The organism is Actinomadura sp. RB99 (genome assembly GCF_014706005.1).
Taxonomy (GTDB): domain Bacteria; phylum Actinomycetota; class Actinomycetes; order Streptosporangiales; family Streptosporangiaceae; genus Spirillospora.
Genome location: NZ_JABMCA010000004.1, coordinates 1 through 55,026, shown reverse-complemented (window position 1 = coordinate 55,026; position 55,026 = coordinate 1). Strand labels below are relative to the sequence as shown.

At 74.2% G+C, this 55,026-nt stretch carries 56 protein-coding genes and 1 pseudogene (1 of these 57 only partly in view); 29 read left to right on the top strand and 28 right to left on the bottom strand.

Annotated features, from left to right (window positions below; translation table 11 throughout):
* The 3 genes from amrb99_RS05270 to amrb99_RS05260 form a co-directional block, all read right to left on the bottom strand.
* Positions 1 to 758: the 5' portion of an SDR family oxidoreductase gene (locus tag amrb99_RS05270; RefSeq protein WP_190852991.1), read on the bottom strand. 781 nt of this gene lie to the left of the window's left edge; the window shows 758 of its 1,539 coding nt (coding positions 1-758); its start codon is at positions 756 to 758; the stop codon falls past the left edge of the window.
* Positions 759 to 1,021: 263 nt separating this feature from the next.
* On the bottom strand, positions 1,022 to 1,501 hold the full coding sequence (locus amrb99_RS05265) for a carboxymuconolactone decarboxylase family protein (RefSeq protein ID WP_190852989.1): 480 nt from the start codon (positions 1,499 to 1,501) through the stop codon (positions 1,022 to 1,024).
* Positions 1,498 to 2,577: a dihydrodipicolinate reductase gene (locus tag amrb99_RS05260; protein ID WP_190852986.1), complete on the bottom strand. Its 1,080-nt coding sequence runs from the start codon at positions 2,575 to 2,577 to the stop codon at positions 1,498 to 1,500. The genes amrb99_RS05265 and amrb99_RS05260 overlap by 4 nt, the downstream gene beginning before the upstream one ends.
* A 224-nt stretch (positions 2,578 to 2,801) precedes the next feature.
* Here amrb99_RS05260 and amrb99_RS05255 point away from each other — a divergent pair, with 224 nt between their 5' ends.
* Both amrb99_RS05255 and amrb99_RS05250 read left to right on the top strand, forming a co-directional pair.
* A complete protein-coding gene (locus amrb99_RS05255; protein ID WP_190852983.1) occupies positions 2,802 to 4,229 on the top strand; it encodes an ATP-binding protein in 1,428 nt (475 codons plus the stop codon).
* Positions 4,230 to 4,412: 183 nt separating this feature from the next.
* Positions 4,413 to 5,192: a polysaccharide deacetylase family protein gene (locus amrb99_RS05250; protein ID WP_190852980.1), complete on the top strand. Its 780-nt coding sequence runs from the start codon at positions 4,413 to 4,415 to the stop codon at positions 5,190 to 5,192.
* A 12-nt stretch (positions 5,193 to 5,204) separates the two neighbouring features.
* Here the strand turns inward: amrb99_RS05250 and amrb99_RS05245 are convergent, their stop codons facing one another.
* Complete coding sequence (locus amrb99_RS05245) at positions 5,205 to 5,987, bottom strand: SDR family oxidoreductase (RefSeq protein ID WP_190852977.1); 783 nt, start codon at positions 5,985 to 5,987, stop codon at positions 5,205 to 5,207.
* An 86-nt stretch (positions 5,988 to 6,073) separates the two neighbouring features.
* Here amrb99_RS05245 and amrb99_RS05240 point away from each other — a divergent pair, with 86 nt between their 5' ends.
* Positions 6,074 to 6,931: a helix-turn-helix transcriptional regulator gene (locus amrb99_RS05240; RefSeq protein WP_190852975.1), complete on the top strand. Its 858-nt coding sequence runs from the start codon at positions 6,074 to 6,076 to the stop codon at positions 6,929 to 6,931.
* A gap of 108 nt (positions 6,932 to 7,039) precedes the next feature.
* A complete protein-coding gene (locus amrb99_RS05235; protein WP_190852974.1) occupies positions 7,040 to 7,501 on the top strand; it encodes an SgcJ/EcaC family oxidoreductase in 462 nt (153 codons plus the stop codon).
* A 121-nt stretch (positions 7,502 to 7,622) separates the two neighbouring features.
* Here the strand turns inward: amrb99_RS05235 and amrb99_RS05230 are convergent, their stop codons facing one another.
* Positions 7,623 to 8,504, bottom strand: coding sequence for an SDR family oxidoreductase (locus amrb99_RS05230; protein WP_190852966.1), 882 nt, complete (start codon positions 8,502 to 8,504; stop codon positions 7,623 to 7,625).
* Positions 8,505 to 8,591: 87 nt separating this feature from the next.
* On the opposite strand from amrb99_RS05230, the gene amrb99_RS05225 reads away from it, so the two are divergent.
* Positions 8,592 to 9,170 (top strand): TetR/AcrR family transcriptional regulator, encoded by a 579-nt coding sequence (locus amrb99_RS05225; RefSeq protein WP_190852964.1) that lies wholly within the window; start codon positions 8,592 to 8,594, stop codon positions 9,168 to 9,170.
* Between the two features lie 18 nt (positions 9,171 to 9,188).
* Here amrb99_RS05225 and amrb99_RS05220 read toward each other — a convergent pair whose 3' ends face one another.
* The 9 genes from amrb99_RS05220 to amrb99_RS05180 all read right to left on the bottom strand — a co-directional run bounded on the left by amrb99_RS05220 (position 9,189) and on the right by amrb99_RS05180 (position 17,203).
* Positions 9,189 to 10,604: an NAD(P)/FAD-dependent oxidoreductase gene (locus amrb99_RS05220; protein ID WP_190852960.1), complete on the bottom strand. Its 1,416-nt coding sequence runs from the start codon at positions 10,602 to 10,604 to the stop codon at positions 9,189 to 9,191.
* Between the two features lie 150 nt (positions 10,605 to 10,754).
* Positions 10,755 to 10,928, bottom strand: coding sequence for a hypothetical protein (locus amrb99_RS05215; RefSeq protein WP_190852958.1), 174 nt, complete (start codon positions 10,926 to 10,928; stop codon positions 10,755 to 10,757).
* Positions 10,929 to 10,962: 34 nt separating this feature from the next.
* Positions 10,963 to 11,409 carry a response regulator gene (locus amrb99_RS05210; protein WP_190852955.1) on the bottom strand — a complete coding sequence of 149 codons (447 nt, stop codon included), beginning with the start codon at positions 11,407 to 11,409 and terminating at the stop codon, positions 10,963 to 10,965.
* Entirely contained in the window at positions 11,406 to 13,250 is a 1,845-nt protein-coding gene (locus amrb99_RS05205) for a sensor histidine kinase (protein WP_190852953.1), read from the bottom strand. The genes amrb99_RS05210 and amrb99_RS05205 overlap by 4 nt, the downstream gene beginning before the upstream one ends.
* Positions 13,247 to 14,479 (bottom strand): SpoIIE family protein phosphatase, encoded by a 1,233-nt coding sequence (locus tag amrb99_RS05200; RefSeq protein ID WP_347256545.1) that lies wholly within the window; start codon positions 14,477 to 14,479, stop codon positions 13,247 to 13,249. The genes amrb99_RS05205 and amrb99_RS05200 overlap by 4 nt, the downstream gene beginning before the upstream one ends.
* A gap of 290 nt (positions 14,480 to 14,769) precedes the next feature.
* A complete protein-coding gene (locus amrb99_RS05195; RefSeq protein WP_190852950.1) occupies positions 14,770 to 15,318 on the bottom strand; it encodes a ferritin-like domain-containing protein in 549 nt (182 codons plus the stop codon).
* 129 nt (positions 15,319 to 15,447) lie between these two features.
* Positions 15,448 to 15,621, bottom strand: a complete 174-nt coding sequence (locus tag amrb99_RS05190; protein WP_190852947.1) for a DUF5670 family protein — start codon at positions 15,619 to 15,621, stop codon at positions 15,448 to 15,450.
* A gap of 150 nt (positions 15,622 to 15,771) precedes the next feature.
* A complete protein-coding gene (locus tag amrb99_RS05185; protein WP_190852944.1) occupies positions 15,772 to 16,206 on the bottom strand; it encodes a hypothetical protein in 435 nt (144 codons plus the stop codon).
* Between the two features lie 175 nt (positions 16,207 to 16,381).
* On the bottom strand, positions 16,382 to 17,203 hold the full coding sequence (locus tag amrb99_RS05180) for an SDR family oxidoreductase (RefSeq protein WP_190852941.1): 822 nt from the start codon (positions 17,201 to 17,203) through the stop codon (positions 16,382 to 16,384).
* A 104-nt stretch (positions 17,204 to 17,307) separates the two neighbouring features.
* On the opposite strand from amrb99_RS05180, the gene amrb99_RS05175 reads away from it, so the two are divergent.
* From amrb99_RS05175 to amrb99_RS05160, 4 genes are all read left to right on the top strand, one after another.
* Positions 17,308 to 17,907: a TetR/AcrR family transcriptional regulator gene (locus tag amrb99_RS05175; protein WP_190852939.1), complete on the top strand. Its 600-nt coding sequence runs from the start codon at positions 17,308 to 17,310 to the stop codon at positions 17,905 to 17,907.
* A gap of 209 nt (positions 17,908 to 18,116) precedes the next feature.
* Positions 18,117 to 18,704 (top strand): TetR family transcriptional regulator, encoded by a 588-nt coding sequence (locus amrb99_RS05170; protein WP_190852937.1) that lies wholly within the window; start codon positions 18,117 to 18,119, stop codon positions 18,702 to 18,704.
* Between the two features lie 190 nt (positions 18,705 to 18,894).
* Positions 18,895 to 19,542 (top strand): TetR/AcrR family transcriptional regulator C-terminal domain-containing protein, encoded by a 648-nt coding sequence (locus tag amrb99_RS05165; protein ID WP_241755266.1) that lies wholly within the window; start codon positions 18,895 to 18,897, stop codon positions 19,540 to 19,542.
* 103 nt (positions 19,543 to 19,645) lie between these two features.
* Positions 19,646 to 20,635 carry an NAD(P)-dependent alcohol dehydrogenase gene (locus tag amrb99_RS05160; protein ID WP_190852933.1) on the top strand — a complete coding sequence of 330 codons (990 nt, stop codon included), beginning with the start codon at positions 19,646 to 19,648 and terminating at the stop codon, positions 20,633 to 20,635.
* Here the strand turns inward: amrb99_RS05160 and amrb99_RS05155 are convergent.
* Positions 20,619 to 21,494 carry a helix-turn-helix domain-containing protein gene (locus amrb99_RS05155; RefSeq protein ID WP_347256544.1) on the bottom strand — a complete coding sequence of 292 codons (876 nt, stop codon included), beginning with the start codon at positions 21,492 to 21,494 and terminating at the stop codon, positions 20,619 to 20,621. The two genes, amrb99_RS05160 and amrb99_RS05155, sit on opposite strands and share 17 nt — an antisense overlap.
* 152 nt (positions 21,495 to 21,646) lie before the next feature.
* On the opposite strand from amrb99_RS05155, the gene amrb99_RS05150 reads away from it, so the two are divergent.
* The 5 genes from amrb99_RS05150 (at position 21,647) to amrb99_RS05130 (ending at position 24,774) form a co-directional block, all read left to right on the top strand.
* On the top strand, positions 21,647 to 21,838 hold the full coding sequence (locus tag amrb99_RS05150; protein WP_190852931.1) for a hypothetical protein: 192 nt from the start codon (positions 21,647 to 21,649) through the stop codon (positions 21,836 to 21,838).
* A 182-nt stretch (positions 21,839 to 22,020) separates the two neighbouring features.
* Positions 22,021 to 22,773, top strand: coding sequence for an SDR family oxidoreductase (locus tag amrb99_RS05145; protein WP_190852929.1), 753 nt, complete (start codon positions 22,021 to 22,023; stop codon positions 22,771 to 22,773).
* Between the two features lie 48 nt (positions 22,774 to 22,821).
* Positions 22,822 to 23,691, top strand: a complete 870-nt coding sequence (locus tag amrb99_RS05140; RefSeq protein ID WP_190852927.1) for an alpha/beta hydrolase — start codon at positions 22,822 to 22,824, stop codon at positions 23,689 to 23,691.
* 98 nt (positions 23,692 to 23,789) lie between these two features.
* Positions 23,790 to 24,128 carry an Imm51 family immunity protein gene (locus amrb99_RS05135; RefSeq protein ID WP_190852924.1) on the top strand — a complete coding sequence of 113 codons (339 nt, stop codon included), beginning with the start codon at positions 23,790 to 23,792 and terminating at the stop codon, positions 24,126 to 24,128.
* Between the two features lie 25 nt (positions 24,129 to 24,153).
* On the top strand, positions 24,154 to 24,774 hold the full coding sequence (locus tag amrb99_RS05130; protein ID WP_206699794.1) for a hypothetical protein: 621 nt from the start codon (positions 24,154 to 24,156) through the stop codon (positions 24,772 to 24,774).
* 33 nt (positions 24,775 to 24,807) lie between these two features.
* Here the strand turns inward: amrb99_RS05130 and amrb99_RS05125 are convergent, their stop codons facing one another.
* From amrb99_RS05125 to amrb99_RS05115, 3 genes are all read right to left on the bottom strand, one after another.
* Positions 24,808 to 25,986, bottom strand: coding sequence for an FAD-dependent oxidoreductase (locus amrb99_RS05125; protein ID WP_190852920.1), 1,179 nt, complete (start codon positions 25,984 to 25,986; stop codon positions 24,808 to 24,810).
* Positions 25,987 to 26,057: 71 nt separating this feature from the next.
* The gene (sigJ, locus tag amrb99_RS05120; RefSeq protein ID WP_190852918.1) at positions 26,058 to 26,930 is read right to left on the bottom strand and encodes an RNA polymerase sigma factor SigJ; all 873 of its coding nucleotides are present in this window, start codon (positions 26,928 to 26,930) and stop codon (positions 26,058 to 26,060) included.
* A 69-nt stretch (positions 26,931 to 26,999) separates the two neighbouring features.
* Entirely contained in the window at positions 27,000 to 27,902 is a 903-nt protein-coding gene (locus tag amrb99_RS05115; protein ID WP_190852916.1) for an alpha/beta hydrolase, read from the bottom strand.
* 99 nt (positions 27,903 to 28,001) lie between these two features.
* On the opposite strand from amrb99_RS05115, the gene amrb99_RS05110 reads away from it, so the two are divergent.
* Both amrb99_RS05110 and amrb99_RS05105 read left to right on the top strand, forming a co-directional pair.
* Positions 28,002 to 28,400: a winged helix-turn-helix transcriptional regulator gene (locus tag amrb99_RS05110; RefSeq protein ID WP_190852914.1), complete on the top strand. Its 399-nt coding sequence runs from the start codon at positions 28,002 to 28,004 to the stop codon at positions 28,398 to 28,400.
* A gap of 57 nt (positions 28,401 to 28,457) precedes the next feature.
* On the top strand, positions 28,458 to 29,303 hold the full coding sequence (locus amrb99_RS05105) for a helix-turn-helix transcriptional regulator (protein ID WP_190852912.1): 846 nt from the start codon (positions 28,458 to 28,460) through the stop codon (positions 29,301 to 29,303).
* Between the two features lie 6 nt (positions 29,304 to 29,309).
* Here amrb99_RS05105 and amrb99_RS05100 read toward each other — a convergent pair whose 3' ends face one another.
* Complete coding sequence (locus amrb99_RS05100; RefSeq protein WP_190852909.1) at positions 29,310 to 30,779, bottom strand: MFS transporter; 1,470 nt, start codon at positions 30,777 to 30,779, stop codon at positions 29,310 to 29,312.
* Between the two features lie 194 nt (positions 30,780 to 30,973).
* On the opposite strand from amrb99_RS05100, the gene amrb99_RS05095 reads away from it, so the two are divergent.
* The gene (locus amrb99_RS05095; protein ID WP_190852907.1) at positions 30,974 to 33,805 is read left to right on the top strand and encodes a sugar-binding domain-containing protein; all 2,832 of its coding nucleotides are present in this window, start codon (positions 30,974 to 30,976) and stop codon (positions 33,803 to 33,805) included.
* Positions 33,806 to 33,836: 31 nt separating this feature from the next.
* Here the strand turns inward: amrb99_RS05095 and amrb99_RS05090 are convergent, their stop codons facing one another.
* Entirely contained in the window at positions 33,837 to 34,706 is an 870-nt protein-coding gene (locus tag amrb99_RS05090) for an ROK family protein (RefSeq protein ID WP_190852905.1), read from the bottom strand.
* On the bottom strand, positions 34,703 to 36,103 hold the full coding sequence (locus amrb99_RS05085) for an APC family permease (protein WP_190852903.1): 1,401 nt from the start codon (positions 36,101 to 36,103) through the stop codon (positions 34,703 to 34,705). The genes amrb99_RS05090 and amrb99_RS05085 overlap by 4 nt, the downstream gene beginning before the upstream one ends.
* 127 nt (positions 36,104 to 36,230) lie before the next feature.
* Between amrb99_RS05085 and amrb99_RS05080 the strand changes: the two genes are divergently transcribed.
* On the top strand, positions 36,231 to 37,421 hold the full coding sequence (locus amrb99_RS05080; RefSeq protein ID WP_206699793.1) for an ROK family protein: 1,191 nt from the start codon (positions 36,231 to 36,233) through the stop codon (positions 37,419 to 37,421).
* 34 nt (positions 37,422 to 37,455) lie between these two features.
* Here the strand turns inward: amrb99_RS05080 and amrb99_RS05075 are convergent, their stop codons facing one another.
* On the bottom strand, positions 37,456 to 38,358 hold the full coding sequence (locus amrb99_RS05075) for a TIGR03619 family F420-dependent LLM class oxidoreductase (RefSeq protein ID WP_190852901.1): 903 nt from the start codon (positions 38,356 to 38,358) through the stop codon (positions 37,456 to 37,458).
* A gap of 148 nt (positions 38,359 to 38,506) precedes the next feature.
* Complete coding sequence (locus amrb99_RS05070) at positions 38,507 to 39,166, bottom strand: TetR/AcrR family transcriptional regulator (RefSeq protein ID WP_190852899.1); 660 nt, start codon at positions 39,164 to 39,166, stop codon at positions 38,507 to 38,509.
* A 50-nt stretch (positions 39,167 to 39,216) separates the two neighbouring features.
* Between amrb99_RS05070 and amrb99_RS05065 the strand changes: the two genes are divergently transcribed.
* The gene (locus amrb99_RS05065; RefSeq protein ID WP_190852897.1) at positions 39,217 to 40,170 is read left to right on the top strand and encodes an NADP-dependent oxidoreductase; all 954 of its coding nucleotides are present in this window, start codon (positions 39,217 to 39,219) and stop codon (positions 40,168 to 40,170) included.
* Here the strand turns inward: amrb99_RS05065 and amrb99_RS05060 are convergent.
* The 3 genes from amrb99_RS05060 to amrb99_RS05050 form a co-directional block, all read right to left on the bottom strand.
* A complete protein-coding gene (locus amrb99_RS05060; RefSeq protein ID WP_190852894.1) occupies positions 40,167 to 42,077 on the bottom strand; it encodes an MFS transporter in 1,911 nt (636 codons plus the stop codon). The two genes, amrb99_RS05065 and amrb99_RS05060, sit on opposite strands and share 4 nt — an antisense overlap.
* A 112-nt stretch (positions 42,078 to 42,189) precedes the next feature.
* Positions 42,190 to 43,161 (bottom strand): NAD(+)/NADH kinase, encoded by a 972-nt coding sequence (locus amrb99_RS05055; protein ID WP_190852892.1) that lies wholly within the window; start codon positions 43,159 to 43,161, stop codon positions 42,190 to 42,192.
* Positions 43,162 to 43,165: 4 nt separating this feature from the next.
* Positions 43,166 to 44,053: an alpha/beta hydrolase-fold protein gene (locus amrb99_RS05050; protein ID WP_190852890.1), complete on the bottom strand. Its 888-nt coding sequence runs from the start codon at positions 44,051 to 44,053 to the stop codon at positions 43,166 to 43,168.
* 72 nt (positions 44,054 to 44,125) lie between these two features.
* Between amrb99_RS05050 and amrb99_RS52220 the strand changes: the two genes are divergently transcribed.
* From amrb99_RS52220 to amrb99_RS05025, 6 genes are all read left to right on the top strand, one after another.
* Complete coding sequence (locus tag amrb99_RS52220; protein WP_277819839.1) at positions 44,126 to 44,254, top strand: hypothetical protein; 129 nt, start codon at positions 44,126 to 44,128, stop codon at positions 44,252 to 44,254.
* 233 nt (positions 44,255 to 44,487) lie between these two features.
* Complete coding sequence (locus tag amrb99_RS05045) at positions 44,488 to 45,732, top strand: cytochrome P450 (RefSeq protein WP_190852887.1); 1,245 nt, start codon at positions 44,488 to 44,490, stop codon at positions 45,730 to 45,732.
* On the top strand, positions 45,729 to 45,950 hold the full coding sequence (locus amrb99_RS05040; RefSeq protein WP_190852884.1) for a ferredoxin: 222 nt from the start codon (positions 45,729 to 45,731) through the stop codon (positions 45,948 to 45,950). The genes amrb99_RS05045 and amrb99_RS05040 overlap by 4 nt, the downstream gene beginning before the upstream one ends.
* Before the next feature lie 151 nt (positions 45,951 to 46,101).
* Positions 46,102 to 47,433: an FAD-dependent oxidoreductase gene (locus amrb99_RS05035; RefSeq protein ID WP_190852882.1), complete on the top strand. Its 1,332-nt coding sequence runs from the start codon at positions 46,102 to 46,104 to the stop codon at positions 47,431 to 47,433.
* 65 nt (positions 47,434 to 47,498) lie between these two features.
* Positions 47,499 to 48,368 (top strand): oxygenase MpaB family protein, encoded by an 870-nt coding sequence (locus amrb99_RS05030; protein ID WP_190852880.1) that lies wholly within the window; start codon positions 47,499 to 47,501, stop codon positions 48,366 to 48,368.
* A 13-nt stretch (positions 48,369 to 48,381) separates the two neighbouring features.
* A complete protein-coding gene (locus tag amrb99_RS05025; RefSeq protein WP_190852878.1) occupies positions 48,382 to 49,002 on the top strand; it encodes a TetR/AcrR family transcriptional regulator in 621 nt (206 codons plus the stop codon).
* 42 nt (positions 49,003 to 49,044) lie between these two features.
* Here amrb99_RS05025 and amrb99_RS05020 read toward each other — a convergent pair whose 3' ends face one another.
* A complete protein-coding gene (locus tag amrb99_RS05020; RefSeq protein ID WP_190852876.1) occupies positions 49,045 to 50,469 on the bottom strand; it encodes an aldehyde dehydrogenase family protein in 1,425 nt (474 codons plus the stop codon).
* Positions 50,470 to 50,654: 185 nt separating this feature from the next.
* Here amrb99_RS05020 and amrb99_RS50625 point away from each other — a divergent pair.
* Positions 50,655 to 51,362: pseudogene (locus amrb99_RS50625) on the top strand (alkaline phosphatase family protein); the annotation flags it as partial.
* Positions 51,353 to 52,741, top strand: coding sequence for an alkaline phosphatase family protein (locus amrb99_RS50620; RefSeq protein ID WP_347256543.1), 1,389 nt, complete (start codon positions 51,353 to 51,355; stop codon positions 52,739 to 52,741). The pseudogene amrb99_RS50625 and the gene amrb99_RS50620, both read left to right, overlap by 10 nt.
* Before the next feature lie 37 nt (positions 52,742 to 52,778).
* On the opposite strand, the gene amrb99_RS05010 is transcribed toward amrb99_RS50620, so the two are convergent.
* On the bottom strand, positions 52,779 to 53,177 hold the full coding sequence (locus amrb99_RS05010; RefSeq protein WP_190852873.1) for a VOC family protein: 399 nt from the start codon (positions 53,175 to 53,177) through the stop codon (positions 52,779 to 52,781).
* 222 nt (positions 53,178 to 53,399) lie between these two features.
* Between amrb99_RS05010 and amrb99_RS05005 the strand changes: the two genes are divergently transcribed.
* Together amrb99_RS05005 and amrb99_RS05000 are read left to right on the top strand one after the other, a co-directional pair.
* Entirely contained in the window at positions 53,400 to 54,269 is an 870-nt protein-coding gene (locus amrb99_RS05005) for a sugar isomerase (RefSeq protein WP_190852871.1), read from the top strand.
* On the top strand, positions 54,269 to 55,026 hold a 758-nt coding region (locus amrb99_RS05000), incomplete at its 3' end, for a hexose kinase (RefSeq protein ID WP_190852869.1). The genes amrb99_RS05005 and amrb99_RS05000, both read left to right, overlap by 1 nt.

The window sequence follows — 55,026 nt, the reverse complement described above, 5'->3', positions numbered from 1 at the left end:
CTCGACAGCCACGGGCTCAGCACGGGCACCGGGACGATGAGGCGCGGCCTGAGCCCGGCGACGGCGGCGTAGCGCCGCATCATGTCCCGGTAGGTGAGCACGTCCGGACCGCCGATGTCGAAGCCCCGGCTGACCCGGGCGGGCAGCGCGGCGGACGCCACCAGGTAGTGCAGGACGTCCCGGATCGCGATCGGCTGGATCCGCGAGTGCACCCAGCGCGGGGTCACCATCACCGGGAGCCGCTCGGTCAGGTACCGCAGCATCTCGAACGACGCCGAGCCCGACCCGATGATCACGGCGGCGCGCAGCCAGACGGCGGGCACCCCGGCGTCCAGCATGATCCGGCCGACCTCGGCGCGGGACCGCAGGTGCGGGGAGAGATCCTCCTCCGGGTCCATGCCGCCGAGGTAGACCAGCCGTCCGGTGCCGGCGTCGCGGGCCGCGGCGGCGAAGGTGCGGGCCGAGCGGCGGTCGGTCTCGCCGAACCCGCCCGGGCCGCCGATCGCGTGGATCAGGTAGTAGGCGACGTCGACCCCTTCGAGGGCCCGGCGGGTCGAGGCGGGGTCGGTCGCGTCGGCCTGGACGATCTCCACGCGGTCGGCCCAGGGATGGTCCCGCAGCCGGCGCGGGGAACGCGCCATGCACCGCACGCGGTACCCGGCGTCGAGCAGTTCGGGCACCAGCCGGCCGCCGATGTAGCCGCTGGCCCCCGTCACCAGGCACAGGCGCCCGGCGCCCGGCTCAGCGGGCGGCGACATCGTCCGCAGCCGGAACGAGCACGGCTCTGATCATTGCTCCCCCCTCGCCGTCGGACGGCCTGTACCCGGCGCCCCTGGGGACAAGCGCGGCCCGACCCGGTCTTTGCCCGCCGTGGTCCAACCGGAGCGTTCCCCCTTGCACCATGCGGTGCGTTTCCGCAGGTCGCGGCCGGAGGGCATCCGGCTCGACCCGCCGCCGAAGGTCCGCTACCTGCGCGAGTCCGGCGGCTAGCCGTTCCGGGACCCGCCGCACTGGCGACCCGTCAGGGGCGGGGAAGCATGCACATCGTGTCGAGGCCCAGCACGCGGTTCAGGCGGCCGAACGCCAGCCAGGAGCCGATGCACATGCTCAGTTCCACGATCTCCGCCTGGCTGTAGTGCGCGGTCATCCGGGTCCAGAACGCGTCGTCGAGGCCGTGGTGGTCGAGGGCGTAGCGTTCGGCGTACTCGGCGGCCAGCCGGGTGCGGTCGTCGAAGGCCGGGGTGGTGCGCCACTCGGCGACCGCGTCGGCGAACTCCTCCTCGACCTTCTCCCCGTCCCGCTCGGTCCGCCAGTCCATGCAGAAGAGGCAGCCGTTGATCTGCGCGACGCGCAGCCGGGCGGCCTCGAACTCGCGGAGGCCGAGGGTGGTGTCGGAGTACACCGACAGCGACAGGCGCGAGGCGGCGGGTCCGATGCCGGGGACCATCTCGCCCCACACGTACTGGATCGGGTCCTTGCCTTCGGGGACGTCGATGTTCACGGGTGCTTCCTTCCGAGCCTTCCGACGGCGGGGCGGAGCGGGACGTCGAGCGCGTCGTAGAGGCCCGGCTCGGCGGCCACGAGCCAGTCGACGGCGCCGACCAGCCGGCCGACGGCGGTGGCGTTCCCGCCGACCGAGCGGTTGCCGTCCTCGCCGGTGGCCTCGACGGTGACCTCGATGCGCGGGTCGCCCTCGATGACGACGCGGTGCGCGCCGTCGCCGCTGGGCGGCACGGGCCAGTCCGGTGCGCAGGACGGGTGGATGCGGGTGACGTGCTCGACGATGATGCGCGGCTCGCCGCCGACGACGCCCTGCACCTCGAAGCGCACCGCGCCCTGCGTGCCGGCCTCGAACTCGCCCATCGTCGCGGTGGTCACCGTCGCGTCGAGCGGGCGCCGCTCCAGGGTCTCGCGGACCTCGTCCAGTTCGACGCCGAGGGCGCGGGCCATCAGCCGCACCTGCCCGCCCCACACCATGGTCGGGACGGTCGGCGCGAGCATCGGCGGCTCGTAGTCCATCGGCTGCCCCATACCGACCAGGAACCGGACCGCGTCCGGCTGGTCGTAGGTGGAGTAGTCGAAGATCTCCTGGCAGCGGATCGCGTCGACGGTCGTGCCGAGCCCGCTGATCATCAGGGGCAGGACGTCGTTGCCCCAGCCGGGGTCGACTCCGGAGACGAACAGCGAGCCGCCGCCGTCCTTGACGGCCGCGAGCACCGGCTCGCGGATCTCGGGCGGTGCGTTGCGCTGGTCGTAGAGCGCGTACAGGGCCGGGGTGACGACCACGGCGCCGGCCCGGATCGCGCGGACGATGTCGGCGAGCGCGTCGTCCGGACGGACGTCCCCGGACGCCGCGTACACGACGGCGCGCGGCCCGGCGGACAGCACCGCGTCGATGTCGGTGGTCGCCGCGACGCCGAGGTCGCGGCCGAGCCCGGCGAGGTCGCCCGCGTCGCGGCCGGCCTTGTCGGGGTCGTGGACGAGCACGGCCGCGAGGCCGAGGGCGGGATGGGCGTCGACGGCCCGGACGGCCAGCCGGCCGACGTTGCCGGTGCCCCACACGACCGTCGGGATCATGCGCGAAGCGTAGCAAGCGCTTGGTCCCAGGTACAGGCCGTGGCCGCGCCGCCGGCCGATCCCCGCTCACCGCATGCGTTCCGGGTCGGCTCGGCAAAAGGTTCGCCAACGCAAGAGTCCGGCCGCCCGTGACGGTCACGAAAGAGGTGGGCCGCCAGAACGGAACACCGTGCCGCGCTTCCGCGTGATCGGAAGCGACTCGTGGAACGGCGCGGAAACAGGAGATGAGGCCGGTGGTACGGCATCGACTACCGCGGCCGCGCACCATCCGCGGACGGGACACGCTGATCACCGTGGTGGTCGCCGCACTGGTCTTCACGGTGCTCGCGATCGGAGCGGACGCCCTCATCCGCTCCCAGGAGAGCGACTTCGCGTTCACGCGGACGGAGTTGGCCACGCGGCGCGTGAGCGGCGCGGTGCGGCAGGGGTCGATGCAGAACCCGCTTCCCGCCGGCCCGTACGGAGTCCGGTTCCTTCAGGTGGTCGACGCGGACGGGCACGTCACCGCCGCGAGCAGGGCGGCCGCGGGACGGCCGCCGATCAGCACGGTGGTCCCGCCGCCGGAGAACCGGCTCAAACGCATGTACGCGTGTCCGGCGCGCGGCGGGGGATGCCTGTCCGTGGTGGCCGTCCGGGTCACCATGGCCCCCCGCTCGCCCGTCGTCTACGGCGCCCGCCCCGTGCCGACGATCCTGGCGGGCCCCTATCTCGAGCTGGTCCTCACCGCCTGCGCGCTGCTCCTGGTCGCCATGGCGACCTGTACGACCTGGCAGGTCGTCGGCCGGACGCTGCGTCCCGTCGGCGCGGTCCGCGGCCAGCTGGCCGAGATCAGCATCAGCGACCTGTCCCGCCGGGTGCCCGAGCCGCAGGGCGAGGACGAGGTCGCGCAACTCGCCCGCACCGCCAACGTCACCCTCGACCGGCTCGAGCGGTCCGTGCGCCGGCAGCAGCAGTTCGCGTCGGACGCCGCGCACGAGCTCCGCACGCCGATCGCCGCCCTCCGGCTCAACCTGGAGGAGATCGCCCTGCGTCCCGGCGACGCCGAGGCCGGCGAGGCGGCGCGGGCCGCGCTCCGGTCCACCGACCGCCTGGAGGGCATCGTCGCCGACCTGCTGCTGCTCGCGCAGATCGGCACGGCGGCCGACATCCCCGAAGACGTCGACTTCAGCGCCCTGGTCGACGGCGAGCTCCGCGCGCGCCGCCCCGCCTCCGGCGGCCCGGACGACCGGCGCCCGCCGGTCGCCGTCAACGCCGAGCTCGCCCCCGGCCTGCACGTCAGAGGGGCCCGTGCCCAACTCGAACGCCTCGTGGACAACCTGCTGGACAACGCCCTGCAGTACGCCGCGACGACCGTCGACGTGCGCCTGGGCCGGAGCGCCGGCGACGCCGTGCTGACCATCGGCAACGACGGGCCCGAGATACCGCCCGCCGACCGTGAGCGGGTCTTCGAACGATTCGCCCGCCTCGACACGGCCCGCAGCCGCGACGCCGGCGGAACCGGCCTCGGCCTGGCCATCGCCCGCGAGGTCGCGAACGCCCACCACGGCTCGCTCGTCATCGACGACGTGACGTCCGGGACGCGGTTCTCCCTTCGCCTGCCCCTCCTGGACGGGCCGGACGCGCAGGCCCCCTCGGACGCGTCACCACGCTGACCTTCTCCGGCGACGCCTCCGACGCCGCCGGCAGCGCCGCGGCGCCCGGCGGCGGCGAACACCCGGGGTACCTCGCGGGTGAGAACGGGGATTCCTGCGGAAATCCAGCCGGGGCGGGCGCAAACCCGCCGGATCATCGGGCCGTCTCACAAGCCGACGTCTTCTACGACAAGGACTTACGGAATGGATCGCCGCCAGGTGCTGACCATGATCGTCGCTGGGACCGCGGGGGTGGCCGCCGCCGCCGCTCCGGAGCTGTGGCGCCCGGAACGGCACCGGCCGGCGCACGCGGCCGCGGCCCGCCGGGCGCCCGCGCCGCCGCCCGATCCCGGGTTCGCGCCCGCCCGGTCCATGAGGGCCGTCACGAGCCCGGTCCATTCCCTGCGCGACCTGGCTCCGGCCGCGCCGCCGAACGCGGTGGCGCTGACGATCGACGACGGGCCGCACCCGTACTGGACGCCCAAGGTCCTCGACGTGCTCGCCGAGCACGGCGTGCACGCGACCTTCAACATGATCGGCGAGCAGGTGCCGGAGAACGCCCGGCTGGTGCAGCGGATCGTGGCGGCGGGACACCAGATCGCCGACCACACCCTCACCCACCCGATCAACCTCCCGAAGCTGCCCGCCCCGCGCATCCAGCAGGAGATCGCCGAGGCGCACGACCGCATCGCCCAGGCGACCTCGGTCGCCCCGCGGTTCTTCCGCTCGCCGGGAGGCAACTGGTCGCAGCAGGTCATCGAGACCGCCACCTCGCTCGGGATGATCTGCGTCGACTGGGGCGTCGACCCCCGAGACTGGGCGCGACCGGGCGTCCCGCACATCACCGCGAACCTCGAGAAGGCCCAGCCGGGCGACATCCTGCTCTGCCACGACGGCGGCGGCGACCGCTCCCAGACCGTCACGGCACTCCGCACCGTCATCCCCGCCCTCAAGCAGCGCGGCTTGACCTTCGTCGCACTCTGAGGAACGGCCCGCTCAGGCGCCGGCGCCGCCGTCGACCGGGACGATCGCGCCGGTCACGTACGAGGCGCGGTCGCTGAGGAGCCACGCGGCCGCCTCGGCGACCTCGCGGGGTTCGGCCATCCGGCCGAGCGGGGTCGCCGCGTTGTTGGCCTCGATGATGCCCGGCGACACCGCCTCCCACGCCTCCATCATCTCCGTGGCGGTGCCGCCGGGGGTGATGCCGTTCACGCGGATCCCCTGCCGTCCCCAGGTCGCGGCGGCGGTCTCGGTGATGCTGTTGAGCGCGCGCTTCATCGCCCCGTACGCGGGGAGGGCGGGGTTCGCCCGCCGGCCGCCGATGCTGGAGGTGTTGACGATCGCGCCGCCGCCGGTCCGCCGCATGAGGGCGGCCTCGGCGGTCATGGCGGTCCAGTGCGACCGGAAGTTGACGGCGAACTGCTCGTCGATGTCCTTGTCGCTGGTGGTGTCGAGCGGGCCGGGCGTCTGGACCGTCGCGGCGTTGTTGAAGGCGCCGTCGAGCCGCCCGTGCAGTTCCTCGACGCGGTCGACCGCGGCGCGGATGCTCGCGGGGTCGGCGAGGTCCAGGGCGACGGCGTCGGCGGTGCCCCCGCCGACGCGGATCTCCTTGACGACGCGTTCGAGGGCGTCGGTACCGCGGGCGGCGAGCACGACGGACGCGCCCTCGGCGGCGAAGAGCCGGGCCGCGGCCGCTCCGATGCCGCGGCTGGCGCCGGTGATGAAGACGACCTTGCCGGAGAGCAGGCCGATGGGTGCGATGGCGATGTCGTTGGTCATGGCGCCAGTGTCGGACCGGCCGGCGACCCGGATGCAGGCACAGGTGGTACCAGGGTCCGCCGCCGTCCGGCGTGCACACTGGGGGTATGGACAAACGGGAACTCGGGGCGTTCCTCCGCAGCCGCCGCGAGCGGCTCCGGCCGGAGGACGTCGGCCTCCCCTCGGGCCCGCGGCGCCGGACACCGGGGCTGCGCCGCGAGGAGGTCGCGGTCCTCGCGCACATCTCCACCGAGTACTACGTCCGGCTCGAGCAGGGCCGGGCACCACGGCCGTCCAGCGAGGTCCTCGCCGGGATCGCGGGCGCGCTGCGGCTCACCGCCGCCGAGTCCGATCACCTCCACGTCCTCTCGGGCACCGCGCCGGCCCGCACCGGGCTGCACCGGCGAGACGTGCGGCCCAGCATCCTCGCCCTCCTTGAGCGGCTGCCGCAGACGGCCGCGTTCGTGATGTCCGCCGCGTTCGAGGTGCTCGCCTGGAACGACCTCGCGGCCGCCCTCATGGTGGACTTCGCCGAGCTCGCCCCGCGGGACCGCAACCTCGCGCGCTGGGCCTTCCTCGGGCGCCCGCCCTCCGATGCGACGCGTTACGGACTCTCCGACGTCACGGAGTTCCGGCACCAGGTCGTCATGGAGCTCCGGTCCGCGATCGCCCGGTACCCGTCCGACCCCGCGGTGACCGGCCTCGTCAACGAGCTCCGCGACGCCAGCTCCGAGTTCGCCCGGCTCTGGGAGCGGCACGACGTGCAGGCCGCGCCGAGTCTCACGAAGACCTTCCGGCATCCGGTCGTCGGAGAGCTCACCGTCGACTGCGACTCGCTCGCCCTCACCGACCGCGACCAGCACCTCGTGCTCTACAGCGCGCCTCCGGGGTCCCCCGCCGCCGAGGCGCTGGCCCTCCTGAACGTGCTGGGAGCCGAGTACGTCAAGGCGAGCAAGCCGCTCTGACGGAGCCGGACGCCACCCGGCCGAGATCGAAGGCGCGCTCACCGGTCCGTTCTGCCGGATGCGCGGGTCGATAGAGGTAAGCGATCGGCCCCGGCATCGGAGGACATCATGAAGACCGTTCAAACGCACGCGGCGACGGCCGGCGGCGGCGCGAGCGCCGAAGGCGAGGAGCGCGCCGTGGCCGCCGTGTTCGAGGAGACGTCCAAGGCGTGGGCGGACGGCGACGCGGCCGCCTTCACCCGGTGGTACGCGGAGGGCGCGACGGTGATCTTTCCCGGCGTCCACCTGCGGGACCGCGCCGAGGTCCGGGCCGCGATGGGGGCGGCCTTCGCCGACCCACTGAAGGGCACCCGGCGCGTCCATGCCGTGCAGAGCGTCCGCCTCCTCGGCGCGGACGCGGCGGTCGTCGTCACCAGGAGCGCCACGACGTTCCCGGGCGAGACCGAGACCCCGCCGGAGCGATGGGAAGCGGCGACCTGGACGCTCTCCAAGCATGACGGCCGATGGCTGATCGAGGCCTATCACAGCTGCCCCGCACCGGCCGCCCCGCCGGAGCCGTCTCGCGAGTGACCGCTCGCGGTCCGTTCGCGGCGGTCGGCCTCGGCGGGCAGGCCGTCCGTGACCGCATGGCCGGCGGCCTGCCCCTCTCCCTCACACCGGTCCCCGACGGCGTCCCGCGAGGAGGCGCCCGTCAGGGCTGAATGTTCTCCAAGTCCTCGAGGAGGCCGGGGCGGGTCGGCCGCCACCCGAGGGCGTCGCGGGTGCGGGCGCTGGACGCCGGCTGGTCCATGGCGAAGATCGGGCCGAACGGGCCGAAGGTCTCCTGCGGCACCTGCTCGACCGGCAGGCCCAGCCGGCGGCCGATGACGGTCGCGATGTCCCGCACGGCGTCGCCCTCGTCGGCGACCGCGTGCCAGGACGTCCCGGCCGGCGCCGACTCGAGGACCAGCCGGAACAGCACCGCCGCGTCGAGCGCGTGCACGGCCGGCCAGCGCTGGGAGCCGTCGCCCGGGTAGCCGGCCACCCCGGTGCGGCGCGCCGCGTCGGCCAGCAGGCCGGCGAATCCGCCCTGTCCCTCGTTGTGGACCGTGCGCGGCATGCGGACGGCCATGCTGCGCAGGCCGCGCGCGGCGAGATCCAGCAGCGCCGTGACCGAGCGGCCTCGTCCGCCCACCGGTCCGTCCGTCGGCAGCGGATCGGCCTCGGTGGAGGCGCGCCCCGGCACCCAGGGCGTGCCGGAGACCGCGACGATCGGGCGGTCGCTTCCGATGAGCTCCCGCCCCAGCGTGTCGAGCGCGGCGCTCTCCTCGGCGATGGCCCGGGCGAGCGCGTCCGGGCTGCCGTAGTCGCGTCCAAACGCCAGGCTGATGACGCCGTCGGACCGCGCGGCGCCGGACCGCAGGACGTCGAGGTCCGCCAGGTCTCCCCGTAGCACCGTGGCGCCGGCGCTCTCAAGGGCCTTGGCGGAGCCGTCCGAGCGGGCCAGCGCGAGGACGGTGTGGCCGTTGCCGAGCAGTTCGGCGACGACGGCGGAGCCGATGGTGCCGGTGCCGCCGGTGACGAAGACGTGCATGAGCCCTCCCAGAAGTGATGGGACCGTTGTCCCATCACCGACCCTACACGGTGACGGGACAACGGTCCCATCGCCTATGCTGGCCCCATGGCCAGATGGCAACCCGGGGCGACCCAGCGACTCGTCGTCGCCGCCGTCGACCTGTTCACCGAGCAGGGGTACGACGCCACCACCGTGGCGCAGATCGCCGAGCGCGCCGGCGTCACCAAGAGCACCTTCTTCCGGCACTTCTCCGACAAGCGAGAGCTGCTGGTCGCGGGTCAGGAGACGCTCAGCAGGCTGCTCGCCGACGGCATTGCCGAGGCGCCCGCCGATGCGAGCCCGCTCCAGGCGGTGGCGGCGGGGCTCGAACGCGCGTCGAGCGCCATGGGCCCGGCGAACCGCGAGATCGGCCCCCGGCTCGAAGCGGCCGTGGCGGCCAGCACCGAGCTCCAGGAGCGCGACGCCCTCAAGAGCGTCGGTCTCGCGGCCGCCATGACGGACGCGCTCGTCGCCCGCGGCGTCCCCGAGGCCACCGCGCACCTCGCGGGCGAGCTGGGGGTTCTCGCGTTCAAGCGGGGCTACGCCCGATGGTGCGAGGGCGACCGCGACGACGCGGAAGGGCTCGCGCCCCACGCGCTGGCGGCCTTGGAAGAACTGCGCGCGGCGAGCGTGTCACTGGGCTGACCAAACGCCGCCCGGCCTTCAGCCGCGGTAGGTCTCCAGGAGGCGGAGCCAGATCTCGCTGATGGTGGGGTAGGAGGGGACGGCGTGCCACAGGCGGGAGATGGGGACCTCGCCGGCGACCGCGATCGTGGCGGAGTGGAGCAGCTCGGCCACGCCCGCACCGACGAAGGTGACGCCGAGGAGCGTCTCGCGGTCCAGGTCGACCACGGCGCGGGCGCGGCCCTGGTAGCCGTCGGCGTAGAGGGCGGCTCCGGCCACGTTGCCGAGGTCGTAGTCCACCGCCCGCACCCGGTGCCCCTGGCGGGTGGCCTCCTCCAGGGTGAGCCCGACGGACGCGGCCTCGGGGTCGGTGAAGACGACCTGCGGCACGGCCCGCTCGTCCGCGGTCGCCACGCTGCGCCCCCAGTCGGCGGTGTCGAGCGGGCGTCCGGCGGCCCGGTCGGCGATCACCGCGCCGAAGATCCGGCCCTGGTACTTGCCCTGGTGGGTCAGCAGCGCGCGCCCGTTGACGTCCCCGGCCGCGTAGAGCCACTCGCCGGGCACCCCGGCCGCCAGCCCGGTGGAGTCGACCTCGATCGGCCGGCCCGCCTCCAGCCCGACCGTCTCCACGCCGAGGTCGGTGGTGGCGGGCGTCCGCCCGGTTGCGAACAGGACCTCGTCGACGGTCACCGCCTCACCGCCGTCCAGGGTGAGCGTCACCGGCCCGTCGCGGTGGACGGCGGTGACGGACGTGCCGAAGCGCAGGTCGACCCCGGCCGCGCGCAGTCCCTCGGCCACCGCCTCCCCGGCGAACGGCTCCATCCGCGGCAGCAGGCGCGCCCCGCGCACCAGCTGCACCACCTCGCTGCCGAGCGCGCGCCAGGCCGTGGCCATCTCGCACGCCACCACGCCGCCGCCGATCACGGCGAGCCGCGGCGGCACCCGCTCCGACGCGGTCGCCTCACGGCTGGTCCAGGGACGGGCCTCGGCCAGCCCGGGCAGCTCGGGCAGCGCCGCGCGGGTGCCCGTGCACACCGCGACGGCGTGACGGGCCGTCAGCACCCGCTGCTCGCCGTCCGGGGTCCGCACCACGACGCGCTTTTCCCCGTCCAGCCGCCCGTGGCCGCGCACCAGCACGAGCCCCGCCCCTTCGAGCCAGGCGACCTGGCCGTCGTCCTTCCAGTGCGAGGTGAACTCGTCCCGGCGGGCGAGCACCGCCGCCGCGTCCAGCCGCCCGCCGGCCGCCTCGCGGGCGCCGGGCAGCCGCCGCGCGTCCGCGAGCGCGGCGGCCGGCCGAAGCAGCGCCTTGCTCGGCATGCACGCCCAGTACGAGCACTCGCCGCCGACCAGCTCGCTCTCCACGACGGCCACGCTGAGCCCGCCGGCGTGCGCCCGCTCCGCCAGGTTCTCCCCGGTCGGCCCGGCCCCCAGCACCACGACATCGAACTCGTCCATCACGCCCGCCCTCCGAACAGCACCGTCTTGTCTCCCTGCATCCTTCCGGAATCCGGGACCTCCGGTGACCGGCCACGCTGCGAACCGGCGGCACGAACACGCCGGCGCACGCGACGCCCCGCGAACCCGCAGGCCGTCGTCGCGGCAGGGTCAGGCGACGGGACCCTCGGGCCGGTCCTCCAGGTCGTCGGCTTCGGCCGGGGACGGGTCGATCGCCGGTTCGGCGTCGTCGCCGCCGAGGGCCGCGGCGGGGATGCGGTTGCGCCCCTGGAAGCTTCGGTACGGACTGCGGTGCCGCGACGGTTGCGGCGGGTCGTCGCTCATGGCTCTCCTTGCGTGCCGGGGCCGGGGCGCCGGGTCACTGCTGCGCGGGAAGGCGGACCACCGTGACGAAGAAGTCGTCGATCTGGCGGATGGCGTTGATGAACTGGTCGAAGTCGACGGGCTTGGTGACGTAGGCGTTGGCGTGGAGCCGGTAGCTGCGCAGGATGTCCTCCTCGGCGGAGGAGGTGGTGAGGACCACCACCGGGATCGCGGCGAGGTCGGGATGCGACTTGATCTCTTCGAGGACCTCGCGCCCGTCGCGTTTGGGCAGGTTGAGGTCCAGCAGGATCAGGTCGGGGCGCGGGGCCGCGGCATGGTCGCCGCGCCGGTACAGGTAGTCCAGGGCCTCGGCGCCGTCCCGGACGACGTGCAGGGCGTTGCCGACCTTGTTGTGCTCGAACGCCTCGCGGGTCATCAACTCGTCGCCGGGGTCGTCCTCTACCAGCAGGACGGTGATGGGCTGGGCGGCGGCGCTGGTCACGAACCGGCTCCCTGGAGGTCGGTGACGGAGGAGGAAGGTGCGGCGGCGGACGGCCCGTCCTGCGGTGTCGCGGGCTCGGAGGCGACGACGGTCTCCGGCGGGGCGCCCTCGCCATCGGCGTCCTGCCCGTCGGCGTCCTGCCCGTCGGCGTCCTGCTCGGTGGCCGGACGGTCGAGGACGGGGAGGGTGAAGTGGAAGCGGGCGCCGTCCGGGTGTTCGGTGTCGAGCCAGATCCGGCCGCCGTGGTACTCGACGATCTTCTTGCACAGGGCCAGGCCGATGCCGGTGCCGGTGTAGGCGTCCCGGCCGTGCAGCCGCTGGAAGATGACGAAGATCTTCTCCTGGTACTCGGGCGGGATGCCGATCCCGTTGTCGGTGACGGTCAGGTGCCACCGGTCGTCCTCCCGCTCGCAGGCGATGCGCACGACGGGGTCGCGGTCGGGGGAGCGGAACTTGACGGCGTTGCCGACGAGGTTCTGCCACAGCATCGTCAGCAGCGTGGGGTCCCCGGTGACCTCCGGCAGGTCGTCCGGGGCGTCGACGCGGGCGCCGGACGAGGTGAGGGCGTCGTCGAGGTTGGCCAGCGCGCGCTCCAGCGGCTCGCCCAGCGGGAGCGTCTGCTGCTGCTGGTGCAGGCGCCCGACGCGGGAGAAGGTCAGCAGGTCGTTGATCGGCACCTGCATGCGCTTGGCGCCGTCGACGGCGAAGCCGATGTACTGCCGGGCGCGGTCGTCGAGCTGGTCGGCGTAGCGGCGTTCCAGCATCTGGCTGAACGAGGCGACCTTGCGCAGGGGTTCCTGCAGGTCGTGGCTCGCGACGTACGCGAACTGCTCCAGCTCGGCGTTGGAGCGGCGCAGCTCCACCGTCTGGGCGTCGAGTTCGGCGGTCTGGCGCTGCAGGACCTTCTCGCGTTCGGTGGACTGGTCCAGGGCCCGCTTGATGCGGCCGCGCATCGCCTCGACGGCGCGGGCGAGGTCCCGGACGTCCGCGGGTCCGTGCGCGGCGATGACGTGGTCGAAGTCGCCGTCGGCGACCCGGCGGGACGACGTGCGCAGCATCCGCAGGGGGCGGCCGACCGCGTAGTGCAGCAGCACCGCCAGCAGTCCCGCGGTGACCAGCAGCGCGGCCAGCAGCCCGATGAGGATCCAGTTCCGGACGGTGCGGCTGCGGTGCAGGTCGGCGCGGCCGTCGGCGCGGGCCTGTGCCAGGTGCCGGTTCTGGACCGCCCAGGTCGCCCGCACCGCGTCGAAGGCGCCCTTGCCGCGGGCGGCGGTCGCCGACGCCCGCGGTCCGGGGCCGTCCTGGGCGACCTGCTCGATCACCACGGTCCCGTAGTCGCGGCGCCACGCCTCGATGGCCCGCTCCGTCGCCGCGAGATCGCCGCGCAGGCGGGGCTCGCCGGCCAGGAACTGCTGAAGCCGCGGCACCGACTGCCGCTCGGTGGCCAGCCCGTCGGTGTAGGGCTGCAGGAACTGGCGGTCACCGGTCAGCGCGTAGCCCCGCACGCCGGTCTCCTGGTTGAGCATGGCCATCTGCATCCGGCTCGCCTCGACCTGCGCCGGCGCGATGGTGACGACCAGCCGGTCCGAGGCCCGCGCGGTCTGCCCGAGCGCGCTGTGCATCACCACGGCGGCCGCGACGGTCAGCACGGCGATCACCGCCCCGGCCACCACGAACCACGCCCGGACGGTCAGGCCGCGGCGCGACGCCGCCCCGCCCTGCGGCCCGGCCGTGCCGGAGCGCCCGCGCGCCGGCCGCCCGGCGGGCGGCTCCCCGCCCGCGGGGGGCTCGGGAGGCTCGGCCGCCGGGGAGGTCTCCGGCGGTGGGGGCAGGTCGGTCATCGGGTGTTCCATCCCAGGTGAATGACGGCGACGTCGTCGGCGAGGCCGCCGTGCCGCAGCGAGGCCGCCTCGACGTCGGTGATCAGCGCGTCGACGAAGTCGTCGGGGGCGAGGTCGTGGTGGTGCCGTGCGATCCGCAGGAGCCCGGTCATGTCCAGCCGCTGCCCCGCGTCGTCGATCTCCCCTTCGAACAGCCCGTCGGTGAACAGCACCAGCCCGTGGCCCGGCGGCAGCGGGACCTGCTCCTCGTGCCAGCTCCCGAGGCCGGGGGCCATGCCGACGCCGAGCCCGCCGGGCGGCTCCACCAGCCGGACGTCGCCGGGGGCGTGCACCAGGAAACCGGGGTGGCCCGCGCGCACGACGTGCGCCACCGGCCGGTCGGGGGTCAGGGTGACGGTGGTGAGGGTGACGAACATCTCCGTGCCGTCGTGCTCGCTGAGCAGCAGTTCCTCGAGCAGCTCCACCAGCCGCGGCCCGCGCGTCCCGGCCAGCACGAACGCCCGCCACGCCACCCGCAGCGCGACTCCGAGCGCCGCCGATCCCGGGCCGTGCCCGGCCACGTCGCCGATCACCGCGTGCACCAGGCCGTCGGCGGTCTCCACCACGTCGTAGAAGTCGCCGCCGAGCAGCGAATGCGCCCGTCCCGGCCGGTACCGGGCGATCACGCAGAGCCGGGGGTCGCTCACCCTCGGGGTCGGCAGCAGGCCGTGTTCGAGGCGCTCGTTCTCGGCCGCCCGCATCTGCTCGGCCTGGAGCGCCGCGACCGCCTCCTGCACCTGCCGCCGCTGGACGGCGTAGCGGATCGCCCGTCCGAGCCGGTCGGGCTCGAGCCGCCCCTTGGACAGGTAGTCCTGCGCACCGGCCGCCACCGCGGCGATTCCCGCCTGCGCTTCGGCGAGCCCGGTCAGCACCACCACCGCGGCGCCCGGCGCCCACTCCAGCACCCGCTCCAGTACTTCCAGGCCCTGCTCCGGTCCCAGATGCAGGTCCAGCAGGACGCAGTCGGGCGCGGGGTCGGCCGTCAGCGGGCCCTTGGCCTGCGCCAGGGAGCGGACCCAGTGCAGCGACACCTCGAGGCCCGTGTCGGCCAGCGTGTCCTCGACCAGCAGCGCGTCCCCGGCGTCGTCCTCGACCAGCAGCACTCGCAGCGCCGCCGGCGTGGAGCCGTCACCGTCGGCGGCGACAAGGCCGGTGGCCGCAGGGGAGGGCCGCGCCAGGGATTCGGGCACGGGCGGCTGGAATGAGGCAGCCGTGGTGAATCGGTGCGACACCGGCCACCCCCCGTCCCACCCGATCCGTATCGTTCAGTGTCCGCTCAGCGACGCCGCGGCGATGTTACTTGTCTTATGACAAATATGCACCTCTTGCACTGATTTGCCTGGTCTCTCGCCGGGTGACACGCGCCACGCCTTCACCATGCGGCCCGCCCGGACCCCTCAACGCGCGCACGCCCGGTCCGGCCCCGCCGGGAGGTCGGGGCCGGACCGGGCATGCGGCCGGACACGCCACCCGCCGCGTGTCAGTCCTTCTCGGCGTCCCGGGGGATCCGCTCGAGCAGGCCGCGGAGGTCGTCGGCGTGCTCCTCCTCCTGGGCGAGGAGGTCCTCGAAGACGCGCCGCGTCGTGGGGTCGCGATCGCCGAGCCACTGGATGATCTCGGTGTAGGACGCCACGGCGACGCGTTCGGCGACCAGGTCCTCCCTGATCATGTCGATCAGCCCCGTGCCCGCGTCATAGCCCGCGTGGGACCGCGTCGTCAGCGTGTCCGGGTCGAAATCGGGCTCGCCGCCGAGCTGGACGATGCGGTCGGCCAGCTTGTCGGCGTGCTGCTGCTCCTCCTGGGCGTGCTCCAGGAACTCCGCCGCGACCGGTTCCGAGTGCAGCCCGGTGGCGGTGTAGTAGTGCCGCTTGTAGCGCAGCGTGCACACGATCTCGGTGGCCAGCGCCTCGTTCAGGACCTGCAGGACGCGGTCGAGGTCGGCACCGTAGGCGTCGGTGACCGGCCCCTTGTCGATCTCCTGCCGGGCGCGCCTCCTGAGCGTTTCGATGTCGGTGAGGAATTCCGCCACGTACGACGACCGCCTTTCCTTGCCGCCGGCACCACGCCGGCGGCGCGCGTCTGTGAGATGGAGGGCGGCCGGTCCGCCGCGATCCCGCGCGGACCGGCCGTCGGCCTTGTCGGAGCCGTTTCCCCGGGGCTACCAGCGGTACCAGCGGCCGCGCCTGCCCGACGGTCCGGTGCTGCGGGCCAGGAACCCGACCAGCCAGAGGACCAGCACGATCGCGGCCACGATCCACAGCAGCTTCAGGGCGAAGCCGAGACCGAACAGCAGCAGGGCCAGGACGAGGACCAGAATCATCAACCAGGGCATCGGGGGTGCCTCCTCTTTTCGTTGTCTGGGCCCCGGCATGCCCGTTAGACGACACTTGATGCGCGACAAACATCACAGGTCGAACACGCTCCTCACCCCGTGGACCACCTGTACGGCGTGATCGGTTCCCGCTGGTGAACGCCGTCGGCGTCAGGCCGTTCCGATGTACTGGTGGTCGGTGCGGATGCGGCCGTCGCCGTCCAGGGTGATGACGTCCAGGCCGCCGCCGACGACCTGGTGCGCGGCGACCGCGACCATCGACCAGCGGATGGCGAGGACGTTGGGCAGAAGGACGGCGGCCTCCTCGGCGACCTCGAAGACGTGCTCGCCCGGCGCGACGAACATCTCGTAGGCGCGGGACACCCGGGCGTTCAGGCCGTCGTGCCCGCGGACCTCCAGCGGCGGGATGGGGAAGGCCAGGTTCGCGGCGGCTTCGCGGATCTCCTGCGGCGGGTCCACCAGGACCTGGATCCCGTCGGGCGCCCACAGTTCCCGGATGAGGGCCTGCCGGGTCGCGGGGTCGGGCTCGTTCCACTGCGCGAGGTAGCGGTCGGACCATCGCTTGAGTTCGAGTGCTTCGCTCATGCCCCGCAGTCTGCGGCTCCGACCTGCGCGGACGCGATTCCCTGGAGGGAATGGCGGCGCATCACAGGGGTGGAGGCCGCACAGTCGGAACCTGACCGGACGGAACGCCCCTTCGAAGCGACTGTGAGCACGGGCGCCGGGGGCTCGCCCCCGGCGCCCGCTGCTCGACCGCTCCTCAGGAGGTGCGGGTCGTGACCGCGGCGACGGCGCCGCCGTCGACCAGCAGATCGGCGCCGGAGATGAAGGAGGCGGCGGGGCCGAGCAGGAACTCGGCGGCCGCCGCTATGTCGGCGGGCGTGCCGGCCCGCTTGGCGTTGGAGGCGTCGATCATCATCTTCATGCCGGCGCCGTGCTCGCCGTCGAGTTCGGCTTGGCCCATGGGGGTGGCGATCACGCCGGGGCTGATGGAGTTGATCCGTGCGCCCCGTGCGCCCCAGGAGATGCTGGCGGCCTGGACGCGCAGCCGGTTGGCGTACTTGGCGAAGGCGTAGGCGGCCCCGCTGTCGGCGAAGCGGGCCGGGTCGCAGATCGGAAGCGACGGCAACCCGTCGGCGGGGGTGGTGGCCAGCTGCTGAGCCTGCTCGCGGGGAAGGCCTGGATGGAAATGGCCGGCCATGCTGGCGATCACGAGCCCGGCGCCGCCGGGCGCGACGACCTCGCCGAACTCCTCCAGCACCAGCGCGACGCCCAGCAGATCGACGGCCAGGATCGCCGGCACCGGCGCCTGAACGGGCGACAATCCGGCGGTGTGCACCACGGACAGCACCGGCCCGAGGGAAGCGGCCCGCTCGGCGAGCGCGGCGACCGGCTTGCGCGAGGACACGTCCACCCGCTGAGCGGTCACCCGGTACCCCTCGCCGGTGAGCTGCCCGGCGACCGTGTCCAGGACCTCCTGGCTGTGGTCGGCCACCAGGACGTGAGCGGCCGGGCCGATGCGCCGGGCGATGGCCTGGCCCATTCCGCCGACTCCGATGACCACCGCGACGGGCTGCGTCATGTTTCCCCTCCGGGCTCGTGCGGGTGCGCCTGACCGGCGTCCCCGAGCATATTCCAACACCTGTCGCCTAACCGACAGATGTTGGAGACCTATAGGCTGACCGCATGGCCGACCAGCCGTCCGAGGACCCCCGCGCGCGTCGCAGCCGCGCGGCGCTCAGAGCCGCGCTGCTGGACCTCATCACCGAACGCGGGCTGAACCGGATCGCGGTGTCCGACGTCACCAAGCGCGCGGACGTGAACCGGTCGACCTTCTATGAGCACTACGGCGACGTCCACGAGCTGGCCGCCGACGCTTGCACGCAGATGTTCGACGGGCTGATCGCCACCACACCGGTGCTGCTTCCGGACGGCACTCCCCGCCAACTGGACCGGGGACGCGCCGCCTTGACCGGTCTGCTCGCCCACATCGCCGAACGCGCCGACCTGTACCGCGCCCTGCTGGGGCCCGACGGCAGCGCCCGGGTGGCCGACCACCTGCACCAACGGCTCACCATCGCCGTCCACGTCAACCTCACCCGGCCCGCCGTCGGCACCCACGCGGACGACCCCGCCCGTATCGCTCACGACCCGGTGGCCGCCTTCCTCGCCGGCGGCGTCCTCGGCGTCGCCACCGACTGGCTGCGCCGCGGATGCCCGGGCACCCCGGAGCGGCTCAGCGCCGCGCTGATGGCCCGGCTCCCGATCGACGGCCCGCCCTCGTAAGGCGCGAGACGTCCTGCCGCGCCGAACCGGACGGCGCGCGTCCTCCGCGAGGGCCTCCAGGTCGATCCCCGAAGGCAGCCGGGCCCGCCTGCGCCGGACCTTCCCGGCCTACACCGAGACGCCGGTCGACATCATCCTCGCCGACGTGCGGGCCACTCCCGTCCGCGGCCCTTGCGGAACGTGGCGCGATGATCGCCTAACGTAGTGGCGTGGGGGATGAAGAGCGGATCATCGCGGTGGCGACCCGGCTGTTCGCGGAGCTGGGTTACGACTCGACCGGAACCGACCTGATCGCCGACGCCGCAGGGGACGGCGGTCAGGCCATGATCGCCGCGGCGGGCGGCAAGAACGGCCTGTACCGGCGGGTGATGGCCCGCGCGTACCGCGCCGAGCAGGACATGCTGGAGACCGCGCTCGGCGCGTACACGCCCGATCGCGCGGGCGCGCACCGGGTGATCGACGTGTACCTGGACTTCTACGTCGCGAACCCGGAGATCGTCGCGCTCTGGATGCACCGGTGGATGGGCGACGCCGCCGACGTCGGCGAGCTGGAGAACGAGTTCGTCGACCCGCAGGACGAACTGGTCACGGGCGTCGTCGGGAGCCTCGTGCCGCCGGACGTGGCCGTCGACCTGCTCGTCCGGACGGTGGTGTGGTGCGTGTTCGGGTTCCTGTCCGGCGGTGTGCCCGGCGGGCGGGGGCGGACCGAGCCGCGCAGCCCCGAGGCGATCGAGCGCTTCCGCGACTACCTGCACGTCCTCGTCGACCGCATGGTCGCCCCGGCGCCCGCCTCCTGACGGCCGCCGGCGCCGAGCGCCTCCTCCCGGACAGAAACGCGGAATCAGGCGGTCCGCCACGGCCGTCGCAGCGGTGTCCGGGCGCTCGTCGCGGCGGAGGGATCCGGCGTCCCACTCTGTACGATCGGGCGCGAGGAGGATGACTGGAGTGGTCGCCCGGAACAAGGCTGGAGCCGAGCCGAGAGTCCCGTTGAGCAGGGAGCGCGTGCTGCGGGCCGCCGTCCGGATCGCCGACGAGGGCGGCATCCGGGCGCTCACGATGCGCCGGCTCGCCGAGGAGGTCGGCGCCGAGGCGATGTCGCTCTACTACCACGTCGCCAACAAGGAAGAGGTCCTCGACGGCATCGCGGACGCCGTGGTCGAGGAGATCAACGACGTGGTCGGCCGTCTCGACGTCCCGTCCCAGGGCGACGGCTGGAAGGCCGCGGTGCGCCGCCGGATCCTGTCGGCCCGTGAGGTGCTGCTCCGCCATCCCTGGGCACCGGGTGTTTTCGAGTCGCGCACCACGATGAGCCCCGCCGTCCTGCGGTACCACGACGGCCTGATCGGCCTCATGCGCGACGGCGGCTTCTCGAACGACCTGTGCCACCACGCCCTGCACGCTCTGGGGAGCCGGGCGCTGGGCTTCACCCAGGAGCTGTTCGACCCGGGCGACGCGGCCGGCGGCGACGACGCGGCCGCTCTCGCGGGCATGGCCGCCGAGCTGCCGCATCTCGTCGGCATGTTCATGGAGGTCGCGCACGACGACCCCGATTCCGCGCTGGGCTGGTGCGACGACCAGACCGAGTTCGAGTTCGGGCTCGACGTGATCCTCGACGGTCTCGACCGGCTCCGCTGACGGACCGGTACCGCCCCGCCCCTTGACCGTCTTACGCCGTAAGACGTACCTTACGACGTACGACTTACAACGTACGAAACGACTCGCCCACGAAGGGACCGTCATGAAGGCGTTCGTCGTCCGTTCGTACGGCTCACCCGATGTCCTGGAGCTCACCGACGTCGACCGGCCCGCGCCCGGTGACCGCGAGGTGCTCGTCCGCGTGCGCGCCACGTCCGTCCAGCCCTACGACTGGCACCACATGCGAGGCGAGCCCTATGTCGCGCGGCTGATGCCGGGCACCCTCGGCCTGCGCGCACCGAAGATCGGCGTCCTGGGCGCGGACGTGGCGGGGCACGTCGAGGCGGTCGGCCGGAACGTGACGGGGTTCCGTCCCGGTGACGAGGTGTACGCGCTGGTCGCGCAGGGCGGCTTCGCCGAGTACGTGTGCGTTCCGGAGGACCGGCTGGCACCGAAACCGAAGAACCTGTCGTTCGAGCAGGCAGCGGCGGTGCCCCTGGCGGGCGTCACCGCGCTGTACGGCCTCTGCGACCGGGGGTGGATGCGGTCCGGGCAGCGCGTCCTCGTCAACGGTGCCTCCGGGGGCGTCGGGACGTTCGCCGTGCAGATCGCCGCCGCATTCGGCGCGACGGTGACCGGGGTCTGCGGCACGCGGAACCTGGACCTGGTCCGTTCGCTCGGCGCAGACGAGGTCGTCGACTACACGGTGCAGGACTTCACCCGGCTCGGCCGCCGGTACGACCTGCTGCTGGACGTCGCCGGAGGCCGCTCGGCGTGGGCGTGCCGGCGCGCGCTGACATCCAAGGGGACCTACGTCGCCGTCGGCGGACCGCAAGGCCGGTGGCTGCAGCCCGCCGGTCACGTCTTCGCGGCGGCCGCGATGTCGCCGGTCGTCCCCCAGCGGATGGTCATGGCCGACGTGTACGCCTCCACCGAGCACAAACGGAGCCTGATGACGCTGACCGGGCTCATCGAGGCGGGCGAGGTCGCTCCGGTCATCGACCGCAGCCTCCCCTTCGACGACATCCCGGCGGCCGTCGCCTACCAGGAGGACGGGCACGCCACGGGCAAGGTCGTCATCGAGGTGCGATGACCGATCGGCTCGGGGACCGCGGCGGGCGCGGCGATGCCGGCCACGCCACGTCGTCGATGGCGAGCCAGGGCGCGACGGCGACGGCCGCCGGCGTGAGCCCGGTGAACGTCCTGACCTCCCGGTGCAGGTGGGACTGGTCGGCATAGCCGCAGCGGGCGGCGACGTCGGCGGCGGCATCGCCCGCCACGAGCAGGTGCGCCGCGTGGTCGAAGCGCACCAGCCGCGCGGCGCGCTTGGGGGTGATGCCGAGTTGGGAGCGGAACCGCGACCACAGGCGCTTGCGGCTCCAGCCGACCTCGTCCGCCAGGCCGTCGACCCGCGTTCGGCCCCGGCCGGCGAGCGTCCGCCGCCAGGCGTGCGCCACCTCCGGATCGACGCGCCGCCGGGTCTCCGGCCGCCGGGCGAGGATCTCCGCGGCGATCGCGAACCGCTCGTCCCATGAGGCGGCGGCGCGCAGCCTGTCCTCGGCGCGACCGGCGTCCCGGCCCCAGACGTCCTCCAGTGACACCACCGTCCCGGTGAGGTCCGCCGCGGCGCCGAGCACCGAGGCCGCCGCCACCGGACCCAGCCGGATCTGGAGGCACGCGCCCACCCGGCCGCCCGTCCGAAGCCCGCTCGGGACGAGCCCGGCGACGAAGCTTCCGTGCCCGTGCAGGTCATGGGCGCGGTAGGCGAGGCCGTCCGTCTCGCTCAGGTCGACGAGCAGCGTGACGGACGGGTGCGCGACCATGGCGATGTCCGCGACCGCGGGGACGCGCTGGCGGAACCCGGCCATGGCGATCCCGGGCAGCCGGTCCGCCGGGCGCGGGACGGCGATCTCCACCCGCGCCCAGTCGGGCGGTGGCCCGGTCGGCGGCATGGGGCCAGTCTAGGTCTCCCGGTTCGCGGGCCGAGGAGGGCGGCGCGTCGTACCAGCGCGCGGACGACGGATCCCAGCGGCGGTCGGCACCGCCGAAGATCACCAGCACCGGGACCCGGAGGGCCGCGAGGCGCTCGGGGACGCTCCGCTCGGTGATGTACGCGGAGTTCTGCCGCAGCACCTCCCTCATCGTGCGGTACGAGGTGGCCTGGACGCCGGCGACCAGCTCGTCCGGGATGTCGACCGGGCCGGCGGCCGTCGCGACCAGCCCCTTGCGGATCATCGAGTCCGACCGCCGCCGCCACAGGAGCGCGCCGAACGGCGGGGCAGCAGGGCCCGGATGACGAACGGCTGCGACAGGAGCGCGGCGACACGTGCCGCCTGCTCGGGCACTTCGTACGACGGCGCGGGCGTACGAAGTGTTTCGGGGTTTTTTTGACGGAGCTTCCGAGGTCTGGACGAAGCCCTGTCTTAGCTGGTCATCAGGAGGCGACGAGCGTCCCCGGAAACGAAAGGGAAGCCTGGCATGAGGATCGTGGTCATCGGCGGTACCGGCCTGATCGGCTCGAAGGTCGTGAAGAGGGTCGGCGAGGACGGGCACGAGGCGGTCCCCGCCTCGCCGAACACGGGCGTGGACACGCTCACCGGCGAGGGGCTGGACGAGGCGCTGGCCGGCGCGGACGTGGTGGTCGACGTGTCGAACTCCCCGTCGTTCGAGGACGCGGCGGTGCTGGACTTCTTCCGCACCTCGACGGGGAACCTGCTGGCGGCGGAGAAGAAGGCCGGGGTGGGGCATCACGTCGCGCTGTCGGTGGTGGGCACCGAGGACCGGCCGGACATCGGCTACTTCCGGGCGAAGCTCGCCCAGGAGAAGCTGATCGAGGAATCGGGGATCCCGTTCTCGCTCGTGCACGCCACGCAGTTCTTCGAGTTCGCAACCCGGATCGCCGACGCCGCCACGGACGGCGACACGGTCCGGATGCCCTCGGTGCTGTTCCAGCCGATCGCGGGCGAGGAGGTCGCGGAGGCGGTCTCCAAGGCCGCGGTGGAGGCGCCGACGAACGGACGGGTCGAGATCGCCGGCCCCGAGCGGTTCCGCATGGACGGGTTCTTCCGCACGGCCCTGGCGGCGTGGGGCGACCGGCGCGAGGTCGTCACCGACCCGAACGCGCCCTACTACGGCGGCGTGATGCGGGAGCCGGACCTCGTGCCGTCCGACGGCGCGGCCCACGGCACCGTCACGTACACCGACTGGCTGGCGAACAACCCGCCGAAGTAGCGCGTACCGGGGCGATGAGTTTCCGGCGTACCGGAAGTCGGCACCGGCATGGACACACGGACACTCACGACCCCCGAAGCCGACCTCGTCTACGACGTGCGCGGACCGCTGCCGCCAGCGGACGGCCGCCCGCCGCTGGTCATGATCGGCCAGCCCATGGACGCCGTCGGTTTCGCCACGCTGGCGTCGTACTTCCCCGACCGCACGGTGGTCACCTACGACCCGCGCGGCCTGGGCCGCAGCACCCGCAAGGACGGCCGGACCGACCACGTGCCCGAGGTCCAGGCCGAGGACGTGCACGCCCTCATCGAGGCGCTCGGCGCGGGCCCGGTCGAGATGTTCGCCAGCAGCGGCGGCGCGGTGACCGCGCTCGCGCTCGTGGCCGCCCACCCCGATGACGTGACGACCCTGGTGGCGCACGAGCCGCCGGTCATCCCCGTGCTGCCCGACGCTGCGGCGGCCGAGCGCGCGCGGGCCGCCGTCCGGGACGCCTACGAGGCCAAGGGCTTGGGCGCCGGCATGGCCGCCTTCATCGCGATGACCTCGTGGCAGGGCGACTTCACGGACGCCTACTTCGACAGGCCCGCGCCCGACCCCGCGCAGTTCGGGCTCCCGGCCGAGGACGACGGCTCCCGCGGCGACCCGCTGCTCTCCGACCGGTCGTGGGCGGTCAGCGGGTACCGGCCCGACGCCGAGGCGCTGGCCGCGGCATCGACGCGGATCGTGATCGCGGTGGGGGAGGAGACGGGGGACACCCTGACCGGACGCACCTCGGAGGCGGCGGCCGCACTGCTCGGCCGGCGCGCGACGGTGTTCCCGAGCCACCACGGCGGCTTCCTGGGCGACGAGTACGGTCACGCCGGAAAGCCCGAGGCGTTCGCGCGCAGGCTGCGCGAGGTCCTCGGCGACGCCGGCTGAGAACCCCGGAAGGCCCCCGGTCACGTGGCGGGCGGGCGGACGGGCGGCGTCTCACCGGCGAGGTTGCCGCCCCGCTCCGGGCGTGCCATGCTCCGCCGATGACGCCGCTGAAACTGGTGGAGACCCTGCCCGGGTCCTACTCGCTGCTGCTGAACGCGGGAACGACCCGGGTGGACGGAACCGTCGAGGAGCTCGGCCACGAGCCGAACGGGTATTTCTGGGAAGGCGTCGCCCGGTTCCTGGTCGGGACGGAGGCGAAGAGCCTCGAAGGGCGTGTCTCGTACGACCCGGAAGGCGGCATGTTCTGCGCGTACGGCACCGACCGGACGGCGCTGGAGGAACTGGGCGCTCTCCTGAGCGCCGTCGCCGCGGACACCGACCGCATGCGCGCGCTGGTGGCGTCGGCCGAGGCCACCGGTTTCGAGTTCGACGACTGAGGCGATGGCGGGTTCGGGGACCGGCGTGAGGGCACTGCGGCACGTCTACTGGATCGGCGGCGGGACCGGTGCGGGGAAATCGACCATCGCCCGCCGCATCGCCGCGCGGCACGGATTCCGGGTGTACGCGACCGATGACGTGATGGCGGACCACTCCGGCAGGACCACCCCCGGCGACAGCCCGTACCTGAGCGAGTTCAAGGCCATGGACATGGACGAGCGGTGGCTGAACCGGTCCCCGGAGACCATGCTCGAGACGTTCCACTGGTACCGCGGCGAGGGCTTCGGGCTGATCGTCGAGGACCTGCTCCGCCTCCCGGCGGAGCCGCCCGTGATCGTGGAGGGCTTCCGGCTGCTGCCGCACCTGGTGAAGCCGCTGCTCGCCGCGCCCGGCCGGGCCGTCTGGCTCCTGCCGACGCCCGGGTTCCGCCGGGCCGCGCTCGACAGCCGGGGCTCGACGTGGTCCATCGCCGGAAGGACCAGCGACCCGGAGCGGGCCCTGCGCAACCTGCTGGAACGCGACCGGATGTTCACCGGGCGCCTCCGGGAGGAGACGAGGGCCCTGGGCCTGTGCGGGATCGAGGTCGACGTCGCCATCACCGAGGACGAGCTGGAGCGCAGGGTGACGGCGGAGTTCGGCCTCTGAGCACGGCGAACAGCCGGCTCCCACACAGCGGGCTCACCCGGCGCGGACGGCGTCCTCGCGCGGGAAGAACGGGATGTCCAGGCGGACCTGGTCGGCGGCGGCGAGGATCTCCGCGGCGTCGTCGACCGGCGGATGGATGTGGTCGTTGATCCACTTCTTGACGGCCGCGCCCTCGGCGCCCGCGGCCATCACCGTCCGCTCCCAGCCCCGGGTGAAGACCGCGCCGGCGCCGCCCAGGTCGAGGCAGGTGACGTACGGGCCGGGAGTGAAGTCGCGGAGCGGGACCCCGAGCAGATCGGCGGCCGCGTTGTACCCGGCGACCTTGCCGAGCGGCACCGCGTGCTGGCACGCCTGCATGACCGTGTGCCCGGCGTCGAACGGCGCCGCGGCGGTGTCGCCGGCGGCGAACACCTCGGGAAGGGCGCGCAGCCTGCGGTCCACGGGCACCCGGCCGAGCGCGTCGAGATCGCGGGAGATCTGCCGGGTGAGGTCGCTGGCCCTGAGCCCGGCCGACCAGACGACCGCGTCCGCCGCGACCTCGGTCCCGTCGGAGAGGACGGCGCGGCCGTCGCCGACCTCCGCCACCGTCGTGCCGAGGCGGCGTTCGACACCGAGGCCGTCCAGCGCCGCCTCGATCTCCGGACGCGGCCCGGCGCCGAGCTGGTCGCCGACCACCGGCGACCGGTCCACCAGCAGCACCCGGCCCCGGGCCGCCAGCGCGGTCGCGGCCTCCAGGCCGACGAACCCGGCGCCGACGACCACGGCGGTGTAGTCGTCGCGGCCGCGCAGGTGGGCGGTGAGGCGACGGGCGCCGTCCAGCGTGTCGATGTCGAAGAGCCGGTCGGCGCCGGGAAGGCCGTGCGGCCGGACGAGCGCGCTGCCCGCCGCCAGCACCAGGCGGTCGTAGCCGATCTCGCGGCCCCCGGCCGCCACCGTGCGGCGGCCGGTGTCGATCGTGCTCACCGCGGCCCGCACGTGTTCGGCGCCGATCGGGTCGAGGATCCTGCGCAGCTCCACCTTCGCCTGGTCCGGCTCGGGCTCGTACAGGCGCGGCCGCAGCACCAGGTGCTCGCCCGGCGCGATGAGCGTGATGCGCAGACCCGCGTCCGCGTCCGCCGCCGCCGTGACGTCCGCCCGTGCGCGCGCCAGCGCCGCTCCCGCCGCGCTCCACACGCCCGCGAACCCGCCTCCGATGATCACAACGTGCGCCATCGTCCGTCCTCTCTCTCAGCCTCGCCCCCGGCGGGACCCGGGGGAGTCGGCAGGGAGACAGGACGGCGGCGTCAGATGTGACCGGCGTGCTCGAGCTTCTCCGGATTGGCCAGCCTCCGGAACGCGATGATCCGACCGTCGGCGACCTCGACGGTGTCGAGCCAGACCAGCGCGCCGCCCTGGTAGGTCGCGAGCGCCGGCCGCCCGTTGGCCTCGACGATCCGGACCGCGTCCGGCCGCCGCATCTCGATCTGCCTGAGCGCGAGCAGGGCGATCCGCTCCGCGCCCCGGACGGGCCTGCGCGCGGCGGTCGCCTTGCCTCCGCCGTCCGCGACGTAGACGGCGTCGGGGTGCAGCAGCCTGACGAGCCCGGCCATGTCACCGGCCTCGGCCGCCGCCTTGAACGCCTTCAGCACCCGCTCGGTCTCGGCCCTGGACGCCTGCGGCCGCTCCCGGACCGCCGCCACCCGGGCCCGCGCCCGGGACGCGAGCTTCCGGCCGGCGGCCGGCGTGCCGCCGAGCACCTCGGCGATCCGCTCGAACGGGAAGCCGAACACGTCGTGCAGCACCAGCGCGACGCGCTCGGCGGGCGTGAGCGTCTCCATGACCACCAGCATCGCGGTGCCCACCGACTCGTCCATGAGCACCCGCGCGGCGGCGTCGGGCCCGGTCAGCAGCGGTTCCGGCAGCCACGGCCCCACGTAGGACTCGCGCCGGACGCGCGCCGACTTCAGCACGTTGTAGGACGTCCGCGCGGCCACGGTGACCAGCCACGCCCGCAGGTCCCGCACCCCGGACAGGTCCGCGGCGGCGGCGCGCAGCCAGACCTCCTGCGTCACGTCCTCGGCCTCCGCCACGCTGCCGAGGATCCGGTAGGCCGCCCCGAAGACCGCCGGGCGGTGCGCCGCCCAGTCGTCCTCCGCCATCGCGCCGGTCGGTTCCACCCTCGGCCCCCGCCCTTCGGATCACTGATCGGCGTCCGATCCTAGACACCCGCCCGCGCTCGCCGCCGCTCAGGACGGGGCGGCCTGCCGGTCCGTCGCCGGTGGGCCGGCGGCCAGGAACGGCATGAGCAGGGCGAGGAGTTCCCGGGGACGGTCGAGCGGGATGATGTGGCCGCAGTCCTCGACGAGACGACCGGTCAGGTCGTCGGCGAGGGGGCGCAGCTGCCGCTCCAGCGCGTCGCCGACCGGCTGCGCGCCGATCGCCAGCGTAGGCATCGTGAGCCGGGACGAGGCGGCGGCGTCCAGGATCTGCCGCGCGCTGTCGGGAGCGGCGCGGTAGTGGGAGAACGCGCAGCGCAGGGCGTCGCGTCCGGTGTAGGCGCGGACGAAGTCGTCCCGGATGTCGCGGGGCACTCCGCGCCCGCGCGTCCCGGCCGTGAGGAACCAGCCGATGTAGTCGGCCTCGTGCCCCGCCACGACGGTCTCGGCGAGGTCGGGGACGCGGTGGAAGCCGAACCACCACGGCGGTCCGCCCGCGATGAAGTCCTCGGCGCCGGGCAGCGGTCCCAGCGTCCCCTCCATGAGCGCGAGCCGCCGCACGCGGTGCGGCCGCCGCATGGCGAGCATGAAGGCGGGCGGGACGCCGGCGTCGATGGCGACCACCGCCGCGGACTCCTCTCCGAGCGCGTCAAGGATCCCTTCGGCGTCGGCGGCGAGGCCCGCGGCGTCGTACCCGCCCGCCGCTCTGGTGCTCCCGCCGAGACCGCGCAGGTCGGGCGCGATGACCCGGTGGTGGCGGACGAGGTCCGGGACCACCTCCGTCCACACCCGCCAGGTGTGCGGGAAGCCGTGGAGCAGCAGGACGGCCGGTCCGTCCCCAGCGACGGCCACGTTGGCCTCGATGCCGTTGGCGGCCACCCGCCTCAGCGTGACGTCCGGGACAGGGCCGCCGGTGGCCGATGGATTCGGCATGGTGCCTCCCTTTGCGGTTACCATTGGTTACCAGGGGAGCGTAAGTGACTCCCATCCGGGCCGCCAGACGGCACTTCTGCGACAGGTGGTGAACCCGAGGTGACCTCCTCACCGGCCGGTACCGCGACAGGGGCGCGCGGGGACCTCTTCGACCCCGGCTGCCCCACCCGCCGGCTGCTCGACCGGATCGGCACCAAGTGGACGTCCATGGCGGTCAAGGTCCTCGCCGACGCCGCGCCGGACGAGTTGCGCTTCGCCGAGCTCCGGCGGCGGATGCCCGGCGTCTCCCAGAAGATGCTGTCGGCGACGCTGCAGAGCCTCGCCCGGGACGGCCTGGTCGCCCGTCGCGTGGAACCGACCGTGCCGCCGCGCGTCCACTACCGGCTCACCGAACTGGGTCTCTCCCTCGAGGGCGCGCTCGCCGTCGTGCGCGCGTGGGCGGAGGAGCACATGGCCGAGGTCGACCGCGCCAACGCCGCGCACACCCCGGCGCCCTGACGGCGCACCGGACCCGCGCCGCTTCCGGCGGCGGTGCGGATCTGAGAATCTTGATCCATGTATCCCGGTTCCGCCCTTGGTGAGTTCCTCCGGTCCCGCCGTGCCCGGCTCCGGCCCGAGGACGTGGGGTTGAGCCCGGGGGTGAAGCACCGGCGGGTGGCCGGGCTGCGCCGGGAGGAGCTGGCGCCGCTCGCCGGGGTCAGCGTGGGGTACTACACGCGGCTGGAGCAGGGGCAGAGCCCGAACGTCTCCGACGAGGTCCTCGACTCCATCGCCCGCGTCCTGCGGCTGGACGGCGACGAGCTGGCCCACCTGCACCGGCTCGCCCGGGTGGCGCGGGCCCGGGAGCGGGTCGGGCCGGAGCGGCTGCGACCGGGCATCGGGCTGCTGGTCGACTCGATGACCGAGGCGCCCGCCATCGCGGTGGGGAGGCGGGGCGACATCCTCGCCTGGAACCGCCTGGCGCACGCGCTCCTGGCCCCGCACTACGACTTCGACGCCGAGGAGAAGCCGAACTTCGTCCGCGTCGACTTCCTGGAGACGGACTTCTCGCGGGGCCTCTACGTCGACTGGGAGCAGAAGGCCCGCGACGACATCGCCTACCTGGAGGGCTCGCTGAGCAGGTTCCCCGGTGACGAGGGGCTCGCCGCGCTGGTCGAGGAGCTGCTGGCGCTCAGCCCGGAGTTCCGCGCCATGTGGACGGAGCACCCGGTGGCGAACTGCGCGTCCATCTCGCGCGGCTACCGGCACCCGGAGGTGGGCGTCATGACCCTCACCGCCGAGCTGCTGCGGACGCCCGACGACGAGGGCCAGGGCGTGACGGTGTTCCAGGCGGAACCGGGCTCGCCGTCGCACGAGCGGTTGCGGCGGCTCGCCGAGCTCGCCGCCGCCACCGCTCGCTGACCCCCGTCAGGCCGCCACCGAACGCTCCGCCGGTTCGCTGCCTGAGGGCCCGTCCGACTGGACGGCGCCGGTCCGGCGGAGCAGGACGCCGCCCGCGACCGCGCCGAGCAGCGCGACCGCGCCGGCCGCGAGGAACGCGGCGTGCAGCCCGCCCAGCATGGCCCGGACCTCGGTGGTGGCCGGGGCGAGCGCCTCGGTCCGGGCGGCGGCGATCGCGGTGAGCCCGGCGACGCCCACCGCGCCGACGAAGGTCGGCATCTGCGCGAGGCTGCCCGCGACGCCCTGGTCGTCCCGGCCCAGGCCTGACGTGATCGTCGTGATCGCGGCGACCACGGTCAGGACGTGCCCGAAGCCCATCGTCGCGGACGTGGCCAGCAGGACGGCCAGGCCGCCGTGCACGGGCAGGGCCGCCATCGCGGCGGTGCCGGCGGCCTGCACGGTCAGCCCGGTCGCGATGGTCGCGGCCGTCCCGCGGGCGTTGATCAGCCGGGCGGCGAGGGCGCCGCCGGCCAGGGCCGCGACGCCCTCACCGAGGAAGCCGAGCCCGGTCCGCAGGGGCGAGTAGCCGAGGACGTCCTGCATGTAGATGCTGAGCAGCAGGGTCGCGCCGCCGCACATGCCGAAGGTGACCAGGCCGATGGACATGCCCCACTTGACCGTCGCGCGGCGCAGCAGGCGCAGCGGGACGAGCGGCGCGGGGTGCCGGGCCTCGACGGCGAGGAAGGAACCGAGCAGGACCGCCGCGGCCAGCAGGGTCGTCAGCGTCGGGAGGCTGCCCCAGCCCGCGTCCCCGCCGGTGGAGATGCCGTAGACCAGCGCGAACAGCCCGCCGCTCGCCAGGATCGCGCCAGGGACGTCGAGCCCGGTCCGGCTCCGTCCGGCCGTCTCGCGGACCACCGTGAGCGCGCCGAGCAGGACCAGGAGGCCGATGCCGGTGAGCAGGAGCATCGTCCAGCGCCAGTTCAGCCCGCTGGTGATCAGCCCGCCGCCGATCGTCCCGATGACGAACCCCAGCGACAGCAGCGCGCCGTTGACGCCGAGGGCACGGGTGCGCCGCGGCCCCTCGGGGAACGCGGCGGTCATCAGCGCGAGCGCGGTCGGGCCGATCATGGCCGCCGCGACGCCCTGCCCGGCGCGCGCCGCGACGAGCAGCGCCGGGCTCGGGGCGAGCGCGGCCGCCAGCGACATCAGGGTGAAGCCCGCCACGCCGGTCATGAACAGCCGCCGCCTGCCGAGCATGTCGGACGCGCGCCCGAACAGCGGCATCAGCGCGGCCGTCGGCAGCAGGCACGCGGTCGCGACCCACTGGAGGGCCGAGGCGCCGGAGAAGCCCAGGTCCCGGCCGATCTCCGGCAGGGCCACGGTGATGATCGAGTAGTCGAGGCCGGTCATGAAGGTGGCGCCGCACAGCGTGATGAGGATGAGCCAGCCGCGCGTTCCGAGCCGCGCGGCGCTCTGAGAAGTCTCCGTCGTCATGCCCCCGAGACTGCTGCCCGGGGGAAAGACCGACCAGCGCTCCGCTGGAGGTACATCTGCCAGGTGCAGGCTCACGCGCGACCGCCTCCGCGTGTGCGCGCCCTACAACTGCATGATCGCGCGGCGGGCCGGATCTTTCACCGCGTCCGGGTGTGGCGGAGCGCGGATCGGGTGATCGCACAGGGAGTGACCGAATGACGACGCAGCCGACCGCGGGGGCGCCCATGCCGAAGCCCGGACGACCGTTGGCGGCCCTGGCCGCCTGCGCGATCCTCACCAGCGCCGCGCCGCCGTACGCCGTGAGCGGCGCCGCGCGGGCGCGAGCCGAGCCCGCCGCCCTCGCGCCCGCGGGGGAGGACGGCGCCTCGGAACTCGTCCGGGGCTGGAGGATCCAGTCCTCGGCCGTCGCGGGGAGCGACGGCGCGCGGATCTCCCGGCCGGGCTACCGGACGTCCGGCTGGCTGCCGATCCGCCGCCCCGGGACGTTGATGGCGGGCCTGCTGGAGAACGGCCGGTACCCGAACGTCTTCTACTCGGACCGGTTGGCGTCGGTGCCGGCCGGGCAGTTCGCCGTGAACTGGTGGTTCCGCGACGAGGTGGTCCTGCACCCGCGCCGCGGCGGCCGCACGTTCCTGATCATGGACGGCGTCTCCGGCACCGCCGACCTGTGGGTGAACGGCGCCCGGATCGACGGCCGCTCGCGGCTCCAGGGCTCCTACTCGCGCTTCGAGTACGACGTGACCCGGTACGCGCGCGACGGCGCCAACGCGATCGCGCTCGACGTCGCGCCGAACAAGGCGAAGACCTACCTCACCGGCAGCCGCCTCGACTGGAACCCGGCCGCGCCCGACCAGGGCACCGGGCTGGAGCGCCCGCCGAAGATCGTCCAGGACGGGCCGGTGTCGCTGCGGGACGTCCACGTCGTGCAGCGCAACGCCAGGGACTTCTCCCGGTCCGACCTCACCGTGAAGGCGCTGCTGCGCAACAACACCGGGACCGTGCGGCGGGCCGAGTTCTCCGGCGCGGTCGAACGCGGCGCGACCCGGCTGCCGTTCAGGACGACGGTGACGCTGCCGCCGAACACGGCCCGCCCGGTGGCGCTCGGCCTCCGCCTCGACCATCCGGACGTGTGGTGGCCGTACCAGCTCGGCGGCCAGCCGCTCTACCACCTGGCCACGCACCTGCGCACCGGCGGGACGGAGACCGGCCGGTACGCCGAGGACTTCGGCATCCGCACCGTCACCTCGTCGCTCACCCGCGCCGTCCCCGGCAGGACGCACGTGCCGCACGGCTACCGGCGGTTCGAGATCAACGGCGTGCCGATCGTGATCCGCGGCGGCGGCTGGTCGCCGGACATGTTCCTGCGCTACTCGCCCCGGAACATCCACGACCAGCTCGCCTACGTGAAGGACCTCGGCCTGAACGCGCTGCGCTTCGAGGGCAACTTCCCGCCGGACGACATGTTCCGGCAGATGGACCGCGCTGGCGTCCTCGCCATGACCGGCTGGCAATGCTGCGACCGCTGGGAGGACCCCTACGCCGAGTGGAGCAAGGAGCTCCAGGCCAACGCCGCCGTCCAGGCCGCCGCCGTCGCCCGCAGGCTGCGCGACCACCCGAGCGTGTTCGCCTTCTTCCAGGGCAGCGACGCGGCACCGGACGCGGCGAAGGAGTCGGTGTACGTGCCGGCGTTCGAGGCCGCCGACTGGGGCACGCCGCAGATCGCGTCGGCGGAGGACAAGGCGTCGCCGCGGCTCGGCCCGTCCGGCGCCAAGGAGGGGCCGTACGGTTACGTGCCGCCGGTCTACTGGTGGAGCAACGGCCGCGAGACCGCCGACGCCGACGACCCGTCGTCCACGAACGCCGGAAGCGCCTGGGGCTTCGACACCGAGACGAGCGCGGGCAACACCGTCCCGACACGGGACTCGCTCGACCGCTTCCTGACCCCGCGCGACCAGGCCGCGCTCTGGGACCCCGCCACCGCGCGCGGCCCGCGTTCCGGCCGGGACCTCTTCCACGTGTACCCCTACAACGACTACACCCGGACCGCGCGCATGGGGCAGTACAACACCCCGCTGTGGCACCGGTACGGGCCCTGGTCCGACATGGCCTCCTACCAGCGGATCGCGCAGATGGGCGGGTACGAGATCGCGCGTGCGCAGTTCGAGGCCTACATCGGCAACTCCAGGGACCCTGCCAACCCGAGCACCGGCGTCATCTACTGGATGCTGAACAAGGCGTGGCCGTCGCTGCAGTGGAACCTCTACAACCAGGACTTCGACCAGCCCGGCGTGTACTTCGGCGCGAAGAAGGCGGGCGAACCGGTGCACGTCATGTACGACTACGCGTCCGGGGCGGTGAAGGTCGCCAACCTGACCGGGAGGCGCCAGGACGGTCTGGCGGCGCGGGCGCGGCTGATCGACGTCGACGGCACCGTGAAGCGGACCTCCCGCGTCGCCGTCCCGGCACTGGCCGCCCAGGACGTCCGGACCGTGGCCGCCGCGCGGGCCCCGAAGGGCATCTCCCGCACCTACTTCCTCGAACTCACGCTGACCCGGCGCGGCGCGACGGTTAGCCGCAACGTCTACTGGCTGTCCACGAGACCGGACGCGGTGGACTGGAAGGCCACCCTCGGCAAGGGCAGCGGCGCGGCGTTCCGGCCGGACGGGTACGCCGACCTGACGGGGCTGCGCGGCCTGCCCCGCGCCGCCGTGCGCACCTCGGCCGCCACCCGCCGCGACGGCGCCGACCTCGTGACCACCGTGACGATCAGGGCGACCGGGACGGCGCCGGCCGTCTTCACGAGGGCGGACGTGCGGCGGGCCGGACCCGGCGGGCGCCCGCTGCCGGGCGGCGGCCAGGTGCTGCCGATCCGCTGGAACGACAACGACGTCACGCTGTGGCCCGGGCAGTCCCAGACGCTGACCGCCCGCTACCGCGCCTCCGACCTGCGCGGCGCCGTCCCGGTCGTCGGCCTCGGCGGCTGGAACCTGCCGGCGCTGACCGTGCCCGCAGCGCCGCGCACGTGACCGATCCCGGCGGTTGGAAAACCGCGCTGGTTCACGTCTCGGTCCCGGCGAGGGCGATGGCGCCGATGAGCGCGGCGTCGTCGACGAAGCGGGCCGTCACCACCTCCGGCGGGAACGGGACCGCGCGCGCCACGGTCTCGCGGATCGCGGGAAGCAGGGACGGCTCGGCGGCCATGCCGCCGCCGAGGACCACCCGCTCCGGGTCGAGCGTGGTGGCGAGGTTGGCGACCGCCATGCCGAGCACCGCCGCCGTGCCGTCCAGCAGCGCGGCCGCCTTCGGCTCGTCCCGGCGGGCGAACAGGCCGGCGGCCGTCACCGGCTCGCCGAGAAGGGCCGAGGCCCGCGCGGCCAGGCCGCTGCCCGAGGCGTACTCCTCCAGCGGCGCGCGGCCCTGCGCGTACCCGGGCTCGCCGGGGCGCCGCAGCAGGTACCCGATCTCGCCGGCGGCGCCGTGCGCGCCCGGCACGACGCGCCCGCCGACGACGATCCCGGCGCCGAGCCCGGTGCCGAGGTTCACGTAGACCCCGGTACCGACGCCCGCGAGCCGGCCCCAGCGCGCCTCCGCGGCGGTGGCCGCGTTCACGTCGTTCTCGACGCGCACGGGCGCGCCGAGGGCGCCGGAGACCAGGTCGGGCAGCGGCAGGTCCTCCCAGCCGGGGACGTTGGGCGCCAGCCGCACCCGTCCCCCGCGGACGACGCCGAACGTCGAGACGCCCACTGCGGCCAGCGTGCCGGGGGTCTCGGCGACGAGGCGGTGCGCCGCGTCCAGCGCCCGGCGCACCACCCGCTCCGCGCCGTCCGCCGCCCGCGTCTCCAGCCGGGCGCGGCGGAGCGGCCTTCCGGTCGCGTCGGCGGTGGCCAGCGCGACCTTGGTCCCCCCGAAGTCGATCCCGAGGATCATGCGGCCTGCGGCTCGGCGCCGGGTTCGGCGAAGGGCTCGCTGATCTCCTTCGGCCCGAACGGCCAGATCCGCTCCAGCCGCGCCCAGACCAGGTACGCGACGACGCCCGCCGCGAGCCAGACCAGCGACAGCACGATCGGCCTGGTGCCCGCCGACTTGTAGATGTAGATCCAGCCCGCCAGCGCGACCAGGCTCGGCAGCGGGTACAGCCACATCCGGTACGGGCGCGGCAGGTCCGGCTGCCGGCGCCGCAGCACGGTGAGGGCGACGATCTGCGCGACCGACTGCACCAGCACGAACACGGCGGTCAGCATGCTGATGACGTCCGTCAGGGTGAACAGCGAGCCGAGCGCCGTGATGACGCCCATCGCGTACAGCCCGAACGTCGGGAACTTCAGGCGCGGGTGCATCCGCGCGAACCACGGCAGGAACAGCTTGTCGCGGGCGGCGTTGTAGGGCACCCGCGAGCCGCCGAGCAGGCCCGCGAACACCGACGCGAACGCGGTGACGATGATCCCGACCGTGAAGACCTGCGCCGCGCCCTTGCCCCACGTCCTCTCCAGGACGAGGGACGCGAACGAGCTGGACTCCTGCGTCTTCTCCCACGGGATCACGCCGAGGATGCCGACCTGGAGCAGGAAGTACAGCGCCATCATGCCGAGGATCGAGAAGACGATCGCCCGCGGGATCACGCGCCCCGGCTGCCGGACCTCCGCCCCGAGGTAGGCCGCCGTGTTGTAGCCGAGGTAGTCGTACACGGCGATGACGAGCCCGGCCCCGAGGCCGTGGAAGAACTTCGACCCCGCGTCGTGCGGGTAGGTGAACGCCAGGTCGGAGTGGAAGTGCGTGAACGCGGCCAGGATCACGCCGAGCACGGAGACCAGCATCACGACGAAGAAGACCGTGGTGAGCAGCCCGATGTCGCCGATCCTGCGGTACAGCGCGGCGACGACGACCGCGACGACGGCGATCGCGAGGACGTGGCCGCCGGTCGACAGGCCGGAGCCGTCCACCAGCGAGGGCCACAGGTAGCCCGCGTACTGGACGAGCCCGATCACCCCGGTCGACATGATCAGCGGGATGAAGAGCACCGCCGACCAGACGAACAGGAACGGCATCAGCCGCCCGGTCCGGTACTGGAACGCCTCGCGCAGGTAGAGGTAGGTGCCGCCGGCGCCGGGCATGGACGCGCCCAGCTCGGCCCAGACCAGGCCGTCGGCCAGCACGATCAGCGCGCCGACCAGCCAGCCGAACATCGCCTGCGGGCCCTCCATCGTGGAGATCATCGCCGGGATGGTGACGAACGGGCCGATTCCACACATCTGGGTCATGTTCACGGTGGTGGCCTGGAACACGCCGAGCCGCCGTTCGAACCCCGAACCCGCGGGAGCGGTCATCGCGGTCTCTCCCTTCTCGTGACCGGACGCCTCGCCCCCGTCCGACGTCGATGCGAATGTAAGGGAGGCTCCCTAACAAATCAATCCCTGCGGCGTGCGCCGTGCCGGGATATGTCAGGCTTTACACGTGCCGAGCAGGGAGACCGCCAACACCACCAGCGTGCTGCGGATCATGAACGAACGCGCCGTGTACGAGCGGATCCGGCTGCTCGGGCCGGTGTCGCGCCCGCAGCTCGCCGCCGCGACCGGCCTCTCCAAGCCCACGATCTCGCTCGCGCTCGCCGACCTGGAGCGGGTCGGGCTGGTCAAGGCGATCGGCCGCCGCACGGGCGGGGCGGGGCGGTCCGCCCGGCTGTACGGGATCCGGCCGGAGACGGGCTGGGTGATCGGGCTCGACGTCGGCCGGGAGTGGATCCGCGCCGCGCTCGCCGACCTGTCCGGCGAGATCGCGGTGCGCAGGGACGTCCGCTCGGTCGGCGCCGGCGGGAGCGCCGAGCCGGACGCGCTCATCGACCGGATCGGCCGGATCGTCGACGAGCTGGCGAAGGCCGCCGACGGCGCCGTCACCCACATCGTGCTCGGCACCCCCGGCGTCCACGACGTCGAGAACCGGCGCCTCCGCCTGGCGCCCAACCTGCCCGGCTGGGACGTCCCGGGCGTCACCGGCCGGCTGGCGCGGCGGCTGCCCGCGCCCTGCGCCATCGAGAACGACATCGACCTCGCCGCGCTGGGGGAGCAGGGTTACGGGCTGGGCGAGGGCGTGCCCCACTTCGCGTTCATGTCGATCGGCACGGGCATCGGGATGGGGATCGTCCTGAACGGCGAGCTGCACCGCGGCGCCCGCGGCGCGGCCGGGGAGATCGCCTGGCTGCCGTTCGGCGAGGCCGACCCGAGGGAGACCCGCTCGCACGGGATGCTGGAGTCGGTCGCGTCCGGCCCCGGCGTCGTGGCCGCCGCGCGGCGGCTCGGCATGACCGGGCCGATCACCGCCAAGCGCGTCTTCGACGAGGCGCGGGCCGGCGACCCCCTCGCGGCGGAGGCCGTCGCGCACGAGGCCGGGCACGTCGCCCGCGCCCTGGCCAGCGTCGTCGCGCTCCTCGACCCCGACCTGATCGTGCTGGGCGGCGGCATCGGCGGGCACGGCGCCGACGTGCTCCTCGGCGCCGTGCGCGACCGCCTCGAGGCGATGACCCCGCTCGGCGCGCCGCGCGTGGAGGTCTCGGCCCTCGGTGACGACGCCGTCGTCCTCGGGGCCCTGGCCACGGGCCTGGAGACGGCCCGCGACCTCGTCTTCACCCGCGCCGTCACCGAGTCCTGACCCGGTCCGGGCGGGCACGCCCCGCCCGGTGCGCTCAGGAGACCTGCAGGGCCAGTTCGGTGGCGAGGGCCTCCAGCAGGTCGGCCTGACGCAGGGGGTGGACGTCCAGAAGGTTGGTGGCGAGGTGCATCTCGTCGGCGCCGGCCTCGGCGGCCCGGTCGAGGTCGCGCAGCGTGGTGTCGACGAAGTCGGCGGTGGAGACGTCGGTGCCGGGCGGCGCCGGGAAGGTGCTGACCAGGACGGTGCCGGTACCGCCCGCGTCGCGGTACCAGCGGATGTGGGTGCGAGTGTCGTCCCAGTCCACGGCGGTGGTGACGAAGCCGTCCCCGATCCGGGCCGCCCGCTCGACGGTCCGACGGGTGATCGCTCCGAACAGCACCGGGATGCGGTCGCCGTACGGCTTCGGTCCGATCCTGGAGGCCGGGATCCGGTAGTGCTCGCCGTGGAACTCGACCGGGTCGGGTCCCCAGCAGGCGCGCATCGCGGCGACGTGCTCGACGAAGCCCGCGCCGCGGCGGCCGGCGGGCACTCCGGCGGCGGTGAACTCCTCGGGGATGTAGTACGGGGCGAGCCGGGTGCCGCCGCCCTGCCCGACGCCCGCGACCACGCGGCCCCGGGACAGCCGGTCGAGGGTGGCGAGCCGCCGCGCCACGACGACGGGCGGCTGGAAGATCGTGTTCAGGACGGCGGTGGTCAGCCGGATCCGCCGGGTGTGGGCCGCCGCCCAGGTCAGCACCTCCAGGACGTCCCACGGCGCCGACTCGGGCAGCCCGGCGTCGTTGGTCCAGTGCGGGCCGACGGGGGTGAGGAGCCGGTCGCTGACCGACACGGCGTGGAAGCCGAGCCGTTCGGCGGCCTGCGCGACGGTGACGACGGCGTCGGGTCCGGCGTGCGGTCCGAAGTGCTGGAGGGTGACTCCGAGGCGGGGCATGTCCATCTTCGATCTCCGTTCGTGGTCGCCCGGGCGCGCGCCCGGGCGAAGGCGTCCCTTCACGGACAGGTCGGAGCCGCCTCCCGGTTCTTGCGCTCGCGCGGCCGGAAAGTTCGAAGAGTTTCTTTCTTCCGCAGGATTCAGAGCACGGATGTCACGGGGACGGGGGCCGGGACGGCGCGGCGCCTCTGCCCCCGACGCCGATCGGCAGCCGGACGGCCGGCGGGAGCGGCGCGCCGGGCGCGTCCGCCCGGAACGACTGGATCATGAGGGCCGCGAAGCGCCGCGAGGCCGCGACGCGCGCCGCCCGCGACCCGGCCCGGATGCCCTCGTTCGCCATCAGGGCCAGCACGATGTCCTCGAGCACGATGTCCTCGCGCAGCGCGCCCGCCTCCTTCGCCCGCCGCACGAGTTCGCCCAGGCCGCGCAGCGTGCGCTCGCGCCCCTCGGCGAAGTCGAACACCCGCGGGTACTGCGAGATGAGCGCGTGGGCGAAGCCGCGGTCGAGGCTGTGGACCTCCATCAGCCGCTCGACCACCGTGCGGAACCCCGCCCACGGGTCGCCGGCCGCCAGGCCCTCCTCGACGACGGCGATGCACACCGCCATCTGGTCGGCGAAGGCCGCCGCGAGCAGCGCCTCCTTCGTGGGGAAGTGCCGGTAGAGGGTGGCCGGGCCGACGTGCGCGCGGCGGGCGATCTCGCGGATCGGGACGTCCAGGCCCTCGGCGGCGAACGCCTCGCGCGCCACGTCCAGGATGCGCTCGCGGTTGTCGCGGGCGTCCGAGCGGAGTTTCCGAGCCACTTCGTCCGTCACCGCTCTCACTTTAACCGAACCGGACGGGGTGTTCCGTTACGGTCGGCCGCATGAGAGCAGTTCAGTTCAACGAGTACGGCCCGCCGAGCGTGCTGCACGTCGCCGAGGTCGAGGCGCCGCACGCCGGGCCGGGCCGGATCCGCGTCGCCGTCCGGGCGTCGGGCATCTCACCGGGGGAGACGCTGATCCGTTCCGGGGCGATGCGCGACCTGGTACCGACCGCGCTGCCGTACCGGACGGGGTTCGACGCGGCCGGGGTGGTGGACGAGGTCGGCGAGGGCGTCACCGGCGTGGAGATCGGCGACGAGGTGTTCGGCATGGCCGACCCGGCGGAGCGCGGCGCCAACGCGGAGTTCGCGGTCCTCGCCGCCTGGGCGCCCAAGCCGGCCGCATGGAGCTGGGAGGAGGCGGGCGGCGCCGCCGGCGGCGTCGAGACGTCCACCCGGGTCCTCGACCGGCTCGCGGTCGGCGCGGGGCGGACCCTGCTCGTGCAGGGCGCGGCCGGCGGGGTGGGGACGATCGCCGTGCAGATGGCGGTCGCGCGCGGCGCCACCGTCATCGGGACGGCGAGCGAGCGCAACCACGGCTTCCTGCGCTCCCTGGGCGCGGAGCCGACGACGTACGGGGCGGGACTCGCCGGACGGGTCCGCGCGCTCGCCCCGGACGGGGTGGACGCCGTGTTCGACTGCGCCGGAGGGGCGCTGCCCGACCTCGTCGCCATCGCCGGGGACCCGGCGCGCGTGGTGACGATCGCCCCGGACCTTACCGCGGCGTCCCACGGCGTCCACCTGTCGCACGGGGCGCCGGTCGACGAGACCGGCACCGCCCTGGGCGTCGGCGCCGACCCGCTGGCGGTGCACGGCCTCCCGATCGCGGTGGCCCTGGCGGACGAGGGCCGCCTGCGGGTGCCGGTCGCGGCGGCGTTCCCGCTCGCCGAGGCCGCGGCGGCGCACGAGCTGAGCGAGGGCCGCCACGCCCGCGGCAAGATCGTGCTGGTGGGCTAGGGGCCGCTCAGGGGCGGGCCGCGCAGCTCCTTGGGGCAGGAGGTGCCCCGGGGCATCTTGTAGGGGGAGGCCAGCCGGTAGGTGCCGGCCTTCGGGGCGACGAGCTCGGTCCACGCGTCGCCTGTGGCGTCCGGCTCGGTCGGCGCCAGGCAGCCGTTGGGGTTGACGTACTGCGGCGGCCTGCCGTCGTCGTACTCCCGCATCTGCTTGGACGCCTCCGTCTCGAAGGGAGGCTGGAGGCTGTGGCCGTCCGCGTCGACCAGGCTCAGCCAGGGCGAGTAGGAGATGCGGATGAGGATCCGGCCCGGCGCGCCGACCTTCAGCGTCGTCTCGTTCTGCTCGGCGCGGAGGACGGTCGTGTTCGGCTCGGCGAGGGGAGCGGGGTCGGTGACGGCGTACAGGTGCCAGTTGCTGTCGCTCCACACCTTCTTCAGGTAGGGGAGCCCGTTGCCGACCAGCTCCCGCTCGCGTTCGGCGCCGTTGTCGGGCGCGTCCGCCGGGAGCACGACGTAGTGGACGGCCCAGTGCTTCAGCCAGTCGTGGTACGTGGCCACGGTGAGCGTGCCGTCGTAGAAGAGGTGGTTGCGCTTGATGTCGGCCTGGCGGTTCCAGCCCCGCGCGAGGTTCACGTAGGGGGCGAGGGCCGACGCCTCCCGGTGGGAGCGGGCGGGGACGACCTCGACCCGCCCGCGCTCGGCCCCCGCCTTGCGCAGCTCGTGGACGAGGGGCGCGAGGCGGCGGGTCCAGGCCGCCGCCGGATGGGCCCGGACGACGTCCTGGACCGTCTTGATGCCGATCCAGGTCGTGAACCCGAGGAACACCAGCACGATCGCGTACCACTTGCGGGAGCGCGGCTCCGTGAACGGCAGCGCGGCGATCAGCGCGACGCCGGTGAACAGCATCGGGAGGCGGGTGATGTTCGTGCCGACCTGGGAGGTGATCAGCGTGGCGACCAGCACGGTCGCCGACGTCACCACCGCCGTGATCCGGACCGTCCGCCATTCCCTGGGCACCAGGACGATGACGGCGGCCCCGAAGACGATCGGCAGGATGGCCGACCCCAGGGGCATCGGCTGGGTGCCCGAGAAGGGGAAGAGCCAGGCGGACAGCGCGACCACGACAAGGGGCGCGACGCCGAGGGCGTAGGCGGCGGGCCTGCGCTTCTGCAGGAACAGGGCCGCCGCGACGAGCCCGATGTAGAGCCCGGCCACGGGGGAGCAGGCCGTCGCCAGGCCGGCGAGGGGCCCGGCGGCCGCGGCCTTGGCCCAGCGGTTGCCGCGCAGGACGCGCGGCGTGGCGAAGACGATCGCGGCCGCGGCGAAGGCGAACATCAGGCCGAGGCCGAACGTGACGCGGCCCGACACCGCGTTGCAGACGAGCGCGAGCGCGCCGGCGAGCGCGGGCCAGAGCGGCCGGCGGACGTGCCCGCTGCGCGCCAGGATCACCGTGATCAGCGCCGCCGAGACCGTGCCCGCGATGATCATCGTGGTGCGGACGCCGAGCACCGACATCACGTACGGCGAGACGGCGCTGTAGGAGACCGGGTGCATGCCGCCGTACCAGGCGAGGTTGTACGCCGACCCTGGGTGGCGCCCCGCGAACTCGGCCCAGGCGTCCTGCGCCGCGAGGTCGCCGCCGCTGCTGGCGAGGGTGCCGAGCCACAGCAGGTGCAGGGCCGCCGTGATCGCCGTCACCAGCGTGACCGGGTGGCGCAGGAACCGGCTCGGCGCCGGGCGCGGGGCTCCGGAGCCGTCCGGCGCGCGCCGTTCGGCCGGACCCTCGGTCGGCTCCGGCGGTCGCTCGCCGCCGAGCCGGGTCCGGCCCTCGGCCTGCTTCGTGTCGCCGTCCGGGGGCGTGCCGAGCCCCCGGTCGGGATCATGGGCGCGCGGGGCCTGCGCTGCGGTCACTGACGGGACGCTCCATGTCTGTGCTCATGCCCGGCGGGGCGTTATAAACCGGCATATGAACACTACGGGGGGAACGCAGGACATTTCATATCGCCCGCCCCGGCGGCCCCGGTCAGTCGGGGCGGGGCGAGCCGGGGGCCTGGAGCTGCCCGGCCGCCGCCTCCGCGTCGCGGCGCAGCTCCGGCGGGATCAGTTCGAGGAGCTGGTCCGGGCGGAGGGGCAGGTCGAGGAGGCTGAGCTTCACGCGGCTGCGGCTCGCGTGGTCGCGCGCCGACAGCCGGACGACCTGCCCGGCCTCCGGCACCATCGTCGCGGTGAGCCGGTCCCCGTGCCCGAGCTCGGCGGCCGCCGTCCCGTCGATGTCGAGGGTGATCGGCGCGCTGTCCGCCGCGACGGAGAGGCGGATCCGGTCGGCCGCGCCGAGCACGACCGGCCTGCTGATCCCCGTCATGGGCGCGACCGGGGTGATGGCCACCGCGTTGGAGGAGGGCGACACGATCGGCCCGCCGGCGGCGTAGTTGTAGGCGGTGGAGCCCGTCGGCGTCGAGACGACCAGCGCGTCCGCCCGGTAGTAGCCGTACTGCAGGTCGTTGACGGTGAGGTCGAGGGAGACGGCGCCGGTCCGGGACGACCGGCCGAGGACCATGTCGTTGAACCCGGACCGGGTCGTCAGCTCGATGGGGCCGGCGTCCACGCACAGGGCGGCGTGCTGCTCGATGGTGAAGTCGCCTGCGGCGAGCCGTGCCAGCGCCGCGGGCAGCTGCGCCGGGTGCACCTCGGCGAGGAAGCCCAGGTTGCCGTGGTTGACCCCGAGGACGGGCACGGGGCGGTCGATCACCAGCCGCATCGCGCCGAGGATCGTGCCGTCGCCGCCGAGGGCGATCAGCTCGTCGACCTCGGCCGCGAACCGGGCGTCGGGCACGATCTCGACGCCGGGCGGCACCCGGTCCCGGTCGGCGGGCCGGGCCAGCACCCGGGCCGGGCGGTCGCGGGCGGCCGCCATGATCGCGTCGATCGACGGGCCCAGCGGCCTGGTCGGATGGAGCACCAGCCCGACCGCGCCGACCTGCGGTTCCGCACCCATGCCCTCACCCTACGGGGTGCCCTTCCGGCGGGATCGCGTACAGGTGCACCAGGCCGCGGGTCACCGCCGCCGGCCACACCGTCGCGTGCTGCTCGCCGGGGACGACCTCGGACCGGACGGCGAGACCGCCCCGGCCGTCCAGCCGCTCGGTGAACGCGGCGAGGTCGGCGACCATGTCGAGGCCGGAAAGGGCGCGGAGGGTCTCGGCCGGGATGACCGGCCAGCTCCGGTGCGGGCCGTCCTCCAGTTCGCCGACGGCGAGGTAGACCTCGCCCGCCGCCCTGGCGGCGAGGGGCGTCCGGCGCGGATCGAGGAGCAGATGGTCGTCCCACCACAGCGACGGGCTCACGGCCAGGAAGCGGCGGAATCCCTCGGGGCGGCGCGCCAGGGCCCAGCAGGTGAAGAGCCCGCCGAGGGAGAAGCCCGCGAGGCCCCGGTCGGCGGGGTCGAGCGGATGGGCGCCCTCCACGTGCGGGGCGATCACGTCGCGGATCAGTCCGATCATCCCGTCGGCGCCGCCCGTCCCGTAGACGGTCTTCACCCGCAGGTACGGGGAGACGGCGCTGGTCGGGGTCAGGTCCCGGGCGCGCTGGGCGCTCAGCCGGCGGAGGTCGTCGGTGGCGGGCGAGATGCCGACGACGGCGACCGGACGCAGCTGCCCCGCCGCGTACGCCAGCGTGGTGTGGGCGATCTGCGCCGCGGTGGCGAACGTCAGCAGGCCGTCGAGGAGATACAGCACCGGATACGGGCCGGGACCCGCCACCGCCCGCAGGTTCGACGGCGGCAGCGCCACCGTGACGTGCCACCGGTCGGTGGGCTCGGCTCCGGCGACCAGCGTGTACTGGACCGCCCCCGGCAGTTCCGCGCGCCCGGCCGTCCAGCTGATCGCCATGCGCGCAATGATAAGGAGATCGTCTAGATTTGACATCTTGTATAGGCGCCAGTCAGGACGTACGTTCGTCGCGTGAGCAGCCGCGCGCCGATCCTCTGGCCGGTGGAGGGCTGGCCGGTGGAGGGCGCCGACCCGATCGGCCTGCTCGCCGACGCCTCGTGCCGCCTCCCGGCGCCCGCGCTGGACGACCCGGACGCCTGACGCGGATGAGCGCGCGGACCGCCGTCGCACCCGCACGCGGGCCGCCGACGCGTCACCGCGTCGCGGACGGACGGCCGGCAGCGTCGACCCCACGGGCTCCCACCCCCGCCGCCCCTGCGCCGTGCCGCGCGCGAACCGTCACCATGCCGCCCGCATCCCCGGGGACGTCCGCCCCCGCCGTGCCGGCGCGCACCCGCCAATGGTGAAACGAGACCCCCGCGAAGGAGTGGGTGATGACGACCACGCGACCCTGGTCCGACACGAAACCCTGGTCCGAGGTGTTCGGCGCGAGCGACCGCCTCGACGTCTCTCCGGCGCTCGCCGGGCTGCGCAAGCGGCCCCTGTGCCGGATCCGGCTGCCCTACGGCGAGCCCGCCTGGCTGGCCACCCGCTACGAGGACGTCAAGGTGGTCCTCGGCGACCCGAGGTTCAGCCGCGCCGCCGCCACGGGACGCGACGAGCCCCGCTCGCGGCTCCACATCGGGTCGCCCGGCTCCCTGCTGCGCCAGGACCCGCCGGAGCACAGCCGGCTGCGCAGGCTGGTGGCCAAGGCGTTCACCGCGCGGCGCGTGGAGCTGCTGCGCCCCCGCACGCAGCGGATCGCCGGCGATCTCGCCGCCCGGATGCGGGCGCAGGGGCCGCCCGCCGACCTCGTCGAGGACTTCGCGCTGCCGCTGCCGATCACCGTCATCTGCGAGCTGCTCGGCGTCCCGGTGGAGGACCGCACGGACTTCCGGCTGTGGTCGGACGCGTTCCTGTCCACGACGCGGTTCACCCGGGACGAGGTGACCGCGTACGTGGGGCGGATGCGGGACTACATGGCGGGGCTCGTCGCCGAGCACCGCGAGTCGCCCCGCGACGACCTCATCGGCGCGCTCATCGAGGCGCGCGACCGGGACGACCGCCTGTCGGAGGAGGAGCTGCTCGCGATGGCGGAGGGGATCCTGGTCGCCGGGCACGAGACGACGGCGTCGCAGATCCCCAACTTCGTCTACGTGCTGCTGACCCATCCCGAGCAGCTCGCGGCGCTGCGCGCGGACCCGGACCTGATCCCGCGGGCGGTCGAGGAGCTGATGCGGTACGTCCCGCTCGGCGGCGGCGCCGGCAGCGCGCGCTACGCGCTGGAGGACGTCGAGCTGGGCGGGGTCACCGTGCGGGCGGGGGAGCCCGTCGTGGTCGCGTTGCAGTCGGCGAACCGGGACGAGTCGGTCTACTCCGATCCCGACGCGTTCGACCCGCGGCGCGGCGAGGCGTCCCACGTCGGCTTCGGGCACGGTCCGCACCACTGCCTCGGCGCCCAGCTCGCCCGGATGGAGCTCCAGGTCGCGCTGCGCACGCTGCTGGACGGCTTCCCGGGACTGCGCCTCGCGGGACGGGCGGACGGCATCGTCTGGAAGGTCGGCTCGGCCACCCGGGCGCCCGAGCGGATGCCGGTCACCTGGGACGGGCCCGGAACCCCCGGAAGGGCGAGCGCATGACGTGGCTGGTCGAGGTGGACGGCCGGGCCTGCATCGGCTCGGGCGTCTGCGCCGGGACGGCACCCGGCCACTTCGCCGTCGTCGACGGCACGTCGCGTCCGGTGCGCGACGAGGCCGAACCGGACGACCGGGCCCTCGACGCCGCCGAGTCCTGCCCCGTCGAGGCGATCACCATCCGCGCCAAGGAGACGGGCGAGGTGCTGGCGCCCGAGGTGTGAGGAAGGCGTGACGGCGGTGCCGCGCCCGGCGCGGCACCGCCACCGCCGCCGCGTCCCGGAGGGCGGAGGCGAACCTATACCTCCGCCTGATGTTGGCTTGCCCGCCGGAGCGGAATCCTCCGCGGAGGTCCCCGACATCCGGAAGGCGTGAGTGGAGGACGGACGCAGCGGTGACGTCGTGGTCGTCGGCGCCGGATTCGCCGGGCTCGCGGCGGCGCACGAGCTGGCCGGCGCGGGCGCGCGCGTGGCGGTCGCCGAGGCCCGCGACCGGGTCGGCGGCCGGGTGCTGACCCGCCTGCTCCCCGACGGGACGCAGCTGGACCTCGGCGGGCAGTGGGTCGGGCCGAGCCAGCACGAGATGCGCGAGCTGATCGCCCGCTACCGGGTGCCGACCTACCCGACGCCGGAGCACGGCCGGGCCATCGTGGACTACGAGGGCGCGCTGGTCGACGCGCTGCCGGCGGAGGCCATGGCGCTGCGCGGCGAGCTCGACCGCCTCGGCCGCGAGGTGCCGGTCGACGCGCCCTGGACGCATCCGCGCGCCCGGTCCTGGGACGGTACGACGCTCGCCTCATGGCTGGCCGCCCGGACGAGCGATCCGGCCATCGCGCGGGCCGTCGCGCGGCAGACGGCCGGGGGCCTGCTGTCGCTCGACGCCGCCGACGCCTCGCTCCTGGAGACGCTGTTCTACCTGGCGAGCGGTGACGGGCTGGACGTCCTGGTCGGTTTCGCCGGCGGCGCCCAGGCCGAGCGGCTCGTCGGCGGGCCGCAGGAACTCGCGAGCCGGATGGCCGCCGCCCTGCCCGCCGGCACGATCCACTTCGACGCTCCGGTCCGGCGGATCGAGCACGGCCCAGGGGGCGCGGTCGTCCACGCGGGCGGCCTGCTGCTGGAGGCGGCCCACGTGATCGTCGCGATCCCGCCCGCCCTTGCCGGGCGCATCGAGTACGACCCGCCGCTTCCACCGCAGCGGGACGGCCTCACCCAGCGGATGGCGTCCGGATACGCCCTGAAGACGCACGCGGTGTACCAGGAGCCGTTCTGGAGGGCGCGCGGCCTGTCGGGGATCAGCTTCAGCAGTGCCGGCGTCCTCACCGAGACCGTGGACAACACCCCGCCCGGCGGGCCGAGCGCGGTCCTGACCTCGTTCGCCTACGGCGCGGACGCGCACCTGCTGCGCGCGCTGACGCCCCGGGACCGCCGCCGCGCCGTCCTGGACCGGCTCGGCGAGCTGTTCGGCGACGAGGCGCGCGACCCGGTGGCGTACGTGGAGTTCGACTGGTGCGCCGAGCCGTGGACCCGCGGCTGCTTCTCGGGCCACCTCGCGCCCGGCGGCTGGACCGGGTTCGGTCCGGCCCTCCGCGCGCCCGCCGGCGTCCTGCACTGGGCGGGCACCGAGACGGCCACGCGATGGAACGGCTACTTCGACGGCGCCGTCCAGTCCGGCCGCCGCGCCGCGGCCGAGATCCTCACCGGCCCGTGAGCTGGCCGCCGCGCTGAATGCTTGATACAAACTACGTATCAACGTCTCAGAGCGGGTGATGCGGTATGACCGACGTCGACGTGAAACCGGGCCGGACCGAGGCGGGCGCCATCCCCGGCCGCGGCTCCCTCATCTGGCGGTACGCGGGGGACTGGCGGGGCGCGTTCAGCGGCAGGGCGATCCTCCTCCTGCAGGTGGCGCACCCGGTCGTCGGAGCCGGGGTCGCCGAGCACTCGGAGTTCCTGGAGGACCGCTGGGGTCGGCTCCTGCGCACCGTCGAGTCGACGATGAACTTCCTCGGCTACCGGGGCGAGGAGCGCGGCCGGCGGGAGGCCGCCCGGCTGCGCGAGATCCACAAGGACATCAAGGGCGTCGACGCGCAGGGCCGCCGCTACCACGCCCTCAACCCCGAGGCGTACCTGTGGGTGCACGCCACCCTGCTGCACGGCATGATCCAGACGCAGCGGCTGTTCGGCACGCCCCTCACACCCGACCGCGAACGCGTCCTGCACGGCGAGTGGGCGCGGCTCGCGCTGGCGCTGGGCATCACCGAACGCCACATCCCCGCGAGCCCCGCGGCGTTCCGCGACTACTTCGACACGATGGTGAACGAGCGGCTGGAGGACAACGCCACCGTGCGGCTGCTCATCGAGCTGGACCGCAGGCCGCTGCCGCCCCCGCCGCGCTGGCCGCTGCCCGACCTCGCCTGGTCCGGCGTCGCCGGACCGCCGACGGTCATGCTGGGCCGGATGGGCGTCGGCTGCCTCCCGCCCGTCCTGCGGGAGCGGTTCGGGCTGCGCTGGACGCCCGCCGACGAGCGGCGCTTCCGGCTGTTCGCGCAGGCGATGCGCGCGGGCGACCGGGTGCTGGTCGACCGGCTGCGCTACTCGCCGATGGCGGCGCGCGCCATGCGGCGGGCCCGGCGCGGGCACTAGGGTCGGAGGCATCATGACCGAGCCGACGGAGCGGGCGCCGCTGCACGACCTGCTCGCCGACCCGGAGGTGTCCGGCCCGCAGGTCGACCGGATCCTCGACGCCGCCCTGGAGCTGTACGGGACGTTCGGGCTGCGCCGCACCACCGTCGACGACGTCGCCCGCGCGTCCGGGCTCGGACGCGCCACCCTCTACCGGCGCTTCCCGACCAAGAACGACCTGGTGACGGGGGTGCTGCTGCGCGAGGCGCGGCGGTTCTTCGCCGAGCTGGACGCCGCCGTCGCGGCCTGCCCGACGGTGGAGGAGCGCCTCGTCGAGGGATTCGTCGCGACGCTGCGGATCAGCCGTGAGCAGCGGCTGGTGAACCGCCTGCTCGTCCTGGAGCCCGACCTGCTCCTCCCGCACGCCACCGGCCGCGCCGGCCCGCTGCTCGCCGCCGCGCGCGGCTACCTGGCCCGCCGGCTCCGCGCCGCGCAGCGGCAGGGCGACGCCGGCGCGTTCGACCCGGAGGTGGTGGCGGAGATCCTCATCCGGCTCACCCACTCCCTCCTGCTCACGCCGGAGGGCCACATCCCGCTGGACGACGACGGCGCTCGGGCCTTCGCCCGCCGCTATCTCACCCCGATGATCCGCTGACCGGTGCCCGCCGCACGGCGGCGGGCACCGCGCCGGAACCGGTCAGGCGTCGTAGCCCATGATCGCCTTGGTCTCGAGGTACTCCTCGAAGCCGAGCGCGCCCCACTCGCGGCCGTTGCCGGACTGGCGGTAGCCGCCGAACGGCGCGTTGAAGTCGGGGCCGGCGCCGTTGAGGTGGACGTTGCCGGTGCGCAGGCGGCGGGCCATCGCCCTGGCGCGGTCGGGGCTGCCGGAGATGTAGCCGGACAGGCCGTAGAGGGTGTCGTTGGCGATGCGCACCGCGTCGTCGTCGTCCTCGTAGCCGATCAGCACGAGCACCGGGCCGAAGATCTCCTCGCGGGCGATCGTCATCTCGTTGGAGACGTGCGAGAACACCGTCGGGCGCACGAAGTAGCCGGTCTCCAGGCCCTCGGGCTTGCCGGGGCCGCCCACCTCCAGCTTGGCGCCCTCGCCGATGCCCTTCTCGATGAGCTGCTGGATCCGGCCGTACTGCGTGGCCGACACGACCGGCCCGATCCGCGTGGTCTCCTCGCGCGGGTCGCCGACCACGATGCCGCGGGCGGCCTCCGCGGCGATGGCGGCGGCCTCCTCCATGCGCGCGGCCGGGACGAGCATCCGGCTGGGGGCGTTGCACGACTGGCCCGAGTTGGTGCACATGTTGCCGACGTCCCGGGTGATGACGGCCTTCAGGTCGGCGTCGTCCAGGATGATGTTGGCGGACTTGCCGCCGAGCTCCTGCGCGACCCGCTTGACGGTCGGGGCCGCGGCCCGGGCCACCTCGATGCCGGCGCGGGTGGATCCGGTGAACGACACCATGTCGACGTCCGGGTGCGCCGACAGCGGCGCGCCGACGCCGAGGCCGTCGCCGTTGACGAGGTTGAACACGCCCGCCGGGACGCCCGCCTCGTCGAGGATCTCGGCGAACAGGATCGCGTTCAGCGGCGCGACCTCCGACGGCTTGAGCACCATCGTGCAGCCGGTGGCGAGGGCGGGGCCGACCTTGCAGGCGATCTGGTTCAGCGGCCAGTTCCACGGGGTGATCAGCCCGCAGACGCCGACCGGCTCGCGGGTGACCAGGGTGCCGCCCATCGGGCGGTCGAACTCGAAGTCGGCCAGCACGGCGCGCGCGGTGCCGAGGTGGCCGAGGCCGGCGACCGCCTGCGCGGCCCGCGCCAGCGAGAGGGGCGCGCCCATCTCCTGGCTGATGATGTCGGCGAGCTCCTCCAGCCGCCGGGTGTAGACGGCGATGACGGAGTCGAGCAGGTCGAGCCGCTCCTGCCTGCTCGTCTGGGAGAACGTCTCGAACGCCTCCTTCGCCGCCGCGACGGCCGCGTCGACGTCCTCGGCGCCGCCCATGGCGATGGAGGTGATGGCCTGTTCCGTGGCCGGGTTGACGACCTCGAGCGTCGTGTCGGTGCGGGGCGCGACCCACTGGCCGCCGATGTAGAACTGCTTGACGTGGTCCATGGGCTTCCTCCGGCAGGGAACGGGCCGTGCTTCGTTGCACGCTCAACATACGAAACCCGTTCGGTCCGGTAAACGCCCGCCCCGGGCGCGCCGCCGAAGCTCACGTGAATCTCTTTCATGTCCGTTACCGGGCGGACGCGTGATCGCGGTCGTCCCGTTACCCGCGCGGCCCACGCTGTGCGGTCATGAGCCCTCGCCGCGATGGTCCCTCCCGCCGCTCCTTCCTCGCCACCGGTGCGGGCGTCGCCGGCGGCGCCGCCGTCGCCTCGCTGCTCCCGCCGTCGGTGCACGCCGCGCTCGCGCAGCCGGTGCGGCCCGGCGGGCTGGAGTCCGTCGAGCACGTCGTGTTCCTGATGCAGGAGAACCGCGCGTTCGACCACTACTTCGGGACGCTGCGCGGCGTGCGCGGCTTCGGCGACCGCAACGCGATCGAGCTGCGCGACGGGCGTCCGGTGTTCGAGCAGCCGGGCCTGCTGCGGCGCGTCAAGCCGTTCCTCGCCCGCGACGCGATCGGGCACGGGCCGTTCACCGACGTCAACTACATCGCGGGCGTCGACCACGGCTGGGACAGCGGCCAGAAGGCGCGCGGCGACGGATGGCACGACGGCTGGATCGCCGCCAAGCTCATGCCGACGATGGTCCACTACGACCGCCGGGACCTGCCGTTCCAGTACGAGCTGGCCGACACGTTCACCGTCTGCGACGCCTACCACTGCTCCGTGTTCGGGCCCACGAACCCGAACAGGACGTACCACTGGACCGGGACGATCGGCTACGAGGCGAACGGCCACCGCGCGGTCGAGAACGACGCCTACGACGAGGCGAACCATCCCGGCTACGCGCAGACGTCCTACGTCGAACGGCTCTCGAAGGCGGGCCGGACGTGGAAGGTCTACCAGGAGTGGGACAACTTCACCGACAACCCGCTGGAGTTCCTCACGACGTTCAAGGGGATCATGCACAAGGCGCTCGCGGCGGCCGGCTCGTACAAGAGCCTCACGGAGTTCTACGGCGCCGTCGCGGGGGCCGGCGCGGACGACCGGAAGAGCATGCTGGCCGCGCTGGACAAGGGCGTCGCGGCGCTCCCCGCGCCCGAACGCGACCTGTTGAACGCGCGCTGCGGCGGAGCGAGGGCGGCACGCTCGGCGCGGCGTTCCGCGCCGACGTCGAGGCCGGACGGCTGCCGGAGGTGTCCTACATCGTCGCGCCGGCCGCCGAGTCCGAGCATCCCGGGTCCGGCAGCCCGATCCAGGGCGCGGGCATCACCTACCAGGTGCTGGACGCGATCGCCTCGAACCGGCGGGCGTGGGAGACCACCGCGCTGTTCCTGCTGTTCGATGAGAACGACGGCTACTTCGACCACGTGCCGCCGCCGCTGCCGCCCGCGGACGCCGCGGACGAGCACGCCGACGGCAAGCCGATCGGGCTGGGCTTCCGCGTCCCGATGACCGTCGTCTCGCCGTGGACGGCGGGCGGGTACGTGTGCTCGGAGGTGTTCGACCACACCTCGACGATCCGCTTCCTGGAGCGGTGGCTCGGCGTCCGCGAGCCGAACATCAGCGCATGGCGCAGGACCGTCGCGGGCGACCTGACCTCGGCGTTCGACTTCCGGCACCCGGCCGGCCCGCCGTCGGTGCCCCGGCCCGGGACGCCGCCGAAGTTCTACCTGCGCTGGCCCGCGCTCCCTCCGGTCGTCCAGAAGGACCCCGTTCCGGAGCCGGGGACGCGTCCGGCGCGCGCGCTGCCGTACCGCACCGACGCGTCGGCGCGCCTGGACGGCGGCGCCCTGGTCGTCACCATGACCGAGCGGGGCACGCGCGCCTCGCACCTCGCGCTGTACCCGTACGCGGGCGAGTTCGCGACGCCGCGCCACTACGACGTGGCCGGGCGCGCGGTCGAGCGGGTGGCGCTGAAGGACGGGCGGTACCGCCTCACGCTGACGGGCCCGAACGGGTTCCGGCGTGAGTTCGCGGGCGCGGCCTCCGGCGCGGCGGCCGGGGCGGACGTGACGTCGCGCGCCGCCGGCGGCGCCGGCCGCATCGATATCACCGTCCGGAACCGCGGCACGCGGCCCCTCACGTTCACCTTGAGCGCCCTCGCCTACGGCAAGGCGGCCCGCACGGCGACGGTTGCGGCGGGCAAGAGCGTGACGGTCTCCTGGGCCACCGAGCACGGCTGGTACGACGTGGAGGTCCGCGCGGCCGAGGACGGGGCGTTCCGCCGCCGCCTGATGGGCCACCTGGAGAACGGCCGCCCGTCGGTCTCCGGCTGACCGGCGGGCGGGAGCCGCTCCGCGGGCGCGGGGCGGCTCAGGCCTCCTCGACGACCATGAGGGTGTTGCCCTCGGGGTCGCGGAACCAGAACATCGGCGGCACCGGGCCGCCCATGCGGCTGACCTCGGCGTCGACATCGGCCCCCGCGGCCTTCAGCCGTGCGTGGCAGCCGTCGATGTCGGCGGTCGACAGCGCGATGCCGGTGTCCCGGCCGCCCGCCTCGGTGCCCTCGGGCGGCGGGCAGAGCGCGATCGGCGTCTCGGCGCCCTCCGGGGCGACCTCGATCCAGCGGTGGCCGCCGCCGAACGGCTGGTCGACGCGCTTGCCGAGGCCGAGCGTCCCGCAGTAGAACTCCAGCGCCCGGTCCTGGTCGCGCACCGGAATGATCACGTTCGCGACCTTGCGGACGGCCGCGGTGGTGGTCGTGTCGCCCATGGCGTTTCCCCCTTCTGTGTCGGCCGGTCGGTGTCGATCGGTCCGTCGATGAGGCAGACCAGGGGGGCGCCCGGAACTCATCGCTCCATCGGCACCGGTTCCCGGTGCGGGCGCGAGCATGCGCCGCCGACCAGGGCGCCTTGACGGACTACTTGCCGACATCTGCTCACTCTTGTACGTTACTGGCGCATAAGGCGCACAAACGAGCAATTAGGAGCCTCGGTGTCGTTCGTTCTTGAGGAGATCGCGTCGCAGCCGGGCTGCTGGGAGCGCGCCGCCGAGCTGGCGGACGGGGTGGACGGGCTGCCGGAGCGGGGCGAGCGCGTCGCGGTCGTCGGGTGCGGCACCTCGCTGTTCATCGCCCAGGCGTACGCGGCGCTGCGGGAGGCGTCCGGGGCGGGGGAGAGCGACGCCTTCCCGGCGTCGGAGTTCCCGCACGGGCGCCGCTACGACCGGGTGGTGGCGATCTGCCGCTCCGGCACCACGACGGAGGTCCTGGACCTGCTGCGCGGGACCGACCTGCCGACCACGGCGCTGATCGGGGACCCGCGGACGCCCATCATGGACCTCGCCGGCGCCCGCGTCGTGCTCGACTTCGCCGACGAGCGCTCCGTCGTCCAGACGCGGTTCGCGACGACCGCGCTCGCGCTGCTGCGCGCGCACCTCGGCCTGCTCCCCGCCGACCTGATCGAGCAGTGCCGCGCCGCGGTCGAGGCGCCGCTGCCCGAGGGCGCCGTCGAGCGCGGCCAGTTCACCTTCCTCGGCGCGGGCTGGACGAACGGCATCGCCAACGAGGCGGCGCTGAAGGTCCGCGAGGCCGCCGGCGCGTGGACCGAGTCCTACCCGGCGATGGAGTACCGGCACGGCCCGATCAGCGTCACCGACGAGCACAGCCTGACCTGGTTCTTCGGGACGCCGCCGGAGGGCCTGCCCGAGCAGGTCGCCGCCACCGGGGCGCTGGTCGAGGCGTCGGGCGCGGACGCGATGGCGGACCTGGTGCGGGCCCAGCGGCTCGCGGTGGCGCTGGCCGGGTCCAAGGGCCTGGACCCGGACCGGCCGCGCAACCTGACCCGCTCGATCATCCTGTCCTGATGATCCTCACGGTCACCCTCAATCCCGCCTGGGACGTGACCTACCGGGTCCCCAGGCTGACGCCGCACGGCTCGCACCGCGTCGCGTCGGTGCTGCAGCGCCCCGGCGGCAAGGGCCTGAACGTCGCCCGCGTCCTGCACGCCCTCGGCGAGGAGACGCTGGCGACGGGGCTGGCGGGCGGCGCCACCGGGGCCCTGGTGGCGGATGCGCTGGAGGTCCCGCACGCCTTCGCGGCCATCGCGGGGGAGACGCGGCGGACCGTCACGGTCGTCGACACCGACGCGACGATCTTCAACGAGCCGGGACCGGACGTCCGCCCGGACGAGTGGGCGGCCTTCCAGGAGTCGTTCGCGGCGCTCGCCGCCCGGGCGTCGGTGGCGGTGCTGTCCGGCAGCCTGCCGCCGGGCCTGCCGGAGGACGCCTACGCCGTCCTGACCCGGCTGGCCCGGGACGCGGGCGCCCGCGTGCTGGTGGACGCCGGCGGGTCCGCGCTGCGCGCCGCCGCCGGCGCACGGCCCGACCTGCTCAAGCCCAACGAGGCGGAGCTGGCCGCGGCGGGCCTCGACGGGGCCGCCGCCGGCGCGGACGGCGCGCTGGTCGTCTCGCGCGGCGCCGGCGGCATGCTCGCCGTCACGCCCGACGGCTGCTTCGAGGCCGTCCCGCACGAGGTCGTCGCCGGCAACCCGACCGGCGCCGGCGACGCCGCCGCGGCCGCGCTCGCCGTGGCGCTGCGCGACCGCGCGCCCTGGCCGGCCGC

Bases quoted from the DNA above. Each gene is read 5' to 3' on its own strand.
- amrb99_RS05040 (WP_190852884.1), top strand. From the start codon at position 45,729: ATGACGTGGCTGGTCGAGGTGGACGGCCGGGCCTGCATCGGCTCGGGC.
- amrb99_RS05215 (WP_190852958.1), bottom strand. From the start codon at position 10,928: ATGAGCGACGACCCGCCGCAACCGTCGCGGCACCGCAGTCCGTACCGA.
- amrb99_RS05220 (WP_190852960.1), bottom strand. From the start codon at position 10,604: ATGGACGAGTTCGATGTCGTGGTGCTGGGGGCCGGGCCGACCGGGGAG.
- amrb99_RS05090 (WP_190852905.1), bottom strand. From the start codon at position 34,706: ATGATCCTCGGGATCGACTTCGGGGGGACCAAGGTCGCGCTGGCCACC.
- amrb99_RS05115 (WP_190852916.1), bottom strand. From the start codon at position 27,902: ATGCCGAATCCATCGGCCACCGGCGGCCCTGTCCCGGACGTCACGCTG.
- amrb99_RS05225 (WP_190852964.1), top strand. From the start codon at position 8,592: ATGGCCAGATGGCAACCCGGGGCGACCCAGCGACTCGTCGTCGCCGCC.
- amrb99_RS05255 (WP_190852983.1), top strand. From the start codon at position 2,802: ATGAGGCCGGTGGTACGGCATCGACTACCGCGGCCGCGCACCATCCGC.
- amrb99_RS05100 (WP_190852909.1), bottom strand. From the start codon at position 30,779: ATGACGACGGAGACTTCTCAGAGCGCCGCGCGGCTCGGAACGCGCGGC.
- amrb99_RS05160 (WP_190852933.1), top strand. From the start codon at position 19,646: ATGAAGGCGTTCGTCGTCCGTTCGTACGGCTCACCCGATGTCCTGGAG.
- amrb99_RS05180 (WP_190852941.1), bottom strand. From the start codon at position 17,203: ATGACGCAGCCCGTCGCGGTGGTCATCGGAGTCGGCGGAATGGGCCAG.
- amrb99_RS05095 (WP_190852907.1), top strand. From the start codon at position 30,974: ATGACGACGCAGCCGACCGCGGGGGCGCCCATGCCGAAGCCCGGACGA.
- amrb99_RS05190 (WP_190852947.1), bottom strand. From the start codon at position 15,621: ATGCCCTGGTTGATGATTCTGGTCCTCGTCCTGGCCCTGCTGCTGTTC.
- amrb99_RS05145 (WP_190852929.1), top strand. From the start codon at position 22,021: ATGAGGATCGTGGTCATCGGCGGTACCGGCCTGATCGGCTCGAAGGTC.
- amrb99_RS05030 (WP_190852880.1), top strand. From the start codon at position 47,499: ATGACCGACGTCGACGTGAAACCGGGCCGGACCGAGGCGGGCGCCATC.
- amrb99_RS05085 (WP_190852903.1), bottom strand. From the start codon at position 36,103: ATGACCGCTCCCGCGGGTTCGGGGTTCGAACGGCGGCTCGGCGTGTTC.
- amrb99_RS05105 (WP_190852912.1), top strand. From the start codon at position 28,458: ATGTATCCCGGTTCCGCCCTTGGTGAGTTCCTCCGGTCCCGCCGTGCC.
- amrb99_RS05135 (WP_190852924.1), top strand. From the start codon at position 23,790: ATGACGCCGCTGAAACTGGTGGAGACCCTGCCCGGGTCCTACTCGCTG.
- amrb99_RS05140 (WP_190852927.1), top strand. From the start codon at position 22,822: ATGGACACACGGACACTCACGACCCCCGAAGCCGACCTCGTCTACGAC.
- amrb99_RS05055 (WP_190852892.1), bottom strand. From the start codon at position 43,161: ATGGGTGCGGAACCGCAGGTCGGCGCGGTCGGGCTGGTGCTCCATCCG.
- amrb99_RS05050 (WP_190852890.1), bottom strand. From the start codon at position 44,053: ATGGCGATCAGCTGGACGGCCGGGCGCGCGGAACTGCCGGGGGCGGTC.
- amrb99_RS05045 (WP_190852887.1), top strand. From the start codon at position 44,488: ATGACGACCACGCGACCCTGGTCCGACACGAAACCCTGGTCCGAGGTG.
- amrb99_RS05020 (WP_190852876.1), bottom strand. From the start codon at position 50,469: ATGGACCACGTCAAGCAGTTCTACATCGGCGGCCAGTGGGTCGCGCCC.
- amrb99_RS05155 (WP_347256544.1), bottom strand. From the start codon at position 21,494: ATGCCGCCGACCGGGCCACCGCCCGACTGGGCGCGGGTGGAGATCGCC.
- amrb99_RS05205 (WP_190852953.1), bottom strand. From the start codon at position 13,250: ATGACCGACCTGCCCCCACCGCCGGAGACCTCCCCGGCGGCCGAGCCT.
- amrb99_RS05025 (WP_190852878.1), top strand. From the start codon at position 48,382: ATGACCGAGCCGACGGAGCGGGCGCCGCTGCACGACCTGCTCGCCGAC.
- amrb99_RS05235 (WP_190852974.1), top strand. From the start codon at position 7,040: ATGAAGACCGTTCAAACGCACGCGGCGACGGCCGGCGGCGGCGCGAGC.
- amrb99_RS05075 (WP_190852901.1), bottom strand. From the start codon at position 38,358: ATGGACATGCCCCGCCTCGGAGTCACCCTCCAGCACTTCGGACCGCAC.
- amrb99_RS05250 (WP_190852980.1), top strand. From the start codon at position 4,413: ATGGATCGCCGCCAGGTGCTGACCATGATCGTCGCTGGGACCGCGGGG.
- amrb99_RS05065 (WP_190852897.1), top strand. From the start codon at position 39,217: ATGAGAGCAGTTCAGTTCAACGAGTACGGCCCGCCGAGCGTGCTGCAC.
- amrb99_RS05125 (WP_190852920.1), bottom strand. From the start codon at position 25,986: ATGGCGCACGTTGTGATCATCGGAGGCGGGTTCGCGGGCGTGTGGAGC.
- amrb99_RS05245 (WP_190852977.1), bottom strand. From the start codon at position 5,987: ATGACCAACGACATCGCCATCGCACCCATCGGCCTGCTCTCCGGCAAG.
- amrb99_RS05240 (WP_190852975.1), top strand. From the start codon at position 6,074: ATGGACAAACGGGAACTCGGGGCGTTCCTCCGCAGCCGCCGCGAGCGG.
- amrb99_RS05185 (WP_190852944.1), bottom strand. From the start codon at position 16,206: ATGAGCGAAGCACTCGAACTCAAGCGATGGTCCGACCGCTACCTCGCG.
- amrb99_RS05175 (WP_190852939.1), top strand. From the start codon at position 17,308: ATGGCCGACCAGCCGTCCGAGGACCCCCGCGCGCGTCGCAGCCGCGCG.
- amrb99_RS05230 (WP_190852966.1), bottom strand. From the start codon at position 8,504: ATGCACGTCTTCGTCACCGGCGGCACCGGCACCATCGGCTCCGCCGTC.
- amrb99_RS05260 (WP_190852986.1), bottom strand. From the start codon at position 2,577: ATGATCCCGACGGTCGTGTGGGGCACCGGCAACGTCGGCCGGCTGGCC.
- amrb99_RS05010 (WP_190852873.1), bottom strand. From the start codon at position 53,177: ATGGGCGACACGACCACCACCGCGGCCGTCCGCAAGGTCGCGAACGTG.